This window comes from Arthrobacter sp. GW822-FHT05G07, assembly GCF_058799755.1.
Map to the genome: position 1 here is coordinate 168,623 of NZ_JBXALT010000004.1, position 54,581 is coordinate 223,203.

Below are 54,581 nucleotides of genomic sequence, written 5' to 3' on the forward strand. Positions count from 1 at the left end.
CGCACGGGTGCGGGGATCAACCTTGTCCGCGATGTCGCCCACGAGCTTTGAAACCAAGGGTGAGCTGGCCGTGACGCGCTCGAAGCTAACGTCAACGCCGGCAGCCTTCATGAGCTTCTTGACGTCGCTCTGCTGCTCGGGGAGCGTCAGGGTGACAACGGTGCCATCGGAACCGGCGCGGGCGGTACGGCCGGAGCGGTGCAGGTATGCCTTGTGCTCTGTGGGCGGGTCCACGTGGATGACGAGTTCAACGTCGTCCACGTGCACGCCACGGGCTGCGACGTCGGTGGCCACCAGGACGCGGACGTCACCGTTGGAGAACTCTGCAAGGTTGCGGTCGCGGGCGTTCTGCGACAGGTTGCCGTGAAGGTCGACGGCGGGGATGCCGGCGTCGGTGAGGGTCTTGGCAAGCTTGCGGGCGTGGTGCTTGGTCCGCATGAAGAGGACCCGGCGGCCGGCGCCTGAGGCCAGTTCAACGATGAGCTGCTTCTTGACGGTCTGGTCGTTGACCACCAGGACGTGGTGTTCCATGGTGGTGACAGCGGCCTGGGGGTCGTCCACGGAGTGCGTCAGCGGGTTGGACAGGTAACGGTTGACCAGCTTGTCAACACCGTTGTCCAGCGTCGCGGAGAAGAGCAGGCGCTGACCCTGGGTGGGGGTCATGTCCATGAGCTTCTTGACCACCGGGAGGAAGCCGAGGTCTGCCATGTGGTCTGCCTCGTCCAGCACGGTGACCTCAACGGCTTCGAGGGTCAGGATGCGCTGGCGGATCAGGTCTTCGAGGCGGCCCGGGCAGGCGATGACGATGTCGACGCCGGCGCGCAGCGCCTTTTCCTGGCGTGCCTGGGAGATGCCGCCGTAGATGACCGTGGTGTTCAGGCCCATGGCCTTGGCCAACGGCTCGATGGTGGCGTTGATCTGGGTTGCCAGTTCACGCGTCGGTGCAAGGACGAGGCCCATGGGGCGGCCCGGCTTGCGGAAGTGCTTTGCCTCGCGCTCGGCCAAGCGGGCCACAAGCGGGATAGCGAAAGCAATGGTCTTACCGGAGCCGGTGCGGCCACGGCCCAGGACATCGCGGCCTGCAAGCGTGTCCGGGAGGGTCTTCACCTGGATGGGGAATGCCTCTTCGATGCCATCTGCGGCGAGGGATTCAGCAATGGGCTTGGGCGTGCCAAGGGCAGCAAAAGTAGTCATAAACTTCATGTCTTTCGGGCGGTGTCCAGTTGCGGACATCGGCCCCCGACGCCGGTTGGGCCAGGGGTTCGCCGAGGAAAAGTCAGGTGGTCTACCGGTTCGCTTCAACAGCGGTGGCCGGGACCAAATAGAACGCGTTCATCGACGCAGGATGTGCCTCTCACATGAAAAATGCCCCGCCGCGTAGCCTTTCAGGCCACCTGCTTCAGGGCGTCACCGCACATCAAGTGTTCCTAGCTTAGCAGTGTTTCTCCTGCGGGCCCGCATCGGGTCAGGTCAGGCCCTCGTTGCTAGGCCCGCTTTGCACCCTTCCGGGCCACCAATACACGCAGAGCAGGCCTCACAACTCACACGCTCGCGTTGCGGGGCCCGATCTGCGCCCTTCCGGGCCACCAATACACGCAGAGCAGGCCTCACAACTCACACCCTCGCGTTGCGGGGCCCGATCTGCACCCTTCCGCGCGGCAATACCCTGCAGAGCAGGCCTCACAACGGGTCAGGAGTGGTGCGTGAGCTCGGGTTCAGCGCTCGAGGATTCGGGTGGCGCAATGCGCGCCGCGACCCTCGGCGCAATGACGACCCCGACGACGGCGATCACGGCCGTCAGCGCAAAGACCGCAGCGAAAGGGCTGGCAGTAAATGCAGCGAACACAAGTCCGGTGGCTGCGAGGGACAGTGCCCCGCCGAGGGAATCGGAGATGGACATGGCCGCGCTGTTGAAGCCTTGGTTTTCCTCAGTGGACAGCGCCAACGTCATCACGGAGAGCCGCGGGTACATGAGCCCCATGCCGCCACCGGCCAGGATCCAACCAACGATTGCCACGGCGGCGGGCAGCGCCAGGGCGGCCGTCACGAGCGTCGAGATCACGGCGATCAGCACCAGGGAAGCTCCGATCTTCACGGCGCGTTCGTCAGCAAAGCGGTCACCGAGCCGCCCTTGGATGGCCGACGCCCCGGCCCACGCCAGGGCAGCACCGGTCAGAGTGAGTCCCGCGAACGTGGGCGTGAACGCGTACCGCTCAGTCAGCAAATACGGCAAGTACACTTCGGCGCCGAAGAACGCAGCCGACGCCAAGCCGCGGACCAGGATCACACTGGGCAGCCCCCGCCGGGCAGTGAGGGTCCCGCGGGGAACCAATGGGCGTACCGCCACCAAAGCAATGACAAGCGCGACGACGGCAATCACCCCGCCCACGCCCGGTACCTCTGCGGACAGGTTCAGCCCCAGGACGGCAATGGCCGCGAGCGCAGCCCATCCCATGCGACCGAAGGCCCAGGGAACAGGCTCTGCAGCGGGTTCGGAATTCATCCCCCGCACAGCTGGCACCACCATCAGCACTGCCGGAACAACCAGCCCCACAACGCCGAGGAACACCCAGTGCCAGCTGCTCAGCTGGGCAACGACGCCCGCGGCGAAGGGACCCACCAAGGAAGGAACCACCCAGGATGCGGCGAATGCGGCAAAGATCTTGGGGTGCAGTGCCGGCGGGTATACGCGGGCCACCAGTACGTAGAGGGCCACGGTCATCGCGCCACCACCGAGACCTTGGACCAGCCTTCCCAGCACCAGCATTTCCATGGTTCCGGCCATTCCGGCGATCAGCAGGCCAGCCACGAACAAGGCCACGGAGGAGTACAGCGGCGCAGCCGGACCCCGACGATCTGACCAGTTCCCCGCGGCCACCATGCCCATCACGCCCGTAGCCAGTGGTCCAGCGAAGGCCAGGGCGTAGAGGCTGGCGCCGTCCAGGTCGCGGCTGACGAGCGGCATGATGGTGGTCACCGCAAGGGACTCGAACGCGCTCAGGAACACGAGTGCGCAAGCTCCCACGGTGGCAAGGAGGTATGGGCGGCGCAGTATCCCGGCCGTTGAGGTGTCAGAGGTCATGGACGTCAGCCTAGAACCTCAACTAATGTTGAGGTCAATCCACCGCTCCGGCCACCGAAAGCACTTCATGCCGCCAGTCGAAACCCACCGGCCCCTCACTATCGGTGAGCTGTCCGAGCGGAGTGGAGTGTCGGCGTCGGCCCTTCACTTTTACGAACGCAACGGGCTCATCGAAGCGGAGCGAACAGCCGGTAACCAGCGGCGATACCGGAGGGACACACTCCGGCGGGTCGCCTTCATCAAGACGTCCCAGCGGGTGGGCCTACCTCTGAAGGACATCCGCGAGGCCTTGGACTCATTGCCCGACGGTCGGACACCCACCAAGCGCGACTGGTCCAAACTGTCCCTGCGCTGGCGCAAGGAGCTGGACGAGCGGATCGCGGCTTTGCAGCATCTGCGCAACGACCTCGACGGGTGCATCGGCTGCGGCTGCCTAAGCCTGAAATCCTGCACGTTGCAGAACCCGTCAGACGAACTTGGAGCATCGGGTGCCGGGGCCCAGCGCTGGACTTTGCCGGAATAGCAACAGGCATTGCCTTTCAACGCAGCGTCACGGCACGCTTGGGTTATGACTGAACACACGCACGACGCCGGCACTCACCACCACGGTCAGCACACCCATGAAGGTGCTCAGCAGAGCGGATTGAACCTCCACGAGGACGCCGACAATGCCGTGGACATGTGGGACGGCATGTACCGCGAGCGCCCCAAGGTGTGGAGCGGAAACCCGAATCCGCAGCTGGTCGCGGAAGCCAAGGAGCTAAAGCCGGGCAAGGCGCTGGACCTGGGCTGCGGTGAGGGCGCTGACGCCATCTGGCTCGCAACACAAGGCTGGACCGTCACCGCAATGGACGTGTCCGCCGTCGCGCTTGAACGGGCAGCCGCGCATGCAGCAGAAAGCGGTGTGGACAACAGGATCACCTGGCAGCAACAGGACCTCACAGAGTGGGAGCCTGAGCCGGTCTTCGATCTGGTCTCGGCCCAGTTTCTGCACTCGCCGCTCCTGCCGTGGCGGGATTCCGTGGCATCAGCGGCGGCGGCCGTGGCACCCGGCGGAACGTTGCTGGTAGTGGGGCATCACCCGCACGGTCTCCCCTCATGGAGCCATCACCACGAGACCGGAATGTTCTTCACGCCGGAGCAGCTGGCAGGCGCTTTGCGGCTGGATCGGGAGCCGTGGTTCGTCAACGTCCTCACAGACCGGTCACGTCCTGCCTCGGGACCGAACGGCGAGTCGGGCACAACCTTGGACACAGTCTTGAGGGCTACCAAGCACGCCTAAATACCGGCTGGCAGCAGCTCTCCGTAGGGCGGCACCACTTTTCCTGTGGCGGTCGAGTCCGGGTTCAGCATCCACCCCACGCGTTTGGCCGTGTTCAGCATGACCACGCTCTCCACGAGTTCGATTCCCGGGATCCGCTGCTGGATGGTGAGCTCCATTTCCATGACGTCAGCCAGCGAGCGCAGCCACATGATCATGGTGAAGTTGGTGCGGCCCGTGGTGGATGCGGAGAAGCGGATGTTCCTGATGGCCCGCAACTCTGTGGCTGCGGCTTCGTGCTCACCTGCGGGAACGTTCGCGAACCATTGAACCGTGATGGGGAAGCCGGAGAATTGTTGGGCGATTTCGCAGCGGAAGGACAACATCCGACTACTCAGGACCCGGCCCAGTTGCCGCTGGACCGTGGCGGGGTTGCGCCCCAGGGCTCTGGCGATTTCCGCCGCTGTGGCGCGTCCGTCCCGGGCGAGGAACGGGATGATCGCCAGATGGCTCTCGGGGAGCGGGAGCACCATCGCGTCGTGGGCTGACGGGTTCGCAGATTCAGGTCCGGCCAACGCCCGGAGTGCCTGCTGCTCCGCTTTGCTGAGGACGTTGAGCCGCCACGCATATCCGCTGGTGTGAATACGGGTGCAGAGGGCTGTGTGGTACTTGGTGAGCCCGCGGATTTCCTTGAGTTTCGGCAGCACTTCGGTGCTGAACTGTCCCAGGTCCTGCGTGATCACGGTGAGCGTGAGGTCGCGGTTACTGGCAGCCTCTTCCACGGTGATGACCTCGGGAAGCTGGGCGACAGCGGAGGTGACGTCCGGCCTGAGGTGCATTTCGCAGTCGATGTCCACCATGGCCAAGCACATGTCCTTCGGATCACCCATGAGGTGGGCGGTGGTCCATGCTGCGCCGGCTCCCCTAAGGCGCTCCCATCGGGATGCCAGCGTGGTGGCGTGGACGCCCAAGACCTCTCCGGCGTCGGACCAGCTGATCCGCGGTGAAATCTGCAGGGCGTTGACCAGGCGCAAGTCTTCTTCGCTGAGCTCCATGAGCCCATTCTTCCAGAAGGGTGCATGATTCCTGCCGAAAGTTGAGTACAAATGCATATTTACAGTTGTTTAGGCGCATGTGAAGCACGTCACCCCAGAATGGCATAAGGAACACGTCACCGAGAAAGACCAGGAGAACTTATGACTATCGCCGCTGATGCCAAGGAACTGCAGGAGGACATCGTCCGCCTCCGTCACGACCTCCACCGCGAACCGGAGATCGGGCTGCAGCTCCCCCGCACCCAGGAAAAGGTGCTCAAGGCGCTGGACGGACTTCCGTACGAGATCACCTTGGGCCAGGAAACGACGTCGGTCACCGCCGTTCTGCGGGGCGGTGCCGCCCACGCTTCAGCTGAGAAGCCAGTGGTGTTGCTGCGCGCCGACATGGATGGCCTCCCTGTGCAGGAGACCACCGGTGTGGACTACACCTCGCGCGTGGATGGCGCCATGCACGCCTGCGGTCACGACCTCCACACGTCCATGCTGGCCGGCGCCGCCACCCTCCTGGCCGAACGACGTGACCAGCTGGCCGGTGACGTCATCCTCATGTTCCAGCCCGGCGAGGAGGGCTTCGACGGCGCGAGCTACATGATCAAGGAAGGCGTCCTGGATGCAGCGGGCCGCCGCGCCGACACTGCCTACGGAATGCATGTGTTCTCCTCACTTGAACCGCATGGCCAGTTCGTCACCAAACCGGGCGTCATGCTCAGTTCCTCCGACGGACTTGTCGTCACGGTGCTGGGCGCGGGGGGCCACGGCTCTGCCCCCCACTCCGCCAAAGACCCCGTCACGGCAGCTGCTGAGATGGTCACCGCACTTCAGGTCATGGTCACGCGCCAGTTCAACATGTTCGATCCCGTGGTCCTCACAGTTGGCGTCCTGCACGCAGGAACCAAGCGGAACGTCATCCCCGAGACCGCCCGGATCGAAGCCACCATCCGGACCTTCTCAGAGGAGTCGCGGCGGAAGATGATGGAAGCAGTACCCAGGCTGCTCCATGGCATCGCCGCAGCCCACGGTCTGGAGGCGGATGTGCATTACCAAGAGGAATACCCCCTCACCATCAATGATGAGGATGAGACCACTACTGCGGAGAAGGTCATCGCCGGAATGTTCGGCGAGTCCCGGCACACCCGGATGGCCACTCCCCTGGGCGGTTCCGAGGACTTCTCCCGGGTCCTCGCTGAAGTCCCAGGCACCTTCGTGGGACTCAGTGCCGTTGCCCCCGGCGCCGACCACACGACGTCGCCGTTCAACCACTCGCCTTACGCAATGTTCGACGACGGCGTGCTCACCGACGGTGCCGCGCTCTATGCCGAACTCGCCGTGTCCCGTATCGCCGCCCTCGCCGGCAAATAAACCCACTCCCAGCCCGCCCCACCTTGGAGAACCACATGACCGCCACCGTAGGAACGTCCCCCGACGTCAAGGTCCACAAATCCCACATGCGCACGCTGGTTGGCACCGGCATCGGCAACGCCGTTGAATGGTACGACTGGGCAATCTACGCCACGTTCTCGCCGTTCATCGCAAGTGCCCTGTTCAGCCAAGCCGACCCGACGTCAGCCGTGCTGTCCACCTTGGCGATCTTCGCCGTCGGGTTCGTTGCCCGGCCGTTCGGCGGGTTCGTGTTCGGCTGGATCGGTGACCGAATCGGCCGCAAAACGTCCATGACCGTGGCAGTGGCACTGGGTGCGGTGGGCAGCCTCCTCATCGGTATCGCACCGACCTTCGCTGCCGTTGGCGCCTTCGCCTCCGTGATGCTGTTGATCGCCCGGCTCATCCAGGGCCTCGCCCACGGTGGCGAGCTGCCGTCGTCGCAAACGTACTTGTCCGAGATGGCACCCAAGGAACACCGCGGCTTCTGGGCCACCCTCATCTACACCTCCGGAACCGCCGGCATCCTGGCCGGCACGCTGCTGGGGGCCATCCTCACCGCAACCCTCAGCAAGGACGACATGAGCGCTTGGGGTTGGCGCATCCCGTTCCTGATTGGTGGTGCTTTGGGTGTCTATGCCCTGTTCATGCGGGCCAAGATGAAGGAAACCGAAGCTTTCGAAGCTGAGGCTCCCAACGAGAAGCGCCTGCCCATCTGGCCGCAGATCGTGAAGTACCGCAAGCAGGCGCTGCAGGTTATCGGCCTGACCGTTGGCTTGACCGTCGTTTACTACATCTGGGGCGTGGTGGCTCCGAGCTACGCAGCAACCTCCTTGAAGATGGACCGCGGAGAAGCTCTCTGGGCAGGTGTGGTCGCCAACGTGGTGTTCATCGCAGCCCTGCCGTTCTGGGGCAAACTGTCGGACCGCATTGGCCGCAAACCTGTGATCATCGCTTCGGCTGCCGGCGCCGCACTGCTGCACTTCCCCATGACGTGGCTGCTCAAGGACTCCCCGTGGCAGCTGGCAGTGTCCATGTCCGTGATGCTGTTCTTCATCGCGGGCAGCGCTGCGATCGTCCCAGCGGTGTATGCCGAACTGTTCCCCACGCATATCCGCACCATCGGCGTCGGAGTTCCGTACTCCATCTGCGTCGCGGCGTTCGGTGGCACGGCTCCGTACCTGCAGACCTGGCTCGGCAGCATCGGGCAGGCCCAGCTGTTCAACGTGTACGCGGTAATCCTGCTGCTGGTGGGCATCGCTTTCGCCTTCTCCATCCCGGAGACGAAGGGCAAGGACCTGACCGTCTAGCTACTCCGGCTTTCGTTGCGAGGCCCGCTCTGCGCTCTTCCCTGGGTTTTTGGGATGCAGAGTGGGCCTCGCAACGTTAAACGAAGCGGTCGCGGCCGGCCCGGTATCCAAAGAACGCCGCCAGGGAACCGACCACCAGGAAAAGGATTCCGGCCGCTGCGAATCCGCCCGTTGCCTGATGCAGTTGGCCGACCATCAACGTGCCCAGCGAACCCACTCCGTAGCCGACGCCCTGCATCATTCCGGACAGGTGCGCGGCCGTGCGGGCGTCGCGCGTGCGGACCATGATCATAGTGAGGGCCACGGCGGTCAACGATCCCTGGCCCAGCCCGTTTAGCCCGGTCCATACCCAGATGAGTTCGGTGGGCCCAAAGATGGTGAGCGCGAAACCGCCGCCGGTCATCAGCGCCACCACCATATTGATGATCCGCTGATCCTTGAACCGTGTGGCCAGCGCAGGAGCAAACAGGGATCCGAGCATCTGCAGCACGATCGACACCGACACGATCAGCCCGGCCGTTCCGCCGTCGATCCCCCGGTCGCGCAGGATTGGCGCCATCCAGGCGAACACGCTGAACGACATCATGGCCTGCAGCACCATGAACATCGTCACCTGCCACGCCACGGCGGACCGCCACACGTTCACGCCGCCGTGGACTGCCTGGTGCTTCACGGAGGGTTGCCGGATTGCCAGCGGCAGGAAGAGCAAAAGTACGACGGCGGCAGGCACCGCCCAGAACCACAGCGCCGAAGTCCAGTGGCCGGTTGCCGCAAAAACCGGATAGGTGAAGCCCGCTCCGAGTGCCGCCGACGCGCAGATTGCAGTGGTGTAGAGGCCGCCCATCAGGCCCAGGCGGTGCGGGAAGTCCCTTTTGACCACGCCGGGAAGAAGGACATTGCATAAGGCGATTGCAGCACCGCAAGCGGCGGTTCCGGCGAGGAGCGCGGGCAAGTGCCCGGCTCCCGGGATCTCCACCGGCCTGAGCAGCAAACCCGCTGTGAGGACCGCCATGGCTCCGAGGAGCACCCGTTCGGCACCGAACCTGCGGGCGAGGATGGGCGCAAGCGGGGCGAAGAGGCCAAGCAAGGTGACCGGCACGGTGGTGAGGACCACCAACGACCAGCCCGGGAGGCCGGCGTCGGACGTTATTTCCGGCAGGACCGCGGAGAAGCTTGAAAAGACCGTCCGGAGATTCAGTCCAATCAGGACCAGGCAGATGCCCAAGAAGACGAGGCCCCGCTTGCCGCGGAGCTGCGTAGGGTCAGCTGCTGGTTCGTCATCGATCTCGGCATCGGCCGCAATCTCGGGCAGGACGGATTTCTCTGGGTAGCCGGGCATCTTGGAGGAGGTCACCCGTCCTATTCTGTCAGTCGCTCCTGATCCGGGTTTGTTGGGCAGGATGTGACCCTTCAACGACCTCCCGTGCAGTTATCCACATACGCGAGGTTTCCCCTGCCGACGCCGAATCGCGATCCATAACGTTGAGGGCATGAACCAAACCTCCGAACCATCCCCTGACTCGTCAACGCCCAGCACAGTGGCATCGTCCAGACCTCAGCCTGCGCAGCCTCCTGGCCTGCGAGCAGGCCTCTGGAGCTTGGCACTCGCCATAGGGGCGCCGATTGTCTTTATGATCGTCTTCCCTGTGGGAATGCTTTTCGCGTTTGGCGCTGAGTCCCCGTCTTACGCAGCCGCGTCGCAGACCATTCTCACGGTCCCCACAGCCACCTGCTGGACCGTGGCAGTGATTAGTGGTCTGAGGTGTCTCAAGCTGGCCAAACACCGCGACGCGGATGGCCAGCGCACCATCGCTTGGATGTTTGGCGCCTTCGGGCTTTGCATTGCAGGAATCGAAGTACTGGGTATGGCCGCCCTTTTCGCCCGGGAGTTCTTCATTACTTAAGACCTATGGGCACGCCTGGTGCACTCTTGGCAAGGCACAGCCGAACGACTCCGCCGAACCCAAGTATTCTGGAAAGGATGAGTGAAACCCCAGATTCCCCGCGCCCAGTCACGCCCGGCAGCCAGGCCTCCTTCGGCACGTATGGTGGCCGACCGGTCAGTTTCGTGCGCCGCGGCACCCGCCTGCAGGGGCGCCGGCAGGCCGCCTGGGAAGAGCATGCCGAGCGCTGGGCCATTCAGGTGCCACGCCACGTGGCCAACACCTCCGTCCACCCGGACTACACCTTCGACGCCGAGGCAGTGTTCGGACGCAAGGCACCCCTGATCGTAGAGATCGGTTCGGGTTTGGGTGACGCCGTGGTTCATGCGGCCGAACAGAACCCGGACAAGGACTTCCTCGCGGTGGAGGTCTACACCCCGGGATTGGCCAACACCATCATCAAGATCAACAGCCGCGGGCTGACCAACGTGCGCGTGGTGGAAGCCAACGCCCCTGAGGTCCTTGAGTCGATGCTCCCGGAGGGGTCCGTCAGCGAGCTTTGGGTGTTCTTCCCGGATCCGTGGCACAAAGCACGGCACCACAAGCGCCGGCTCATCCAGCCTGCCTTCGCTTCGGTGGCTGCCAAGGCACTCGTCAAGGGTGGCTACTGGCGCATCGCCACTGACTGGTCCAACTACGCGGTCCACGTCCGCGAAGTGCTGACAGGGTCCACAGAGTTCGAGAACATGCACGAAGGCGAGCGCAGCGGCGAGGAGAGCCCGCTGACGCAAGTGTGGCAGTCCGGCGTCGAGTCTGTTGTTGGCGGAGCGCCAGTCAGGGAAGGCCGCGCGCCAGTAAGCACCGAGCACACAGGCCCGAACGAGGGCGTTGATGAAGAAGGCGGCTGGGCTCCCCGGTTCGATGGCCGGATCCGGACAAGCTTTGAGAACAAAGCCCACGAGGCCGGGCGCATGATCTTTGACCTCACGTACCGCAAGCGTTAGCCAACGGACTTTGGGGGAACCATGAGCTATCAGCCACCGCTCGACTACTACCAGCAACCACGACGTTCCGGCACACGGGGCCTGGGTGCCGGAATCACGAGCATTGTCGCCGCTGTCCTCTCCCCGGTCGCGGCCATTGTGAGCATTCCGTTGGGCATTGCAGCCATTGCTTCATCAATAAGCCGCTACAACCAAGGCAACGACGCTTGGTGGTTCGGCGCACTGATCCTGGCGGGCGTGGCGGTCCTTCTGGCTCTGGTTGCCGTGGTGAGTGGGTTGATCGCCGTGTTCCGCGCCGGCCGGATGAACGCGGGCCGCATCACAGGAATCATCGGACTGGCGATCATGGCAGTCAACGTCTTTGGAGTTGCCTTCATGGTGTTCCTGGTGCTGGGTTCCGGGCAGGGGTCCTGATGCCGCAGGTACGCGCCGAGCGGCTGATCCGGCTGGATCCCGAGACCGCGTTCGCCCTTTCCCAGACCACCGGTGAGTTCAGGCTCAAATGGGATCCGTTCATCTCGGCCCAAGCCTTTCTGGACGGGGCCAAATCGGCCGGCAAGGGCGTCAGGACCCGAACCGTCTCCCGGATGGGCTTGAAGATGGTCAGTGAGTACGTCTCTTACACACCTCCACGGAATGTGGGTATGACCATGGTGTCCGGTCCTTGGTTCTTTGAGAACTTCGGCGGCGGCTGGCGGTTCACACCGGACGACGGCGGCACCCGGGCAGTCTGGAAGTACACCTTTTCGTGTCGCCCGGCCCTGGTGAAGCCGTTGGCCGAGAGGATCGGAAGCTGGCTCCTGGGCCGGGAGATTGAACGCCGCATTGAGGCGTTCGCCCGGGCCTGCGAAGACCAGGCCCTAGTGGCGGAACTTCGCGCCCACAGCACCGAGGTCACGGACCACTAAGGTTTACGGCACCGAAATCGAGGCCACCGTCTTCTGCCCCTCATCACGAAGCTCAACACCAGCGATGCCAGCCAACTGCACAGGCGTGGCACCCGTGATCTTGATCCGTCCGCTTGGCGTGGCTGTCCAACCGCAGGTTCGTTCTTCGGCGCCGTCCCGGCCCTTCACCCACAGGTACAGGGTCCCTTCAAGCGGCATGGACCGGCCCTCCACCTCGAGCTCAGTGCCCCAGTTCTTTTTCACCATGCCCACGGTCAGCTGCAGCCCGTCCCCTGACTGAACCGAATAGCTGGCGTCCGGTTTCGGCGGCTGATTCAGTAACGGCCCGGCGAGGACGCCAATGGCAAGGCAAGCAGCGGCAACTGCGCCTACCAAAGCCGCCCACCGCCGTCGTGATTTCCGCCTTCGAGCCGACAAGTCCACAAGAACCTTCTCGGGAAGCGTTGCAGGAATCGGTTCCAAGGGTGAGAGCGCGTTGGTGCTTCCGGCGACAGTGAGGGCCACAGCGTCGGCGGCCGGAACGGCGTCGAGCAAAGCAGGCAGGCTTGCCAGTTCCTCCAACTGGTTGCGGCATTCAGCGCACTGGGCGAGGTGGTCTTCGAACGTTCGCGCCTCCCCGGGCTCAAGCCCACCCAGCAGGTAGGCGCCCAGCAACTGGTGGACGGAGTTGCCATTCATCGTTCCACCCCCATTTCATCAAGGATCGTTCGGAGGGCTTTCACAGCGTAGAAAGCCCGGGATTTCACGGTTCCCGTCGGGATGTTCAGCTGCAGTGCGGCCTCGTTGACGGTGAACCTTTGGTAGTGGAGGGCCACCAAAACCTGGCGGTGTTCGTGACTGAGCCGGAGCAGCGCCTCCTCCATGAGGACCCGGTTCAGAAGTTCATCAACACGCTCCGTCGCAGGATGGTCCGGGAGGTCTTGCTCGCCGGCTTCGGCTGGGCGGCGTTGCGCCTTCCTGTAGTTGTCGATGATCACGTTGCGGGCCGTCCGGAAGAGGTAGCTGCGCAGGCTTCCCGTGATCTGAGGGGCGTGCTGCCATACCTTGAGGATGGTTTCCTGAACGACGTCGTCGGCTTGGTGGGTGTCCGACATGCAGCTGAGAACGAAGCGTTTCAGAGCCGTGCCATGGTCACGGTAGATCGCTGCCACCACGTCTTCGTCCAACGGCATAGCCACCTCCCTCATTCCGCTGCCCCTTCGCCTATACGACGACGCGCGAATGGAAAAGGTTCAGACCCTTGAACCATTCTTCCCCCACTGGCGTCGTAGGGGTTAGCGCCGGTCCTTTCCGGCCGGCTCGTCAAAGGAGCTAGACATGAAGAAGCGACTCACTTTTGGATTCGGTGTGTTGGTTTTGGCCGCTGCCTTGGCCGGGTGTGGCGGAAGTCCTGGAACCACCACCACCTCCGCACCGCCACCCGCCACTACCTCCCCCGCTGCACCTTCCTCAGCAGCAGCGACTTCCAGCGCTCCGGCAGCCAGCACTGCAGCTGGTGCTGAGATGAAGGTTTCGGCCTCAAGCGCCGGGCAGATCGTGGTGGACCGCAAAGGCATGAGCCTCTATTTCTTCACAAAGGACGTCAAGGACTCGGGAACCAGCGCCTGCACAGCGGCCTGCCTGGACGCGTGGCCTATTTTCACCACGACGTCGGACACCCCCGCTGTTGAAGGAGTCACCGGAACTGTGGGAACCATTGCTTCACCGGACGGCAAGAAGCACGTGACGCTCAATGGCATGCCCCTGTACTACTACGCCAAGGACAAAGCTCCCGGCGACGTCACCGGCCAGGGCGTGGGCGGCGTCTGGTACTTGGTGAGCCCTACCGGGGAGATGATCAAAGGCGCTGCGGGTTCGGGCTACTGACGGGACGCGAGATCGCGGGAAGCCTGCCACGTCGCCGGAAGGTTCCGTGCGAGCGCGCAGGGTTCCCGCGAACTCGCGCTCAGGAGACATCACCTGAACGCCCGAAGGATGCGCTCCTTGAAGAGGCGTTCTTGAAAAAGGTCCTTCCACTCGATTCTGATGAATCGCCAGCCCTCCTCGATGAGAGCCTTTTCTCGTCGCCGCTCTTGGTAAATGACCTCATCTGTTGGGTTGAAGTCGAAGTATTTTGTTCTTCCGTCGAACTCCAGAGCTAGTTTTTCCTCTTCCCAAGCGAAATCCATGCGATGACGACCCAGGCGGGACTGTACCTCGAATTGTGGCTGTGGGGGCTTGATACGCAGCCTCTTAATCAACTCCCGGGTTAGCGTTTCGCCCGCAGATTCAGAGCGTGGATCCGCGTTGTCCAAGGCCTTGCGCAGCGTGCGGACACCGCGTTTTCCGGCGGAGACTGCTGCCCGGTCGGCAAGTGCACGGATGTCGGCGCCGAGGCGTAAACCATGGTCCATGACCACCAGCGCTTTCGGGTAGCTAAGCATCCTGGCACAGTCAAACATCGTGCGCTCAAGGGTGGTCGCCCGCAGACCCTGAACCACCAGCACGTCGTCCTCAGTGAAGCTTTCTGTGTGTCCCCGAACATCCTTGCCCCACCGGTCGGAGGAAGGCCGGGCAGCATGCAGGACATGAACCTTGTCATCAACACCCCACACGAATAGGCCGTGGAGTCGTGCCGCCGACAAATGGCTATAGACGAAACCACCTGTGGACGTTGTCAGCGTCCCATGGGCGTGTGCCACAATCCGCTCTTTGGCCTTCCTCCGTGGACCCAGGGCATTCCACTTATTGGCCCGGATGTAGCAGCCATATCTCAAGCGAAGCAGTTCGCCGGAGTCCACCAGTGCCTTGATATTTCGACTGTTGAGACCGAATCGGAGTAACTCGTCTGTTCTCCACATGTACCCGTGCAGAGGTAGTGATCGGACCGACCTGACCGTGTTTTCAGTTGATATGGGATCCATCGGTTCAGCATGGCGATAACACCTCGAGTCGCTGAAGGGGGCTACCCCGCTATGTGGAAATCAGGATGCCGAGGCTGCGGAAACGGTGCGAATGCACCGGAAGTTTGCGCACGCGTTCGCAGGGTTCCCGCGACATGGGGGGCGGCAATGGAAACGGCCCGGCTACGATCGAGGCATGGGCGAGACTTCTGATTTCAAGGCCGCAGCGAAGACGTGGCAGACCATGGTGGACAGCAACCAGGCGTTGCTTCTCCGCAAGTCCGGCCACGGCGTCCTTTGGTGGGCTGAACAGGGCCGCAGCCAAGGAGTGAAGAACGACGGCGAGCTCCGCGACTGGATGCGCGACGAGCACGGCATCACAGGCTACGCGCAGTACGCGGTCTCGTGGGAGCTGTTCGGCTACCCCGACTTCATGCTCCGGGACGCCGACGAACTCATCGACGGCCAATATGTCAACCATCCCCGGCTGCGCCCAATAGCGGATGCCTTGCTGGCCTGGTCCGCCGAGACCGAGGGTGTCGAGATCCAGATGCGCAAGGGCTACGTGTCGCTTCACAGCCCCCGGCGGAAGTTCGCCCAAGTTACCCGGACCAACAACACCACCGTTGATATCGCCCTGCGCTTGGATGCACCAGCCGAAGGCAGGCTCGAAGCGGTGAAGGTACGTGAGGGAGACTTCTTCGACCGCCGCGTGCGGCTGAAGAAAATCGACGACGTCGACGACGAGGTGCTCGGGTACCTCGCCAAGGCGCTGGATCAGAACAGCTAGCCTGCAAGCCACTCATTGGGGAGAGAAACATGACAGAACGGGCAAGCACGAAGAATCCGCCGAACATAGGATTCCTCGCCATACAAGAGGTGGCGTGGACCTTGGGTCTCATCGCAATGGTCCTCCATGCGACAAGCCGCGGTCTGGACTGGATCTGGATCGGTCTGCTTGTCTGCTGGCAAGCAAGCATCATCTGGGGCTGGGTTAAGCTCCGACGCTCGAAGACCACCTAACGCGCCGAGATCGTGGGAACCCTGCCGCATCGCCGAAAGGTTCCGGGCGAGCACGCAGGTTTCCAGCGAACTCACCGGGTCCGGTGCAGCACCCGCTCCCGCCCAACAACTTACCGCCGTGCGCTCCCGTAGAGCTGCCGCACCAGGTGCTCGATATCCGGCTCGTGAAGGGATAGATCTGCTACCTCGGCTGCGCTTGAGATGGCTGCCAGAACTGTTGCCGCTGAGAGCATGCGTGGATCGAAAGAAACGCTGTGCCTGATTCCGTCGGCTTCAATGCTCTGGTGTACCGCGCCGTCGGGTAGTGAGAAGAGCGCAGCCGAGTGCACGGGGGTGGCGAGGTCCACCACCATGGTGCGCACGGCTCCGGCCACCTCAGCCAAACCCGTGAGCGGACCGTCGTAGGCGATGACGCCGTCGTCGACCACCAAGACGCGTTGGCACAAACGTTGGATGTCGCTCATGTCGTGGGTGGTCAGCAGCAGCGTGGTGCCGTTCTCGCGGCGCTCGGCGTCAAGGAACTGGCGAAGTTTCTCCTTACTGATCATGTCCAAGCCAATGGTCGGCTCGTCCAGGATCACCAGCTCCGGGCGATGCAGCAGGGCAGCCGCAACTTCGCCCCGCATACGCTGGCCCAGCGAAAGCTGCCTGACCGGCGTGGAAAGGAACTCTCCCAAATCCATCTGATCGGCAAGTTCACGGAACCTGGGCCTCCAGTCCGCCGCTGACATGCGATGCATGGCACCGAGGATCGGGTACGAGTCCTGCAGGGGCAGATCCCACCACAGCTGCGAGCGCTGCCCGAACACGACGCCGATCTTCCGGGCCAGCGCTTTGCGCTGCGGCACCGGGTTGAACCCGCAGACGGTCACGCGCCCCGAACTTGGCACCAGGACGCCTGTCAGCATCTTGATGGTGGTGGACTTGCCCGCGCCGTTGGCTCCTATGTACCCGACCGCTTCCCCCGGCTCCACCGTAAAGTCGATGCCACGGACCGCGTGTACGGCCTTCCTGCGCCGCCGGAAGCGACCGGCAGATTCCATGACCTGGAATTCCCGGCTTAGATTTTCCACTTCGATGATGGGCATGTCAGCCTCCTGCGCCGGTGTACTTTTTGATGGCCGCCCGCCAGAGGAGCAGCATGAGTCCGCTGAGGACGACGGCGGCCGGCAGCCCGAGCCAGCCCGTCCAGGCCGGGATCCCAGCGGGGCCATCGAGGTCGAGGATGACCAGGCTGGGGGCATAGGCCACCAACGTTGCGGGTATGACGAACGTGAAGAAAATCTGGATCGGGAAGAACAGCGCCGCTCCGGGCATCGAGGCAACGTAGCGGCCGCCGTAGGTAAAGGCGTTGGCAAATTGCCTGCCGTCCAGAATCCAGAACTGCATTGCTCCAGCACCGAGGAACAGGGCACAGAAGATGGCAGCTCCCGCGAGCGGCGTGATGGTGGCCAGCAGGATTTTCGCGGGGTCCCATTGGATGTCGGCGAGAAGCAGCGCCACCACCAGGGCTGCCGCTCCGAACAGCAATCGGCCCACCCGCCGCAACTGGAAGTCGGACGTTGCGAGCTGAAGCAATACAGGGAGGGGCCTCACCAGCAGCACCTCCAGTTTCCCTGACCGGATGGTCTCGGACATGGAGTCGGTCTCCCCCATCAGCAGGTCACCGAGGGCGAAAGCAACGGACGCGAGCCCGAACACCACCAGTGTCTGGGCCAGGGTCATACCCCCAAACGTGGAGACGTTGTGGACGATCGCGTAAAGCTCCACGAACTCGGTCACCCCCAAGAGGACCTGGCCGGCGACGTCGGAGAGGAAGCTGCCGCGGTATGCGAGTTGTGAGCGCAGCCGGGCAGAGACCAGGAGTTTGAGGAGGACCAGGTTGGTGACCCGGGCGTGCGGGTCACGGGTAACGCGGGGACTAGCCACCCTGCACCACCAGCCTCCGCGAACCGAAGCGGAGCATCACCTGCACGATGACCACCAGCACAGCCAGCCACGCGAGTTGCACGCCAACCAACGCAAGGCTCTCGGCCCCGTCGGTCCTTCCCGCGAGAATGTCCACCGGGGTTTGGAGCATCGACGGGAACGGCGTGGCCCGGGCAAAATCGAGCAGCCATCCAGGGAACCACGTCACCGGGACCAGGAACCCGGACAACAGGTTCATCACCACCATGTACAGCATCCAGAACCCCCGGATTTCGAGCACCCAGAAGGACAGCAGGTTGATGGCGAAGAAGCCCAGAAAGTTCAGGGAAACGGCAGCGAGGACCGACACGAATCCGAGCAGGTAAGGTTCGGGAGTTCCCGGCATCGCCAGGCCGGTTACCAGGGCTCCGACCATGAGTGGCGGCAACCCGCGCGGCAGCACGTCGAAGGCGGCACGGCCCAGGTCTTGCGCCCAATAGGAAGCGGTCAGGTTGACGGACCGGGAAAGATCGACGGCGATGTCCCCCGACTTCACGCGGCCAGCCAACTCAGCGTTGCCGAAGAGCCCCAAAGGCGCCAGGAGAGCCTGGCCCAACCACACATAAGTGGCGGCCTCCATTGCCGAGTATCCCCCGATGGCGCCGCCCGCCGTCGTGATGGCGCTCAGCAGAAGCGATGCCCGGATGAGCCCGAAAACCGAGTTGGTAAAAGCGCCGGCGACGGCGGCCGTACGGTAGGTGGAATGGCGGCGGAATGATGACTTGGCCAGTTCCCAATACGCACGCACCGGTCGAGTCTACTCACGCGTGCCACCCAAATCGCCGGAAACGCGTCGAGATCGCCCGAACGCTACGGGGATTCCGCAGCGTTCCGGCGATCTCGGCAGAGAAGACTTACGCGTCCGCGAATTCCTCAGACTCTTCGAACTCCACAGCCGCGATGATTTCCTTGGTCTCCGGGTGGATCATGAAGGCCTCGTCGTCGTCTTCAACCATGATGTAGTCGCCGTGGTCAGTGGAGAAGTGCCAGGCGAGGGTCTTCACGCCGTCGTGCTCATAGTTGGGATCGCCCATGGTGATCTTTTCCAGGGCATAGCCGGCTACATCGCACAGTTCGCGGATGATGACCTCGAACTCGGGAGCGTTGGCCAGGGCCTCTTCGTCGGCTTCGGCCTGACGCTCGGCCAGGTCAGGGATCAGCGCGACGCGCTCGGCGATGTGCGCTTCGATTTCTTCATCTGAAAGTACCAGCAGTTCGGACTGGCCCCGGAGGTACGCAGCGTTGAGTTCGACGATGTCCTCTTCTTCCAGCAAAGCCTCGAACTCGCCGTCGAGCTCGTCCAAGGTAACAACAGCCGCAGGCGGAGTTTCGGACTCGTCCAGGTCGCCGTCGAGGTAGGCCTCTGCTTCGTCTTCGCTCAGTGCGTCAAACGCGGCGGCGGTGCGGTTGAAGAGGTCCAGGTGCCGGGTGGCTCCCAGGCCCTCAAGGCCTGCGCGGATGTAGGCATCCACTTCTTCGCGCTCCGGTGCGGTGAAGACGTACTGGGCAAAGCCGCCGGCCAACGCCTGGGTCAGATAGAAATCCACAAAGTAGCTGTTGAGTGCGGGGGTGGCGATTTCGTCGCTGTTGAGGAGCTCCTGGTACATATGGTTCACGACGTTGACGTTGGAATCCACTACATCCGCGCTGCCGGCTTGGAAGCTGGTCTTGTTCAGGACGACGGGGTACTCGTTGGTAGTCATGGGAAATCCTCACTGCTGAAAGCTGATGGTGCTCCGGACACTTTCAACGTACGCGCGGGAGCGGCGCGGCAATCGAGGAAGAGGTTAACGGAGGGCGAAGTTTGGGAGCCGTTTTCTGCTGACTAAGATTGAACAGATATCCTCCTGCCGAAAGTAGCCCGACGCATGCCGTCCCACACAGACGAAAACTGGGAACTGGCCATTCAGACTCCTGCCATCACGGACCGCTCGCTCGCGGCCGGACTGGCTTATGCCATGGGCAGCCGCGTGAACGGGATCTCTTTCGACGCGGCAACTGGCCTCCTCATGGGCAAGGTCCGCGGCACCGGTCCGCAACCGTATTCGACGTCGGCAAAACTGGTCCGTAAGCCCAGCGGCTGGAGCTGCACGGTGGGTATCTGCAACTGCCCGGTCCGTAAGGACTGCAAGCATGTGGCCGCATTGCTCTTCACTGCCGAAGACCACCCCACCATCCGAGCCCAGCTCCTCTCCCAAGCGCCCGGAATTCAGACCTCCAGGGTGGGTTCGGGCCAACAGGGCGGGTCGGCACGTCCTGCCTGGGAACAAGCCCTCAACAGGCTGATCACGAAGCCCGGCACAGCTCCGAGCGCTGCGGGCATCCCGCTCGCGCTTCAGTTCGAGGTGGAAGAGCCTGCGGCCCACTTCTCCTACACAGGCCGTCGTGACCCCATGCGCAGTGTCCGCCAGCTCAAAGCCCGCCCGGTGATGATGGGTGCCAAGGGCAAGTGGATCCGCGGCGACGTCTCGTGGAACAACCTCAGCTATGTCAGTTTCCGGCGTGAATTCAACGAGGTCCACGTCGAATGGCTTCAGACTTTCCTGGCCGCGCACGGTTCCAGCAACGGCCGGCAGCAACCGTCCGGTGCCATGTGGTTGAGCCTGAACGACTTCGCCGCCAAAAACCTCTGGACCCTTCTGGCCGACGCCACCAAAGCGGGTATCCCGCTCATTCACTCCGCTGGTAGCGAGCCTGTCCACGTTGAGTCCCAGGCCGCCGTCGTCGGACTCAGCTTGGCGCGGCTGGACGCTGCCCAGGACACCCAAAAGCAGGAAGCGCCCGACGGCGGCCTGCAGCTTGCGCCGTCGGTGACACTGGGCGGGGAGCCCGTGGACCCCGGATCCGTGGGCTTCCTGGGCAAACCGGCCAACGGAATCTTCTTCACCCATTCCGGGGAAACCCTGCCTGGAGTGCCGCAGCAGAAGAATCTCATCACCCTTGCGCCCATTGAGGGTGGCATCAGCGATGAGCTGCTGGAATTCGTCATGGAGGGCGACACACTTCAGATCCCGGCCGAGGATGAGAGCCGGTTCCTGACCTCGTTCTACCCGAAGCTACGGCAGTCAACGCCCGTTCAGGCCGCGGATGAATCGGTGGAGCTGCCCACGCTGGCTGTCCCCACACTGTCCCTGCTGGCCAACTACGGCAACGATCACAAGGTCCGGCTGCACTGGGAATGGCACTACAAATCCGGCACCCTGGTCACCGCGCAGCCATTGTGGCGCCACCCGGACGACCGCGGCTACCGCGATGACCTTGAAGAAGCACGGATCCTCGAGTCACTCGGACGTCCGTGGGACGTGGTCCCCGCACTGGCCGAATCGGCGACGGGTGGCTGGGGTGCACCCCGCATCGCGGCCTCCGCTGAGCTCAGTGGCCTGGACACGCTGGCGTTCACCGAAGAGGTGCTGCCAGCGCTCAAGGACCTACCCGACGTCGTGGTTGAAACGTCCGGCGACATCGCCGACTACCGTGAGGCCGCTGAAGCGCCTGTGGTGTCCATTTCCACGAAGGAAACGGCAAGCGGCGACTGGTTCGACCTCGGCATCGTGATCACGCTGGAAGGCGAACCCGTCTCCTTCGCTGCTGTGTTCTCTGCGCTCGCCGCCGGAATGAGCCGCATGCTGCTGCCCAGCGGCGCCTACTTCTCGCTGGACCTCCCCGAACTTCACCAGCTCCGCGCGTTGATCGACGAAGCCCGCTCCCTGCAGGACAACCCGGACAACAAGGACGGCACCCTGCAGATCAGCCGTTTCCAGGCCGGGCTCTGGGACGAACTGGCCCAACTCGGCATTGTGGATGAGCAGGCCGCAGCCTGGCGTGAGGCCGTTGGTGGACTGCTCGACGACGGCGTGACCGGGCTTCCGCTCCCGGCTGGCCTTAACGCTGAGCTACGTCCGTATCAGCTCGAGGGATTCAACTGGCTCAGCTTCCTGTACAAGCACAGCCTCGGTGGCGTGCTGGCTGACGACATGGGCCTGGGTAAGACCGTGCAGGCGATTGCGCTGATATGTGCGGCGAAGGACCTGGCTGCGGAGACTGCTGCCGCCGCTCAAGGTGATGCTTCCGAGGTGGTTCCGCGGGCTCCTTTCCTGGTGGTCGCACCCACGAGTGTAGTGAGCAACTGGGCGGCTGAAGCGCAGCGCTTTGCTCCCGGGCTCGTGGTCCGGACTGTTGGCGAGACCTTTGCCAAGAGCGGTATGGCACCGGCCGAAGCGTTGGCGGGCGCCGACGTCGTCATTACCTCCTACGCGCTGTTCCGCATTGATTACGATGCCTACGCGTCCTTCCAGTGGGCCGGGCTGATGCTGGACGAAGCGCAGTTCGTGAAGAACCACCAGTCCAAGGCGTACCAGTGCGCGCGCAAACTGCCGGCCCGTTTCAAACTGGCCATCACAGGAACGCCGCTGGAAAACAACCTCATGGAGTTCTGGGCGCTGACGTCGATTGTGGCACCGGGCCTGTTCCCGAGCCCCAAACGGTTCGCGGAGAACTACCAAAAGCCGGTTGAAAAGAACGGCGACTCGGCGCAACTGGGCAAGCTCCGGCGTCGTGTGCGTCCGCTCATGATGCGCCGCACCAAAGAGCAAGTCATCAAGGATCTGCCGCCCAAGCAGGAGCAGATCCTTGAAGTGGTGCTGAACCCGCGGCACCAAAAGGTTTACCAGACTCACCTGCAGCGCGAACGGCAGAAGATCCTGGGCTTGATTGATGATGTGAACAAGAACCGGTTCACCATCTTCCAGTCGTTGACGTTGCTGCGGCAGCTGAGCCTGGATGCGTCGTTGGTGGATTCGTCGTTGTCCGGTGTTCGCTCCTCCAAACTGGATGTGCTGTTCGAACAGCTGGAGGACCTCATCTCCGAGGGTCACCGCGCCCTGATTTTCAGCCAGTTCACCGGATTCCTGGGCAAGGTCCGCGAACGGCTGGATGCCGAGGGCGTGGAATACTGCTACCTCGATGGCAGCACCCGCAACCGTGGTGATGTGGTGAGCGAGTTCAAGAACGGCGCCGCTCCGGTGTTCCTGATTTCGCTGAAGGCCGGTGGCTTCGGGCTCAACCTGACCGAGGCCGACTACGTGTTCCTGTTGGATCCGTGGTGGAACCCGGCGTCCGAAGCCCAGGCCGTGGACCGCACACACCGCATTGGGCAGGCCAGGAACGTGATGGTGTACCGACTGGTGGCGAAGGACACCATCGAAGAGAAGGTCATGGCGTTGAAGGCCAAGAAGTCACAGCTGTTCGCGGATGTGATGGAAGGCGATGCCTTGGCCGGTGGCTCGTTGACGGCTGATGATTTGGCGGCGCTGTTCGCGGAGTAGGCAGCGCAAACCGTGTAAGGGGCTGTCAAAGGGGGCCGGATAACAAGTATTCGATCCTGTGCTCCAGCGCAGAGATTCTCTCTTCAGTCTCCACATCCCAGTCTTCTCGGAGTACTCATGCCGGGCTGCTGTATCTGGTAATAATCACATCGTCCGCAGCGTCGAATAATCGACGTCCTATGCCGTCGAGGTAGACCCAGAGTCCGCTGCCATCAGGCATGACATCCGCCACCACCCCGATCTGGGTACCTTCGTCGGATACTGTCACTACCACCTCGTCGCCCGGCAGGAAATACTCCCACGCCTTGTAGCGACGCACTGGCAAGGCATCCGGATCCATCATTTTGACCACAGTGCTTTCCTCCACTGAGAACTGCCCCCTCACTTTCCGCTTAACTAGCAGTGCGGGGGGCGGGCGGAAGATGACGGCTAAGTGGAAAATATTTGCTTGGCTAGTCGTCCAGCCGTACGCCCCGCAACAACAACATCGTTCCGCCCACAGCAACCGCGGATGCCAGGAACACACCCGCTGCGCCGAGGCCCACCGCCACAACGCCGATAGCGCTGGGCAGGACCACCTGCCCCACCCTGTTTCCGGCCAACCGTAAGGCCAGCGCCCGCCCGCGTTGGCCTTCGGGTGCTTGCGCCGAGAGCCAGGACATGGTTAGTGGTTGGCCTATCCCGAGACCAAGGCCGAGGAACGCCATCACGACGAACAGCAACCACTCCGGCATCGGAATGGCTGCCACGCCGAGGGCAACTGTGGAGATGGCCAGGCTGAGGATCAGCAGCTTCATCCGGCCCAGTTTGCGGGACATGCTGCCAAGTCCCAGCCGGGAAACCATGGAAAACAGGGCGCGGACGGTCAGCATGAGGCCTACGGTTGCAGCGGTCAGGCCACGTTCCGCGCCGAGTGCAGGCAGGTACACGACCGTCAAGTCCACCACTGCCAGGACAGTGGCGCTGGTTGCCAACGCGCGGACCACACCCGGCGTCCGGAGGAGCGAGACCGCACTGCCCTTCGGCCCGCCCTTGGCGGTGCGCCTCCTGCGGCTGACCTTGGCGGAGATAACAAATGTTGTCAGGAACAGCACCAGGCTCATTGCCGTCGCAAGCAGGAAGATTGCCTGCGTGTTCGGGCGAACAGAAGCACCGCCCACTATGGAAATGGCCAGCGGTCCCAAGGCTTGCCCCAGCGATGCGGCGAAGGTCAGGTACCCGAAGGCAGAGTCCAGCCGCGACGACGCCGCATTGTTCGCCACCACAGCCTGTTGCCCCACCACGCAGGCCAACTGACCCGCTCCCAGAAGCGCTGTCCCGGCCACGAGTGCCGGGACTGAGGTTCCCCAGAACAGCAGGAACGCAGAACAGCCCAGAACGACGGCGGACCCGATCGCCATCAGCCGACGCTCACCCAGGCGGTCCACCAGCCCGCCGATGGGCAAGGCGAGTAACAAGGGAAACACCGCATAGCTCGCGGCGAGAAGGCCCAGCGCGAATCCAGGGACGTCCAGTTCAAGTGCGCGGTACGTGGTGGCGGGCCGGACCAGGAACGTCACTGCTTGGATGAGCGCCGAGTGGATGAGGAGTGCGGTGGATGAACGCCGTCCGAGTTCGCCGATCATTCGACCACGAGGCCAGTGCCTGAGATGACTCGCAGTGTCTCATCACGCGCGCCGATGACGTGGTCGAAGGCAATCTTCGCGGCCTTTTCCGGATCCCTGGATGCAATGGCCTCGACGAGGAGCCGGTGATTGGCGAGTGCTTCATCGCGACGTTCGGGGGCATTATTGGTGAAGTACCGGTAGCGTTCAACGTGGCTTCCGATCTGCCCATGAAAGCGTTGGGCCCAGGAGTTTCCGGCGATCCTGGCGATGGCGGCGTGCAGGGCAACCCCGTATTTCATGGCTTCATCAGCGAACTGAACCATCGCAGCGTTGCGGGCCACGATCCCCCGAAGTTCTTCAAGATCCGCGGCACTCGCATTGGCGCACGCTTCCCGTGCCATCAGGGATTCCAAGGCAGCGCGGACATCGTAAAGCTCTGAAATCGCCTTCTCATCCAGCGCCGGCACCATCACTCCCCCGGTGGGTTGCTGCTCGAGCAAGCTCTCCGAAATCAGGCGACGGATAGCCTCACGAAGGGGCGTCCGGCTGACCTGAAGGGCCGTGGCCATGGCGGGCTCGTAGATGCGCTCACCCGGTTTGAGCTCAAGGCTAAGAATCTGACGTTTCAGTTCGCCGTAGACAAGATGTGCCCCTGTGTTGCGTGGTTGTGGATCCGCCATATAGCGCCGCCTCGGCTAGGAAGTGTACTTGTATACATCTATACACCCAGACTGGAGGACCTCACAAAGGGTTACACCTGCGACCACTTCTGATTGACCACGACCGAGCGTGTTCGAGTGCCTTGTTGCCGCTTCAAGAGGCTCATAGTGTCGCCTTGCCCGGCCTTTTCGAAAGCCGGTCACTGAATCGCAGCCCGGCGCTCGGCGATTCCACCAGCGGCTGGGACCGCTCCAACATCACCAACGGACTGGGCATCGCAGGCCGCATGGTCAATGACCTGCGCGAACTCGAGCCCGACGCATGGGTGTTCTGGCAGCCCGTGGAGGACACCTACAAGCAGGAGAAAGCCGACAAAGGCTGGGGCTCCATCTACGTGGACTTCGACTGCAACTACGAGGGCCGCGTCCATCTCTCACATCCCACGCCCTTGAGCCGATCCCTCTCTCACTCTTCTCAGAAGAGTGAGAGAGCGTCCCGCTATAAGGGCTGGGAAGTGAGAGAGGGTTGGCATGCAAAAGGGGACCGGTTGATCAACCGGTCCCCTTCACACTTAAGTTCGGCTAGGCCGCGGGCGTCATTAGCCGCGGCACAGTTCGCCGAACTTGGCGCCGGCTTCCTGGAAGGCCGACGTAAGCTCGCCCATCTTTGCTTCGTTCGGTTCTTCCTTGGCCTGCTCGTCCAGGTACTCAAGGATGGCTGTAACTACAGGCTTCATCTCGGTGGACGCCACCGGTTCGATGGGCCTGATGGCGTTGGCTGCGCGGTTCGAGGCCGTCTGGCTCGGGTTCTGCGGAATACTGGCTGCGGCGACGCCAACGCGGTCACAGGTTTCCGCGGTGGTCAGCTGCTGCTGCGCGGAACAGGCGGATGCCGAGGCAATAAGCCCGGCAGCGATCAGGACAGTGGTGAGTTTCTTCATGGTTCCCTCAGTGGTCGACGTCCCTTTGATTGTAATCAGAGCCGGGGCCCGGCCACGCATCGGCGTCCGCGTTCCTCCCCGGTTAGTTCCCCCGTCGGGCACAAAACGACAACGACCCGCCGGTGTCGGAGCCTTCTTACGGTGACAGCGGGAAAGCAACCGGGCAGGAACGCTGGCATAAGCAAAGCTACAGCGCGGGCGTACGGGGTGGCATGGTCCGCCGCGAACCCGTTGCTTCGAAGGCGGCAGCCAGCGTCAACAAGGCCGTGTCATCGTACGCGCGGCCGGCGAAGGTGAGGCCCACGGGCATGCCAATATCCGCCATGGTTCCCATCGGTACGGTAACGGTGGGGATGCCCAGGTGCCTGGGAACGAGGTTGCCGTTGGCCACCCACACGCCGTTGCGCCAGCCCAGGTCTGCGGAGGCAGGGTTGACGTCCATGTCGGCAGGACCCACATCCGCAGCCGCCGGGAACAGGACTGCGTCCAGTCCGAGCCCGTCCATCCACTCCTCGAGGTCAATGCGCCGGGTCTCCTCCAGGCCGCGCACTCCGCCTTCCAGCTCGGGGATCTCGGTGAAGCGGGATACGCCGTATTCGCGGACATGCCGGGGATAAGCGGAGATGTGGTCGTCGAATCCGGTGTAGCGGTCTGCCAGGGCGCCCTTCGGGTGCGGGAAGATCGCAGCGCCGTCCACATCGGCAAGCCTGTTGAGGGCGGGATCACCGTTGGCGCGCAGGAAGTCGTCCCATGCCCAGGCCGAAAGGTCCTCGATTTCACGTTTGAGGTACTCGGTGCTGACCAAGCCGCGAGTGGCAATCGTGCGTGCTCCCGGGCGGTCGCCTTCGTAATTTGAGACCACGGGGAAGTCCACCAGCACTACTTCAGCGCCAGCGGACTCAAGGTCCCGCTTGGCGGCTTCCCATAGGTCAATCACGGAAGCCCGCGTCTCGATGCGCTGCCCGGTGGGGCCACCGATGCCCGGCTGCTCGCTGGTCCCGGCGTCCGGGTCTGCGTTGATATACATGCGCGGCACCCCGAAGCGCTTGCCCCGCAATGCCAGCTGCCCGCCGTCGGCGTCTTCCACGGCAAGCGTCAGGTAGGACTCCGGGCGGACCTCGGACGATTTCGGGAGCTGAACCCACGGCTGCGCGCGCCAAAAATCACCGCGCGTCTCAGCGTCATCGGCAACAATGACATCCAGCAGTTCCAGCATGTCCGCCATGGTGCGCGTGTGCGGGACTACGACGTCCATGGTGGGTACCAGCGGCCAGTTGCCGCGCACCGAGATGACACCGCGCGAGGGCGTGTAGGCGCAAAGAGCATTGTTCGACGCCGGTGCGCGGCCACTCGACCAGGTCTCCTCACCCAGGCCGAAGGCCGCGAAGCTGGCCGCCGTCGCGGTTCCGGAACCGTTGGAGGAGCCGGAACCGAAGGCTGCCGTCAGGTACTCAGCGTTGTACGGGCTTTCAGCACGTCCGTACACACCGCGCTGCATTCCGCCATTGGCCATCGGCGGCATGTTGGTCAGGCCGAGCAGCACCGCTCCGGCGTCGCGGAGTCGTTCAATGGTGAAGGCATCGCTCTGCGCTACCAAGTGCTCAAAGGCCGGCGAACCTGCAGCTGCCGTAAGCCCCTTGGCCAAGTAGCTGTCCTTGGCTGTGTATGGAACGCCATCCAACGGGCCCCTTACCGTGCCCTGCGCCCGTCGTTCATCTGAGGCCCGGGCGTCCGCCAAAGCATCGGGGTTCATCACCACCATGGCGTTGAGTTTGATGCCGTTGCGATCGTAGGCATCGATACGGTCAAGGTATGCCTGGGTGAGTTCCTCGCTGGTCACCTCGCCCGATTCGAGCGCAGCGCGCAACTGCGCGATGGACGCTTCTACGACGTCGAACCGAGCCATTACGCTGCACCTCCAGCGCGTTTTGCTCCACTGAGGCGCGGCTGCTGCTGGGTGATGCAGTGGATGCCGCCACCGCGGGCCAGGATCGGCCGGGCGTCCACGGTGACCACGCGGCGGCCGGGGTAGGCTTCGGCCAGGATCTCGGCCGCGAGGGAATCGGCACGTTCTTCACCGTAGCCACAGGCGATGACGCCACCATTGACCACCAGGTGGTTGACGTAGCTCCAGTCCACAAAGCCGTCTTCGTCGCGCAAAGTTTCCGGCGCAGGCAGCGGCACAATCTCGAACGGCTTGTCCGCTGCGTCCGTCTGGGCTTCCAGGAATGCCTGGAGCGTGCGGCTGACCTCGTAGTCCGGGTGCTCCGGGTTGGTCTGGGAATGCAGCAGGATACGGCCGGGGGTGGGCAGGGTGGCCACCATGTCGATGTGGCCGCGCGTGCCCAGGTCCTCGTAGTCGCGGGTCAGTCCGCGGGGTACCCAAATGACCTTGGTGGCTCCGATGGTGCGGGCTAGTTCGGCTTCGACTGCCGCTTTGTCGGCATAGGGATTCCGGCCCGGATCCAGCTGCACGGTTTCGGTGACCAGCACGGTTCCTTCGCCGTCCACGTGGATGGCGCCACCTTCGTTGACCAGCAGCGAGCTGACCAGCTCGGCGCCCGCCTTCCCGGCGACGAAGCGGGCCATTCCGGCGCTCTTCTGCCACTCGGACCACGCCGGAGCACCCCAGCCGTTGAAGATCCAGTCCACGGCGCCAAGCACGCCGGGACGTTCGTCGTCGAGGACGAAGGTGGGTCCGACGTCGCGCATCCAGAACTCGTCCAACGGTGCCTCGATCTGTTCGATGCCGCTGCCCAGCATGCGGGCGGCGCGTTCGCGCTCGCTGGGGTCCACCACCATGCTGACCGGCTCGAATTCGGCCACTGCATGGGCGACGGCGGTCCAGGCCGAGTAGGCCTCTTCGGCGGAGGCGGCGTCGTGGCCAAGGGTCAGGCCGGTGCGGGGGAACGCCATCCAGGTGCGCTCATGCGGTGCGGTTTCGGCCGGCATTCTCCAAGCCATGGGTGACTCCTTCGTCTTCAGTGCAAATCTTTTGTTGATCACACGATCAACAATGCTGAAAAGGTAATCTAGACTGGTCCTTGATGTCAAGCACTCCACAGAAGCGCGCAGTCCGGAAGTCACCGGCAGAGCGCGCCGCAGAAATCACAGAGGCCGCCCGCGAGATCGCACTCGAGGCCGGGCTTACAGCCCTGACGCTGCGCAATGTTGCCGCCCGGGTAGGAGTCGCTTCAGGCCTGGTGGCGCACTACCAACCCAACATGGACGCGCTCGTGTCCAGCACTTTCGCCACCATCGTGGCTGCGGAAACACAGGAAGTCGCAGGCTTGCTGAGCCTGCAACCGGGACCGTCGGAACGACTCGCCCTCTTGGTGGACACCCTATTGGACAACAGCAGGCTGGACGTCACGGCAATCTGGGTGGAGGCCTGGACCTTGGGACGCCGCAACGAAACCCTGGCCGCCTCGGTCCGCGAGCAAATGGATGCTTGGCAGAAGGTCTTCCAGGGAGTGGTCGAGGACGGGAACGCGACCGGAGCGTTCAACGTTTCGGATGCCGCGGCCGTCGCCTGGCAGATTCTCGGCATGGTGGATGGCCTGAACGCCCAAGCCTTGGTCCGCTGGGATGGTGTCAACGATCGCGGCACGCACCTTGCCCGCGCCGTCGAGGGAATGGTGGGCGCCGCCCGGGGTTCACTAACAACCAAGCCGGGCGCGTAGCTGCCACAACCGTGGGCAGGACGCTACACCGTGGCCCTGCCCTAGGCTGGGACCATGGCGATCATTCACAAGGCAACCCTGTCCCCTTCCAAGCTCGAACTCATCGCTGACTACCTCCCAAAGCAGCCTTGGTTCATCCAGGATGGCTCCCCGGAGCTCATCGGCGCCTACCGCTTTGACGATCCCGCTGGCGAGGTGGGACTCGAGACTCACGTTGTCACCGCTGGCGAGCGCGTCTACCAGGTTCCCCTTAGCTACCGCGGCTACGAACTGGCCGGCGCTGAGGAGTGGCTGCTCGGAACCATGGACCACTCCGTCCTCGGCAAGAGGTGGGTGTACGACGCCTGCGCCGACCCCATTTACGTCAAGGCTCTCGCCACCGCAATCCTCACCGGCCAGCAGGAGGCGGAACAGTTTGTGGACGGCGAGCCTGAGCCCCGGCCCAGCACGGTCACGGTGAAGGGCAGCGGAAAGCTCGACGGCGGCGTTCCCGCCTTGAGTGCCTCGGCGCCGGTATCCGGCAGCGGCGTGACCATCATTGATGCCGGCGAGCTTCGCTTGAAGGTGGCGCGGGTAGTGGACGTGGCAGCGGACGCTTCCGCCAACTCGGCCGCTGCCCCGGAACTGCACAGCGAGCTGACCCTGAACGGCACGTGGGCCGGGCTTGAAAACCCGGTGGAGTTGGCAGCAGTAATCCGGAACTGATACTCGACGTTCCTTCCCAGTTACCCCACCTCCCGGCCAATGTGGTCCCGGAGCGGCCGCGTGATGGCTAGGCCGCGCCGGGGCTCAGGCAGGAGTACCCGGGAAGGAGCGCACGCCGGGGGCACCTGTTGGTCGCAGCGGCTCCGGCGTAGGCTGGCACCAAGCCATCTAACTACGTGAGAGGTTCGGCATGTACAAAGCGCAAACCATCATCCCCGCCGCCCAGGATCTGGCACGGGAGTGGGTAACGCATGCAGCTGAGGGCACGTCGTCCCAGACGGATGCGGTGGTGAGGTGGGCATTGGCCCGGATCAACCATGCCGATGTGCCGTCCGTGGTGCATGGCGTCATGCTCACTTTGACCGGTAACAAGAAGGCTGCCAAGGAAGCTAAACGCACCGCAACCAGAGCAGTGAAGAAGGCAACCCAAGCGCTCAGCCGGAAGACAACTCAACGCAGCTCCGGCCGTGCCGTATGGTTTACCGCCATCGTTGCGGCCCTGGTGGGGGCGGGCGCAGTCTTTGCTTGGCGCATGATGATGCCCCCGGGCGAACCTGAGCCAGCCAAGCAGCCGGAGACCCCGGTCCAGCCGCCGGTGCCCCCGGTTCCCTAGTCACGCCACCAAAGGTGCCGGACCCGCTACGGTGCAGGGTCGTCGTCGTGCCGTTGTATCCGTCTCCGTAGCGACTTCCCGGCAAAGAGCCAGTAAGCGCCGCCGCTGGCCAACAGGAACCCCAGCACGCCCAAAATGACCAGCTGGCTAATGATCCCGGCGATAACCATCACGAAACCCGCCAAGACGGCAAGAGTGCCCAGAACAGCACGCGCCAGCGCGCCTCGTGGGCGGCCTGACTTCAGCTCATAGGCGAGATCGGGATCCGTTGAAGCGAGATCCCGCTCCAGCTCTTCCAAGCTCCTGCGTTCTTCTTCCGACAACGACATCGGAGTTCCTCACCACACAAGCAGGGCCGCCAACCTTGCGTCGATGCTCAGAACATCAGCACGAGCTCTGCTTGCCGTGCTATGCCTTCATTATCTTCCCGTTAGGCAGTTCTAGCCACAGGCAGGAAATGCCGGACAACCGTGCAGTGAGCGGCTATGGCGGCGTCGTTGATTACTCGGGGGACGGAACCATCGGGATCGCGCCTTACCAAGGGTCCTCAGCATGCTTACGATGGAGTGGCGGGTTACGGCCCACTAATGCACGGACTACCGAACGCCGACTGGAAAGTTGAATTCCCCATGGCACGACGAAGCTCCACCAAAGCAGCAAACCTCCCCGGCCCCGGTTCCAAACGACGCGGACCCGGACGGGCCATCTGGCTAATTGCCGCGGGTCTCGTCGCTGGCATAGCCGGTGGAATTTTCGGTTTCCGCATGCTGGTGCCACCGGCAGAGCCCGAACCGGACAAGACCCCTCAGCGGCAACCTGCCGAAATTCTGGTCCCGGAAGAGCCGGTCGAGATCTCAACGAGAATGCGTCCCGGCGAATGGACTGAAGAGTCATTGCTGGAGCACGTCGAGGATTACAAGCAGCAGATCCGGGACATGGGCGCGAAAGAATCGCAGATCGTAGTCAACGTGGAGCGGACGGAAGCGGGGGCTGCCCGCGTGGTGGTCAGCTGGGATCGATCCTAGAGTTTGGCCGCTGTTTCCTTCGCCGCTTCCTGCAGCAACGCAATAAATTCGTCCTGCCGAGGAAGGACGTCATCACGAAGTCCGGCAACTGACAGTGCCCCGCGTAATACGCCATGGGAATCGAACAGCGGCACTCCCAGTGCGGCGACACCGACGGTGACGTCCTGGTCAGACACACTGAAACCGCGTTCCCGGATGATTTTTGCGTCAGCCTCAACCTGCTCTGCTGTGGTGAGGGTGTTCGGCGTGATCGCCTGCAGCGGAGCCGACGCTGTGACGCTGTGCCTGAGTTGGTCATCCCATGCCATGATGGCCCGCGACGTTGCACCTGCGTGCGGCGGGAGGGTGCCGCCGGGGTTGAGGAGCAGCAGCGTCACTTTGGTCCCTTTGACCCAATCGAGGCAGGTCACGAGTTGGTTCCTTACGGCGCAGAGATAGACGGTCTGGCCCGTGAGCTCGTTGAGGCGGGCCATGGCGGGACGGGCTGCGGAGACCTCCGGAATCCCTTGAAGGGAAGCACTTGCTAGGTGAAGGATCTGCGTACCGAGTTGAGCCCTGCCATCTTCCCGGATTCCGATCAGTTCCACGTGTTCGAGCGCGTCAAGCAACCGGTACACGCTGGGGCGCGGCATGGAAATTGCCTCGGCGATGTCCACCACGCTCATGGGTCCGTTGTCGGCCAGCGCGTTGAGGAGGTCAGCACTGTTGGCCATCACCTTGATGGGTTTCGCTGCCACTAGACGGCCCCGCTTTCTACGGCCGGCAGATGAGCCTCCGGCAACTGAATCGCACCAAGCGCCCGGCTTACGGTTGCGGCAGCAGATTGGACCATCGCGACGGGGTCGTAGTCGCTGTGGAACACCCTGTGGGTTTGGCCACTGATGGACAGCGCTCCTACAACGGCACCAGTATGGTTGAAGATTGGCGCACCAACGCCGCCAATCCCCTGACCCCAATCGCTGTGCGCCACTGCAACGCCGGCGGACGCCGTTTCCGCTAGGAGTCGGCGAAGTTCCTCTGCGTTATGGGCCACCGGGCCGAACAGTTCATCCTCAGGCAGGTCCCTCAAATAGCGTTGGACCACCTCGGGGATTTCGAAGGCGAGGATAGCCCTGGGCGCGGCCCCCTGGCCCAAGGGCATGGACTCGCCCAATCTAAGGTTGTGGATCTGGACATCCAGGCCATCGATTCGGTCAATGCACACGGCCCGGAGGCCGCGCCTGATGCACAGGAACGATGTCTGGCCAGTGGCAGCGTGCAACCTCTCAAGCTCTGGCCGCGCCAGGTCCCTCAGGTCCAGCTGGGCTTCCAGCTTTGCTCCGAGCCGAACAAAATCGAGGCCGAGCCGGGTCTTGCCGCGGCGCGACCCATCCTCCACCCAGCCGATCGCCTGGAGCGTCGAGAGCAGCCTGTAGAGGGAGCTTGCGGGTTCAGCTGTGCGCTCAGCGAGTTCGCTCACAGTCAGCTCGCCTGCCTCAGCGATCGCGCGAAGGACTGCCGCAGATTTGGTCACGAGGTTCATTCCACCGCTGGGATCCGTTGCTTCCGTCATTGGAACCTCTCACCTAGCGGACACACATCATGACTCACGATACGTAAGGCCCATGACCAATGCAACAACGGCGTCGCCAACAGATTTTTATCAATCAGTGGAACTTATGTCCGCCAGTTGATAACTTGAAGGGAAGTGGTCAAGAACCATGCCGTGCACCCGAAGGAGCAGTCGATGACGACACCAACCATTGAAACCATCCCGGATATCCGGGCAGCCGTCCTCAAGGCCCCAGAGCAGTTCGGCACGCAGCGACTACGGCGCCCGGAGGCAGGGCCGGGCGAAGTTCTTGTTCGGGTCTCATTCACCGGCATCTGCGGCTCGGACTTCCCCATTGTGAGCGGCACCCACCCCCGAGCTACTCTTCCACTGGTGATGGGGCACGAAATTACCGGCACCATTGAGAATCCAGGGGACAGCGGACTGACTGAGGGCGCCACGGTGGCCGTCAACCCCCTCCTGCCCTGCGACACCTGCGGCGCCTGCCGGAAGGAACTGTGGCACGTCTGCAGAAACCTGAGGCTGCTTGGCATCGATACGCCCGGATCCATGGCGGAATTGATCGCCGTACCTGCCGCGAACGTCATTCCCTTCTCCGAAAATGTCCCCGCCAAGGAAGCAGCCCTGGCCGAGCCGCTCGCAGTAGCAGTTCACGCCATTCGGAGGGCCAGGCTCGCAGCAGGCGAGCGCGTGCTGATCTTCGGCGCAGGACCCATCGGAATCCTGGTTGCGCTGGCCGCCCGTCACGCAGGTGCGGCTGACGTTGCTGTCGTGGAGCCAAGCGAACGACGCCGGGAAGTAGTTGAGGCGCTCGGCCTCCGGGCGCTCGGGCCAAGTGACGTCCCGGTGGCCAAGGAGCATGGCGAGACCGCCACCGACGTTGTCTTCGATTGCGCAGGGCATCACAGCGTCACGCCCCTTCTAACCAAGGTGGCGCCAGTGCGGGGGCGGATTGTGATTGTGGCCGTGCACCACGGATCGGCCGAGGTGGACCTGCGCGAGCTCGCCTTTGCCGAACAGGAAATCATCGGGGTGCGCGTCTACGAGTCCGCAGACTTCGCCGAGTCCGTACGGCTGATCAGCCACCATGAACTTCCACTGGCAGGAATTCCGATCTCTGAATACCCCCTGGAATCGGTGGAAGAGGCTTTTGCCGAGGCGCGGTCAGGCACTGGAGCAGTGAAGATCCTTGTGCGAAGCCTGCCCCAACCCCTGCATTAATTATCATTTTCTGGACAAATTGTCCGTATCACGGCAATAATGGGCGGTAGACCTGCTGACACGATCGATGAGGACAATGTCATGTCAAGAACGCAAGCAACCAAGACCGGAACGGCCGAACTCCAGAGGCTTGCAGCCGCTGGCCGCTGGCACGTCATCAAGACCGTGGCGGATGCCAAAGCCGGCCACATCGGCGGCCCGCTGTCCGCAATGGACCTGCTGGTTTCCCTGTACTTCAACGAACTTTCTGTTGACCCCGGGAATCCGCAGGACCCCGCCCGAGACCGTTTCATCCTCTCCAAAGGACATTGCGCCATTGGCCTGTATTCGGTCCTGGCACTCCGCGGCTACTTCCCTGTGGAGGAACTGGCCACTTTCGATCAGGGCGGATCGCGACTTCAAGGCCACCCGGACATGAAGCTCACCCCCGGCGTGGACAGCTCCAGCGGTTCCCTGGGCCAGGGTCTATCGGCCGGAGCCGGCATGGCAATGGCCGCCAAGCAACTCGGAACGGACTTCCACACGTGGGTCATGTTGGGCGACGGCGAACTCGAAGAGGGAATGGTGTGGGAGGCAGTCCACACGGCACGTCGCTTCAAGCTTGACAATCTCACGGCGGTCATCGACCTCAACGGACTTCAGCAGTATGGATGGCCCGTCTCCGAAGACGATGACCGGTTCGACCGCTCAAACCCGTGGTCCGGCGTAGACCTCAACGGAGTCTTCTCGTGCTTTGGCTGGAACGTCATCAGCATCGACGGGCACGACTTCGACGCAATTCACGACGCCTTTGACCGGGTCCGTGCGCAACGGGGTTCAGGAAAGCCAACCGTCATCCTAGCCAAGACCATCAAAGGCAAGGGCGTGTCCTTTACCGAGGGCACCTACAAGTGGCACAACGGCATTGCCACACCGGAACAACTGGCCAGCGCAGCCGCTGAACTCGGCCAGGTTTTCGAAGGAGAAGCAAAGTGAAGGCGCAACGCGACGTATGGGGCCAGACCCTTGTAGATCTTGCCAGGACGGACAGCCGGGTTGCAGTGGTGGACGGCGATCTTGCCACGTCCACCAAAGCTGACCTGTTCGCCGACGCGTTCCCGGACCGGTTCTTCGAAATCGGCATCGCGGAGCAGAACATGGTGGGCGTTGCCTTTGGCCTGTCCACTCTGGGTTTCCGTCCATGGCTATCCACCTTTGGGGTATTCCTAACCCACCGCGCTCTGGACCCCATCCGCATGCTGGTCTCCCAGACCGGAGCACCCGTCAAGATCGCCGCCTCCTATTCCGGCCTCCTCAACGGCAGCAGCGGGAAGACCCATCAGGACATTGAGGACCTGGCCATCATGCGTGCAATGCCGGGCATGACCGTGATCGCCCCGGCCGACGCAATAGAAGCCGAAGCAGCTATCCGATGGGCGGCAGACCACGACGGTCCCGTCTACCTGCGGTTGGCACGGGACGCCGTTTCCGACATTTTCAGTCCGGGCCATGCATTCACGCCGGGAACAGTACATGTATTACGCGAGGGCAATGACGCACTTCTGGTTTCCACAGGTGTCCAGAGTTCGCGTGTCATGGATGCTGCAGCTCTGCTCGCCGAAGAAGGAATCGAAGCCCGGGTGGTTCACGTTCCCTGCCTCAAACCCGTGGATGAAGCTGCTCTGCTATCTGCCCTCTCAGGCCCTGCACCAATCTTCACTATCGAAGAACACAGCATTATTGGAGGACTGGGCGGGCTGGTAAGTGAGCTGGTTACCAGCACCACGCTGGGCAAAACGGTCACTCGGCTGGGACTTGCGGACGCATGGTCCGAGTCCGCTCCCAACAGCTACCTGTTGGACAAATACGGGCTCTCGCCCGCCCGCGTAGCCGGCCAGGTCCGGCACGCGCTGGCCGACGACTAGGCGAGGGCGCTGATCCCATGAGCAGCCCCACCCACAGAGTCCAAGCAACACGGTCCGGCGACGCGGGCATCAGCACCGTGCTGGCCAGCATGGGCGGAGATGGACTCATCGGGCTAGGCCCGGATGGCGTCCTGTGGGCCCGGGCGCCACAGACCCCCGTGGTCAATACCACAGGTGCTGGCGACGCAGCACTTGCCGGATTCCTCAGCGAAACCTCACTCGAACCCGGAGGGCCCACCGGAGCACATCATCGTAGATCAGCCTTCACCGAAGCGCTGGCGCGTTCCGCCGCCTGGGGCGCGCTCGCCGTCGGGCGTTCCACCACAGCCTTGGGCAGCCTCGAAGGAGCGCCGGACGCCACCTTCCAAGAGCCTGATCCAACCTTCCGCCTCAGCAAGCTCTGAGGCACAAAACCTAACAAGGGAGCATCTCATGAACGCACAACAGACGGCCCTGATCACTGGCGGGGCACAAGGAATCGGCGCCAAGGTGGCACATACCCTGGCAAACCGCGGCTGGCGGGTCCTCGTGGCCGATCTCAACGAGGGGCCGGCCAAGGACCTGGCAGAAGAACTCAATTCCTTTTCTCCCGCGGCCTCCCCCCACCTTGGGTTCGGCGTCGACGTGGCTGACGAGATCAGCGTCCAAGCCCTCCTGGGTGCCGTCGCGGGCGAAACGGACCGGCTGGACGGTCTGGTGAACTGCGCCGGAAACATCCTTCGCCAGCCTGCCGAGGAGCTGGACATCGCACAATGGCGGCGTCTGCTGGACATTCATCTGACGGGTTCAATGCTCACGGCAAAGGCGGCTTTTCCACTCCTCAAATCGAGCCGTGGCTCTATTGTGAACATCGCGTCAGTAGGGTCCACCTTTGGCTTGCCGGGGAGATCTGCCTATGCCACCGCCAAGACCGGGATGCTGGGACTGACCAGGACCTTGGCCGTTGAATGGGGCGTCCATAAGATACGCGTCAATGCAGTCGCTCCCGGTTACGTAAATACGGAGATGGTGCGTAGCGGCTTGCGCAACGGCACATTGAACCAAGAGGTTCTCTTGGGACGGACTCCCCTCGGGAGGCTTGCCGAGCCGGAAGAAATCGCGAACGTGATCGCTTTCCTGCTCTCCCCGGACGCGTCGTTCATCCACGGCGAGGTCATTAAGATCGACGGCGGACTCACCATCGACGGCACGTTCAGTTAGCAGCCACACACCCAGGAAGGGCGGCCGGAACACTCCGGCCGCCCTTTTGCTGCGTTCACGAGGCATCAGGGTTCGACGGCGATCTTCGGCGCAGCGCCCCGGCCCACCTTGTCGAAGGCAACGGCTATGTTGCTGAGCGGCACCGTCTCAACCAGCAGCTCCCCCAACCCGGGATATGTCTGGAGGATGTCCAGTGCCAGCCCGTAGTCCGGGCGGTGCGAGCTGTAGCTGGTGATGATGTCCAGTTCCTTCCGCACGGCATCGTTGGCTGCCAACACCGGCGGCGCTCCATACAGTGCCACCACCACCAACCGCCCTTGGACAGGAAGCCCACGGACAGCATCGGCCAAGGCCGCGGAGGCTCCGGCAGCTTCGATCCACACGTTTGGCTTGAAACCGGGGGGAAGGGTATCCACCAGGTCCAGCCCCAGCTGTTCGGCGAGACCGGCCCGTGCTGCCACGTCTTGGGTCATCCCCTTGAGCACCACACGGGCACCGAGATACTGGCAGACCACTGCGGACAGGATCCCGATGGTGCCGGGACCACTGACAACTACGGTGTCCTCGGCTGTCACGCGCCCACGGCTTGCAACCGCCCTTGCGGCAACCGAGAGAGGTTCTGTCAGCACCGCCGTCCGGGCGGGCACAGCGTCGGGTACGGCCAGCAACTGGGATGCGGGGATGCGAACGAAACGTGCGGCGCCCCCGTCGCGCGTCAGGCCCAAAGTGACCTTATCCGGGCAGCCGTTCGCGTAGTCAGCCGTACAAGCGGCGCAGTCCCCGCAGCCGGACTGGGCGATGGCCACCACGCGAGTCCCTGGCTTCAGGCCGCCGGGGTCCTCGCTCTGGACGATCGTCCCCACAATCTCGTGGCCCAGAACGGTACCGCACGGAACCCAGCCGTACCCATCGTCGCCGTTCCAGATGTGGAGATCGGACCCGCACAAGCCACAGTATTCCGTTGCTACGAGCACTTCGCCGGCTCGAAGCCGCGGGGTTTCCTGCATTCTGATCTCGATGCTCCGCTTATCCATCGAAGAGCGGACAGCCGCGGCTGCGGTCGCGGGGAGGGTGGTAATCATGATGATTCCTTCCGGATACGGCAGTTCCCGGCGTGCCAGTGGCGCCGCCGGGAACTGTGTGATGTGGGCAGTACTAGATTTGATCCAGGGGAACGCCGGTGTTGTTCTTCCACTTCAGGACCACAACACTGGATACCGCCGCAACTGCGATGACATAGAGGTTGAAGATCCAGCCACTGCCAATCGAGTAAAGCCAAGTGCTGAGGTAGGACGCCGTACCGCCACAGACAGCCACGCCGAGGGAGATGGAAACGCCAAAGATCCTGGTGCGGTAGCGGGTGGGAATCTGTTCTGAAATCGCTGCCGGCTTGGAACCTGTAATAAAGGCGACCAGCAACAGTCCTGCTGTCTGGGCAACAAGCAACGTCCATGGCTCGCTGGTCATCAAGCCCCAGAGCGGGAATACCGTGGCTGCGATACCCACCAGGGAGATAAGGGTTGTGATCTTCCTTCCCCAGTGATCGGAGATCCAGCCGGAGACCGGGAGGAAAGCGATATAGACCACCTGTGCTATCACGCTCATCACGAACGCCTGGCCCGGATCCATGCCCCTGACGCCGATTGCATAGATAGCTGCCGAGGTGACCCACGTGTAGTACGTGAGCGTAGATCCAGCCTCGTAGAGGAACAACTTCACGCCTGCGGCAAATACCTGCTTCTTGCTCCACGGGGGCGCAGCGCTGCCAGCCTGGGCAACGGCCACATGCTCACTTTCCATCATGCCGCGGCGCAACCACAGTGCAGCCACAGCCAGCAGCGCACCGGCTGCGAAGGGAATTCGCCACCCCCATTCCATCATTTCCGACTTGCTGATCAAGCCGGTCAGTACCGCCATGAAAAGCGTCGCCAGGAGGGATCCTGACCCCACTGCGATGAAGACCGTGCTTGACCACAGACCGCGGCGCTTGGCCGGGGCGATTTCAGCGATGTACGCGTAAGACGTCGTCGACTCACCGCCGTGCGCAAAGCCCTGAATCAATCGGGCCAGCAGAAGGAGGAGAGATGCCCAACTGCCGATTGCCGCGTACGAGGGAATGAGGGCGATCCCCAGGCTCGCACCCGCCATGAGGAACATCGTGGTCAGCAGGACAGTGCGTCGCCCGAGTTTGTCAGCCAGAGGACCGAACACCAGCCCGCCAATGGGACGCATCAGGAAACCGACGGCGAACACGGCCAGCGTGCTCAGCAGCGCAGACATAGGGTTGCTGGAGTTGAAGAGGCTGCCGGCGATGTAGACCGAGGCGACGGTATAGATGGTCCAGTCAAACCATTCCAGCAAGTTTCCTACGCCCGTGGCGAGCAGGGATTTGCGTTGTAGGCGCAACCGTTCCGGGCTGCTTTTCGGTTGGGCTGTGTTCTGCTCAACAATCGTCATTGAATGCTCCCGTGTTGGGAAGCCACACTCTGTGGCTTGACTCGGTTGTGACCAGGGCCAGTGCGAAGCTACGCCATATAGCAAGTTTCGCAAGGTGGCCTGGTTGTGCGCCGGAAGGCCCACGTTCTGCACCCAACACCATCATGCGGACAAAGTGTCTGTCAAGTGATAATTTGGTTCTTGGGCGGAATCAACACGAGAAAGCCGCGCCACCCTGAACGGAACATTGCCGGTAGTCCCGGCAGAGGAGGAACGATGGACAGGAATCTTGAGGGCAGAGTAGCTCTTGTCACCGGCGCCAGCAGCGGCATCGGGGCCAGCGTGGTCCGCAGGCTCCTCGCCGCCGGCGCCAAAGTACATGGCGTCGCGCGGAGGCAGGAAGCTTTGAACGCGGTAAGCCCCGAGCATCTGGTCACTGGCCAGCTGGTAACCCACGCTCTGGACGTTGCCGACACTGCGGGAGCGCGGGCTCTGGCGGCGCACCTCGCGGAAACGGATCCCATTGACATTCTGGTCTGCGCTGCGGGGACCAACGTCCCACGCAGGCGAATGGCCGAGCTCGACGACGAGAGTTTCGACCGCATCATGAAGACCAATGTCTACGGCGTCTTCACCTTGCTGTCAGCGACGCTCGATCAGTTGCGGGAACGGCAAGGCGACGTAGTGATCATCTCCAGCATCGCTGCAAGCTGGCCGGACCACAGCGGGGCAGCCTACGGCGCTTCCAAATCCGCGTTGCTGGGTCTGGCCCGGGGCGCATCGCGCGACGAGCACGGCAACGGCATTCGCGTCTGCAGCATCCTGCCAGGCATCGTGGACACTCCCATCCTGGACCTGCGCCCCAGCCCGCCGCCCCGAGAGGTCAGGGACTGGGCCATCCACCCGGACGACATTGCAGAAGCGGTGCACTGCGCGATCAGCCTCCCGCCGCGAACCAACATTGCTGAAATGAGCGTGGTTGCGACGCGCCTGCAGTCACTCAGCAACACACAGGCGGCCACCCCGGAACTCCCGGCCAGCATGCGGAGCTGAAGCAACGGGGCCGCCTGCCACAATGGCATGCGGCCCTGTCTGCTGCTCGACAATGTTGCGCCCAGCCGCGCTTAGCCCAAGCTAGTCTCCCTGCCGCGGCCTCCACACCACAACTGCCTGCGACCGCGCCCGGGGGCGCTGACCGCGGGCCAAGCTAACGACGTCGCCCGCCGCTCCGGCCGCGAAAATGCGCGCGTCCACGGGTGAGCGCCGACGCGACAACTCCTCCGTCAGCTCAGCTACCCGATACTGCAGCGCAGCAACCTGATTTTCGAGATCGAGGATTCGTTTGATGCCTTCAAGAGAGACGCCGGACTGCGAGAGGCGCTGGACCTCCCGCAGTTTGTTGACGTCGTTCTGCGAATAGCGGCGGGACTTGCCGGGCGCACGGCTGGGCGAGACGATGCCCAAGCGGTCGTACTGGCGCAACGTCTGCGGATGCATGTCGGCTAGCTCCGCAGCGACGGAGATGACAAAGATCGGCTGGTTGACGTCGATTGCCATGACCGTCTCCTTACAACCGGGCCTTCGCGGCCAGGTCGTGACGCGGGTTCGCGTCCGTGGTGGCGGCAGCGAACGCCTTCACGGCTTCCTCCGCTTCCTTGTTCAAGTTCTGAGGGACCGCGACGTCGATGGTCACCAGCAGGTCGCCGGTCGCCTTGGACGTTTTTACGCCTCGGCCCTTGACCCGGAGTGTCCTGCCCGACGGTGTCCCGGCAGGGACGCGCACCTTGACGGTGTCGCCCTCGAGTGTTGGGACCTCGATGGTGGCGCCAAGCGCCGCTTCCGCGAACGTGACGGGGACGTGGATGCGGATGTTGTCGCCGTCGCGGTGGAAAAAGTCGTGGGGCTTCACGCTCACCGTGATGATGAGGTCACCGTTGCCGGCCGGGCCAGCGTTGCCCTTGCCGCGCTGACGGACTTTCTGCCCGTCCTTGATGCCGGCGGGAATCTTGACGTCGATCACGTTGCCGTTGCTCTCACGCAGGCTCACCGTGGTGCCTTTGATGGAGCCGGCAAACGAGATGGAGGTGGTTGCCGTCCTGTCCGCGCCCTTCTGCGGGGCACGCTGGAAACCGGTCTGGCCGGCGCCACCGAAGCCACCTCCAAACAGGTCAGCGAACTCCGGAGGAATGCCGCCGCCTGCAGGTTGACGAGCACCCGGCCCGCCCCCAAACAGACCACCAAAGAGGTCCTCAAACCCACCATTGGCCCCGGCGCCACCCCGCCCGGCCCCGGCACCCGGAGCAAACCGGGCACCACCCATAGCGCGGATGGCGTCATACTGCTGCCGGTCCTCAGGATTCGACAGCACCGAGTAAGCCTCGGAAATGTCCTTGAACTTCTTCTCCGCAGCAGCATCCCCGGCATTAGTATCCGGATGGTACTGCCGGGCTAGCTTGCGGTAAGCCTTCTTAATATCCGCGTCGGACGCGTCCTTGGCAATACCAAGGATCGCGTAAAAATCCTTTTCAACCCAGTCCTGGCTGGCCAAGAGCGTTTCCTTTCTAAAACAAACAAAGCGTACGGCGAGACTGCCTCGAAGCCGTAGCGGATGAGGGGGCCCGGGAGTGGCTTCGGGCCTACCGGAGCCGGGTGGCTTTGGATCGAAGATCCCAAGCCACCCGGCGTAGGGGCGGGGCCCCTCATCCGCGAAGGCGGAACGTGAGACTACGCCGGAACCGCGACGATCACTTGGGCTGCACGCAGGACCCGCTCGCCGGAGCGGTATCCGGAGCGCAGCACCTGGCTGACCGTGTCAACCTCGATGTCTTCGCCGGGCTGCTGGATGAGTGCCTCGTGGATGGTGGGGTCGAATTCGACTCCGGTGTCCGCGATGCGTTCCAGTCCGTACGTCTTCAGCGCGTTTTCCAGCTTGGCTGCGATGGCGGCGAAGGGGCCGTCTTCGAGGTCACCGTGCTGGCGGGCGGCGTCGACGTCGTCCAGCACCGGGAGCAGGGAGTTGAGGACGCCGATGACGGCCATCTCTCCTGCTACGGCGCGGTCGCGTTCGACGCGCTTGCGGTAGTTGACGTACTCAGCCTGAAGGCGGAGGAGGTCGTTGCGGAGCTCCGCTGCCTGGGCTTCAGCCGCGGCACCGGGGGCTACCGATTCCTCGGCCGGCACCTCTACCCCGTTGAGGATTTCCTCAGCTTGGGAGAGGGCGTCGCCGTCCGTGGGAGCGGCGTTGCCTTCGGTGGGAGCTGCAGCTTCGCTATCGGGGTGACGGGCTGCCCCGGTCTCCGGGTCAACCTTGCGGTTGTCCCGGATTACCGGCTTGCGCGGCTCGTTGCCTTCTGAATGCTCTGCTTCGTTGCCGTGGTGAGGCATGGCTACTTCTTCGCTTCGTCTTCGTCGATGATTTCGGCGTCAACGATGTCTTCGTCGTCGGCAGCCTTGTCACCGGCGGGAGCGCCTTCTGCACCGGCACCCGGAGCGTCAGCTGCGGCGGCCTGCGAGTAGATGGCTTCACCGAGCTTGGTCTGGGAAGCCTGGAGCTTCTCGAACGCAGTCTTTACAGCGGCGTCGTCGGTGCCTTCCAAGGCGGACTTGAGGGCGTCGACGTCGGCCTTGACCTCGGTCTTGACTTCCTCAGGCAGCTTGTCGTCGTTGTCGGCGATGAGCTTGTCCACGGAGTAGGCGAGCTGCTCTGCGGAGTTACGGGTGTCCGTAGCTTCGCGGCGGGCCTTATCCTCTGCAGCGTGCTCTTCGGCTTCACGGACCATGCGGTCGATGTCGTCCTTGGAGAGCGCCGTGCCACCGGTGATGGTCATGGACTGTTCCTTGCCGGTGCCCTTGTCCTTGGCGGACACGTGGACGATGCCGTTGGCGTCGATGTCGAAGGTGACCTCAACCTGCGGGACACCGCGAGGTGCCGGAGCGATGCCGGTCAGTTCGAACGTGCCCAGCGGCTTGTTGTCGCGCGTGAATTCACGCTCGCCCTGGAAGACCTGGATGGCCACGGACGGCTGGTTGTCGTCAGCGGTGGTGAAGGTCTCGGAACGCTTGGTGGGGATGGCGGTGTTGCGCTCGATGAGGTGCGTCATGACGCCACCCTTGGTTTCGATACCGAGGGACAGCGGGGTGACGTCGATGAGGAGGACGTCCTTGCGCTCGCCCTTCAGGACACCGGCCTGGAGTGCGGCGCCAACGGCCACAACTTCGTCCGGGTTGACGCCCTTGTTGGGCTCCTTGCCACCGGCGAGTTCCTTGACGAGCTCGGAGACGGCAGGCATACGGGTGGAGCCACCTACGAGCACGATGTGGTCGATGTCGGAAACCTTGATGCCGGCTTCAGCGATGACGTCCTGGAACGGCTTCTTGGTGCGGTCCAGCAGGTCCTTGGTGAGGTCCTGGAACTTGGCACGGGTCAGCTGCTCGTCCAGGTGGACCGGGCCGTCGGGGGTGACGGACAGGTACTGGAGGGAGATGTTGGTGCTGGTGGAGGAGGACAGTTCCTTCTTGGCCTGCTCAGCAGCTTCACGCAAACGCTGGAGGGCGATCTTGTCCTTGGAGAGGTCGATGCCCTTGACCTTGAGCTGGCTCAGGAGCCACTCGACCACGCGGTTGTCCCAGTCGTCGCCACCGAGGCGGTTGTCACCGGCGGTCGCGCGGACCTGGATGGTGGAGAAGTTGTCTTCGTCCTTGCCAACCTCGAGGAGGGAGACGTCGAAGGTTCCGCCACCGAGGTCGAAGACCAGGATGAGTTCGTCTTCCTTGCCCTTGTCCAGTCCGTATGCCAGTGCAGCCGCGGTGGGCTCGTTGACGATGCGGAGGACGTTGAGGCCAGCGATTTCGCCGGCTTCCTTGGTGGACTGGCGCTCGGCATCGTTGAAGTATGCCGGAACGGTGATCACAGCGTCGGTGACCTTTTCGCCCAAGTAGCTCTCGGCGTCGTTCTTGAGCTTCATGAGGATACGCGCGGAGATTTCCTGCGGCGTGTACTTCTTGTCATCGATGGCAACGTTCCAGTCGGTGCCCATGTGGCGCTTGACGGAAGCGATGGTGCGGTCGATGTTGTTGACGGCCTGGCGCTTGGCGATTTCGCCGACCAGGACTTCGCCGGACTTGGAGAACGCAACGACGGACGGCGTGGTGCGGCCGCCTTCTGCGTTGGCGATAACGGTGGGCTCGCCACCTTCGAGAACAGAGACCACGGAGTTGGTGGTTCCGAGGTCGATACCTACTGCACGTGACATATCTTGTTTTCCTTTCAATGGCCGATGTTGGAGATTGCACCTGACAGCGGCCCGCTGAGCGGTTTCACTGCCGGGAGCCCACTCAACAATCGGCTAGTTGAGCGTTCTGCACTCAACTGTACTCAGCCTCAGATTTAAGTCAATCCAAAGTTGAGTCGAGTTCGCTCAACTTTGCTTTTTGACGGTTGGAAATCCCCGGAATCACACGGCTTAGGGGGTGGTTTCGCCTACGGTGAACTGACAAACTGGCCCGATGGAGATCACTGGATACGTGCCTCCGGACGAGTTCTGGGAGATGAACGACCGGTTGGATCAAGAAGTCCGCGACGGCGCGCACCTTCTCCCGCTGTTCTGTCTAGAGGGCTGGGACGTCCCCGTCATGCTGGGATCCTGGCAGTTGGACGGCAGCGAAGGCGGGGTGTCCCACGGCGACGGTTTTTCGCAGGCGGGCCCATTGGTCGAGGTGATCACCACACCCCAGGACCCGCGCGCGCTTGCCAGGAACCGGTGGCGCGCATCAGCCGGAATCCCGCACAACCTGGAAGAGCTTCAACGCCAGGACGCAACCTTCAACGCCCTCGCCGCTGAGCGGCTCACCATCACCGTTGACGGCACGCCCGCAGACGTAACGCTCTGGCGCGGACAGAACTCTTGGCTCGCTGCGGGCACATTCGGCGGCTTCGGCATCGTGATCAACGCTCAACGCAACCCGCCTCCACCGGAAGCCGTCCGCCTAACCCGGGTGTCCGACGTCGAGCCCTTGCTTCAGGCGCGACGCGCTGCACTCAGGGCGATACGCGGCGAAGCCTAGGAATCTCCGCGTCAGCGGCTTGAGTGGCGCCCAGCGGCTCCGGCTTGTACACCCACGCCACCAGTACCACGGAGATGATCATCAGCAGGAACCACGCCAAAAGCTTGTCGATGGAAACCGCCTGCCAACCGTCCAGCTGATTCGGATACAGCCAGGCGCGGGACCACGTACCGATGTTCTCGGCGAACCAGATGAACAGTGCCACCAGCAGGAACGACACCAGGATTGGCATACGGAAGCGACGCCGGAACACCCGGAAGTGCATCACGCACCGTCCGTAGACAAGCACGACGGCGGCAAGCAGCACCCAGCGTGCGTCGAAGATGTAGTGGTGGGAGAAGAAGTTGACGTAGATCGCGCCAGCGACGAGGGCCGTGATCCACCGCCGCGGGTATCGGTCGAATCGGAGGTCGAACAGCCGGAAAACACGCACCATGTAGGAACCCACAGCGGCATACATAAAACCGCTGAACAACGGGACGGCCCCGATCCGCAGGACACCTTCCGCCTCGTATGCCCAGGACCCCACGTCCGTCTTGAACAACTCCATCGCTGTCCCCACCACATGGAACAACAGGATCACCCGGAGTTCCCGGAGGGTCTCGAGCCTGAAGCTGATCATCAGAACTTGGATCACAATCGCGGCGATGGTCAGGAAGTCGTTCCTTGCGAGGCCCGCGTTGTCCGGGTACCAAAGCCGGGCAGCGATGATTACCGCGAGCAAAGCCGCTCCGAACACACATGCCCAGGCCTGCTTCAGCCCGAACACCACAAACTCGGTGAGCCCTTCCCGGAGCCGTCCCCCGCGGGCGCGGTCCAGGTATCGGTGGGCGGCGTCGTCGATGGACTGCTCAACGGAGGTGAAGTTACGCATTGTGGGAAGCCTTGCCTGGCTTGAGTTGGCTCAAGTAATAGTCCCTGGGCCAGTGGCGGATTCGTTGCGGCAGCCGCGGGTAAACGCGTCCCACCAGGCGCATGGTCCGTTCGAAGCGCCGCGCATGGCCGGGACTCCAGTCGAATCCGAAACCTTCACGAAGGCGCTCAGGCAACAAACCTGCTGTGAGGAAGCGTGCCAGCGGCATGACCAAGCGCATCAAGCCCGGACCCGCTGCCGGGTACAGCAAGTCGCGGGCGATTTTGCGGGCCTTCTCGTCGGGCTGCAACGTTGCCACGTGCGCGTCCCAATACGTGGCAAAGGCGGCGCGATCAACGGGCCATTTGTCGGGCGGAAGCTGCAGTGCAGTCCCGATCCGCGCATAGTCGAGGTACATGCGGTCGGCGGTTTCGTCGTCGAGCGGCCCGTGAACCTGCTGGTAGACGGTGACTGCCGTGTCATAAAGGGTGGCGACCACCCACAGTTGGGAGTCGGCGTCGAAGGCGTTATAACCCGCCGACGCATCGTCAGCGGTCCGTCGGACCGGCGCGTGGGCACGATTAACGGCGCGACGCACAGCAGTGACCTGCTCTTCGGTGCCGTAAACCACAGCGTAGACATAGGTCAGCGTGGCCCGGAGCCTGTCCTGCGGCTTGTGGGCGAAGTTGCTGTGGTCCGCCACTCCGTGACCGACCCGGGGGTCGGCAATCTGAAGGAGGATCGCGCGGCCCGCACCGGCGAGAAGAATACCCTCCGCGCCGATGTCTGCAAGTCCTCGAGCCATCTGAATACTGTAGCGCCCTAGCCTTGGAGCCCCACGACGCCCTGAAGAACACCCAACTGATGCTCGAACAGCTCATCACGAGCGGCAAAGGTATCGCGTCCGTACTGCCCAAAAACCTCAAAGCTGACCGCCCCAAACACTGACGTCCACACCAGCACACCGCGCGCCATGGACGCATCGGGAACTGCGAGGTTCATTTGGGTGCGAATCGCGGCCAGATCTTCGGCCAAGGCCGGAGGAATCACGACGGCGGACGTCACCTGTGCGTCCAGGGCACCTGCCCGGTAGGCGGCATCGAAAACGCCCACCAGACGGACGATGACGCGGGTTCCTGGCACCGTGGTGCGCTCGCCCGGGGCTTGATACCCGGGCACAGGGCTGCCGAAGAGCAGGGCGTAGCTGGCAGGTTCGCGAATTGCCCAGGTGCGCACGGCATGTGCCAGCGCTTTGAATTGTCCGGTGAAGTCATGCGCCGGCATGGCGTCCACCGCCGCATCAACTTCGTCGCCGAGCTCGTTGTAACCGTCGATCAACAGGAGCGTGAGGAGTTCGTCCCGGTTCTCTACGTAGCGGTACACAGCAGAGGACACGACGCCGAGATCCCTCGCCACTGCACGGAGGGACAGGGCGGCCGCGCCATGAACGGCAAGGTGCTCGCGACCGAGCCGAACGATGTCTGCGATGGTCCGCGTGCGGGCACGTTCACGGGGAGTGGGCGGTTTGGCCTTCGGCAATTCAGCGGTGGTCATACCACCAAGCCTGCCACAAGGGAGAGCGCTGTCAACAAATGAGAGCAGTGCTCTTGACTTTCGACATGTGCTCAGTCATTCTGAATTCAGAGAGCAGTGCTCTCGGACTAACATCCGACCTCGAGACCTAGAAGAAGGCACCCATGTACGTCGTCACAGGAGCAGGACCCGTTGGCTACACCGTCGCGGAGCAACTGGCAGAGCAGGGTCATCAAGTCCGGGTGCTGACGCGCTCGGGCAGCGGCCCGGAGCATCCCTTGATAGAACGGGTCCGGGCGGACGTCTCGGATCCTGCGCAGTTAGATGAGGCGATGAACGGCGCCGCCGCAGTCTTCCATTGCATCCACGGCTCCGCCTACCGGGCAGCAGCGTGGGCCGCCGAACTCCCCCACGCCGAGCAGGTGGTGATGGACGCAGCGGCAGCCGCGGGCGCCGTCGTCGTATTTCCTGAAAGCCTGTACTCGTACAGCGAGCCCGACCGCGCGATGACCGAAGCAAGTCCCCGGGCAGCCACCGGTGGGAAGCGCGGCATCAGGACCGCACTGCTGGCAGCACGGCAGGCGCATGCGGCCAGCACCGTCAGCGTTGTTGCCGGCGATTTCTTCGGACCCCGCGTGAAGATGGCACATGCCGGGGAGCGGATGGTGACGCCCATCCTGGCAGGCAAGGCAGTGCAGTTCATCGGGTCAATCAACCAGCCGCACTCCTTCACATACGTCCCGGACCTGGCCGCGGCCATGATCGCAGCAGCCCGGCAGCCCGAGCTGTGGAACACTGTGCTGCACGCCCCCACAGGCCCGGCAGTCACCCAGCGGGAGATGGCCGCAGCGCATGCGCAGGCCGCAGGCGTTGCCGCACCCAAGGTGAGCGCCGTGCCCGGATGGGTGCTGCGGATCGCCGGAGTTTTCTCGACGGATATGCGCGAGCTTGCCGAATTGCTGTACCAGTTTGAGCGCCCGTTCGTGATGGATTCCTCGCAGAGCCAGAAGCTCCTGGGTCTCGAGCCGACCCCCTTGGCGCAGGCCGCTGAAGCAACCGTGACGTGGTGGCGCAGCGCCGTTCAAGTAAGCGCGGGAGGCTAAAGGCCGTCGTTGTAGTTCCAGTGCTCCTGCCAGCGCCAATCGATGGGCTCACTGAGGCGCTGGTACCGGATGTCGGTGGACAGGCGCATGGTGCCGTTGAGGTCGGCGTTGTCCAGGGCCGCGTGGACAATATGCGCCGAGTGGACCACCACGTCACCAACCTCGTAGTCGGTCACGAGCCACCGGGCGTCCCGCTCGTCCGCCAGCCCGGGGAGGTCCGCAGTGATGGAGGCGGCCGGCATCTTCAGCGTCCCCTCACGCTCCTCCGCCATCACCCAGTGGTGACTGCCCTCGAGATAGGCCAAGCCACCCCGCTCTCGCGGACAATCACCCAATGGAATCCACATGGACAACACACGATCACTGCCTTCGCGGAGATACACAAGATCGTAGTGAGCCTGGGTGGCCGTTCCTATGCCGCTGTCACCGGGCTTGGTGTGGCGAATGATTTTTCGCCGGTGCAGATGGACGTCATCTTCGAGGAACCAGGCGAACCAGTCGGCAATCCCCTCTGCAGTGCACAGTGCTTGATACTCCGGCCCGGGAACAATGTGGTCGAAGAGGCCACGGCGCAACGCAGCACGGTCCACGTCCCCGGACGCCGCAATGCCCGCACGGGGATCCGTTCCTGCCGCGTACACGTTGGCTTCGCCCAGGGATGCAAAGTAGAACTCGCGGAAATCCATCAGATGGTCCGGATTGAGCTGCCCCTTCAAGTAGAGGTATCCGTCCCTGCGGAGCCTTGACCACAGGGCGTCACGATCTCCACGTTCGGAAAGGGGTACCGGTTCCAGCTCGGCGAGGCGGGATTCCGATTCGTCCAAAACATAGCCATTCGAAGTCAACATAGTCCCCACTGTGGCAGTGGTGGGCGGTCACGTGAATGGACTCCGGTTTCTGAAGACTTGGACTTTTGTGAGGCTTTTTTGGCGAGTGGGGCCGGCTTGCCGTTGGCGTTTGTTTTGCGCCCTTGGCCGGGGCAGCATTGGCCCATGGACGATTGGTCAACATACCGGCATCCGGCGTCTCCCCTGAGGGATCTTGGCCTGGCGTGCCTGGGTGCCGGTGAGCAGAGTGGGATGTTGCCGTCCTTTGCCGGTCGAACCCTCAGCAGCCATGCCATAGTGCTGGTGAGCGAAGGATCCGGGCACTTCACTGTGGGCAGCAGGCGTTTCACGGTCCAGGCTCCTGCGATCATTCGGCTTTTCCCCGGAGTCAGCCACGGGTATGGACCTGGGCCGATGGGGTGGAAAGAACATTGGTTATTGTTCACCGGACCTACGGCGAGGGCACTGGAGGAGCTGGGGTGCTTCGTGCGGAACCAAGCTCTCGTGCAGCTTGATGGCTCCTCGGAGGTCGGCCTGGAGGAGTCTCTTGGACTTTTTTCCGCCCTCCGCCAATCTCTCCTAACGGGTGGACCACAAGGAGATCTGGACGCCTCCGTACTCTGCCAGCGGGTACTGGTCCAGACGGGCACGCAGCCCAGTCCGGTCACCATCGACGCCCGGGCAAAAGACAACAGGCTACTCTCCGCACTTCGCGAAGCGGCCCACCTGCCGCTGACGTTGTCCCAGCTGGCCGCCTCGCTCAAAGTCCCGGTTCCAGAGCTCCGGCATGCAGTGCAGAGCGCTACCGGTGTTGGTCCCAAGGAGCTCATCATCCAACTCCGGATGCAGCGCGCCCAGTCGCTGCTGGCTGACACGGACCTTCCCGTTCAAAGGATCGCGTCCCTCACCGGCTATGACGATCCCGCTTATTTCAGCCGACTCTTCACCAAGAAGACCGGGTCCTCGCCAAGCGGTTTCCGCCGGGAACACCAGCGTGCTGACCCTGCGGACCACCACACGTGGGATGTCTGAAAATGTTCGAATCATGGATTTACTGATGGCTGGCTGAAACGCTGGATGGAGTGCACAGGACGCCTCCGGAAACGTCCCCACAGCACGGATAACACTCTTGGAACCACCCCACGGGACACTCAATGAGGAGATCTTCCATGTCCACTTTCGCCATCAATCGTCGTCAATTGCTGCAGACCGGGGGCATCGGCGGGCTCGCCGTAGCACTGTCGGCAATGTCCTCCGGCGCCGCCCAAGCCGCTCCAGGCAGGCAGACCACGGGAGCCCCGCAGATCACCGACCTTGGACCCGCCGTCGTTCAGTTTTCCCTCATGAGTTCACTGCTGGTGGGCGACACCGTCTACATCGGGTCCCGCAACCTGAACCCGGTACGGGTGATTGGATACCACCTCCCCACCGGCACCATCACGTCACGGACAGACCTCGGCTCGGGGTACAGCATCCAGGCTTTGGCCGCCGACTCCACCGGCCGCTACCTGTACGCAGGTGTTCTGCGCGATGGAATCGATGGAAAGCCGAACCTCTACCGCTGGGACCTCAGCACGCCCACCGTGCCGGCAGTGGGCGTGGGCGAAACCGGAGACCGCGACATCCGGGCCCTGGCCGTGGCCCCTGACGGAAAGGTCTACCTTGCCGGCGGAGGGCTAACTACCAATGCACCTTCCCTGTGGGAATTCGATCCCGCCACGAATGCCATGACCAGCTGGGGCATACCGGACCCCGGAGCCACCATTGCCCAAGCTGTGGCCGCCACTGCCAGCCACGTGTATTTCGGCACGGGCAGCACGCTGGGAGGCGGCAACGGATCAAGTCCCGGCCGCCTGTTCGCCTTCGACCGGACCACGAAGACGTCAACCAACATCCTGCCGGCAGAAGTAGCAACCGGCGTCTCGGTCACCTCCCTCAGCGTGCTGAACGGGCAGCTCGGAGTGGGGGTCAAGGGCCCCGGTAAGTCCGTGCTGATCAACCTTGCCAACCACGCCCAGTACACCATCATCGCCAAGACGGGCGTCATGTTCAGGCAACTGGGCAACGACGTCTTCTTCGTCAAGGAACCGGGCGTGTGGTCTTACAACATGGTCACCAAGAAGATCACTCAAATCCTCACGGAAGATGTGGGTGCCATGTGGGGCTTGGATGTCTACGGCAGCAAGGCGCTCACAGTGTCTTCCTATGACGTCATTGAGATCGATCCCGTGGCGAAGACCGCCGTCAAGCATGACCTCCAACAGGCCGGAGCGCCGGGCGGACCTCAGCTATGCATGGGTCTCGCAGCGGGCGCCGGGGACGTTTATGTGGGCGGCACCGGAACCATTGCCCGGCACCAACTGGCTACGGAACAGGTGTCCTATCTCCGGGCAACAGGTGAAGCCAAGGACGCCGTGATGGTAGGCGGTGTCCTCTACACGGGCCAGTACAACTCGCGGGGAATCTACGCCTACAATCCCGCGACCGGGCAACTGCCCTACCAAGTGGCCGCGTTGCCCGCCGGGCAGAACCGCCCCTTGGATGTCTGCTGGGACGCAGTCAACGGGCTGGTCATCGCCGGAGCCCAGAACGACACCGGAGGTGGCGGCTGCTTCGCCGCCTACAAGCCTTCCACCACGCAGGTCATCACCAAGGTCAACCCGATCGATGCCCTCCAGATGGTCCGTGCCGTGGCGACCAAGGACGGAGTGGCCTACCTGGGTGGCGACAACATCTACGCCACCGGTCCCCGCAGCACGGTGGTGGCTTGGGACCCCGTGGCCAACCAGGAGTTGTGGCGCCTGGATCCAGGGCAGCCTCAGGGCATTGCGGCGATGGCGATCCATGGCAAGTTCCTTTACGGCATGTCCCGCAAGGCTGCCGGCCTGTTCGTGATCGATCTGGATACCCAGCAGGTGGTTCATCGGGGTGACCTGAGCGCGGTGTGCACGGACTTCGGAGCTCTTCAGGTCAGCCGCGGGATTGTCTACGGCGTCTCCGACACCACGGTGTTCCGCATAGATCCGATCACTTTCGCTGTCTCTGTTGTTGTTGCTGACATCAACGGCGGTTGGTACAGCGGACCGCACATCACGGCGGATGAAGACGGTTTGCTGTATACGCTGCGCGGCCCGAACCTTGTCCGGATCGACGATCAGCAGACCATGCAAACCATGCGGCGTTAGCCCCATGTAAGTAGCAGCAGATGCCGTTCTGAACCCTCAAAACGACATCTGCTGCTACCCAGTTGGGCTAGCTGTGAACAGGCCAGCCAGCACGGAGCACGCAGCACCCCGGGCCAGGGCCACAGGATCTGCAACGGCTGCATCAAACAGTGGAGGCGGAGTGTTGGCGTGAAGGTACTGACTCATAAACGCGTGCTTGGTCTGCTCGGCAAACGTCCCCAGATTAGCTTCGGGCGCGAAGCCCACCACTACCTGCTCGGGCCCGAGGACCTTGGCGGCGTTCGCCATGCCGATACCCAGATGCAAGGCGGCGTCGGCAATCAGGCTGGAATCGACGTCGGGGTCTATCTTCCGGTTCTGGCCGTTTCGCTCCAGCTCCTGCTGCATGCCCCAC

General features: G+C 63.1%; 57 protein-coding genes (2 of these 57 running past the window's edge). 25 read left to right on the forward strand and 32 right to left on the reverse strand.

The features are described 5' to 3' along the window. Both AC1RJY_RS08095 and AC1RJY_RS08100 read right to left on the reverse strand, forming a co-directional pair. Nucleotides 1-1,194 carry the 5' portion of a DEAD/DEAH box helicase gene (locus tag AC1RJY_RS08095; protein ID WP_498602077.1) on the reverse strand. Its footprint begins 528 nt before the window's first position, so 1,194 of the gene's 1,722 nt are visible here — the first part of the coding sequence; the start codon lies at nt 1,192-1,194; the stop codon falls past the left edge of the window. Nucleotides 1,195-1,690: 496 nt separating this feature from the next. Continuing rightward, a complete protein-coding gene (locus AC1RJY_RS08100) occupies nt 1,691-3,082 on the reverse strand; it encodes an MFS transporter (RefSeq protein ID WP_498602078.1) in 1,392 nt (463 codons plus the stop codon). Between AC1RJY_RS08100 and soxR the strand changes: the two genes are divergently transcribed. Both soxR and AC1RJY_RS08110 read left to right on the forward strand, forming a co-directional pair. Then, a complete protein-coding gene (gene soxR, locus AC1RJY_RS08105) occupies nt 3,081-3,605 on the forward strand; it encodes a redox-sensitive transcriptional activator SoxR (RefSeq protein WP_011776169.1) in 525 nt (174 codons plus the stop codon). The genes AC1RJY_RS08100 and soxR overlap by 2 nt on opposite strands. Nucleotides 3,606-3,650: 45 nt before the next feature. Continuing rightward, nucleotides 3,651-4,364 (forward strand): SAM-dependent methyltransferase, encoded by a 714-nt coding sequence (locus AC1RJY_RS08110; protein WP_374100554.1) that lies wholly within the window; start codon nt 3,651-3,653, stop codon nt 4,362-4,364. Here the strand turns inward: AC1RJY_RS08110 and AC1RJY_RS08115 are convergent. Next, a complete protein-coding gene (locus tag AC1RJY_RS08115; protein ID WP_498602079.1) occupies nt 4,361-5,398 on the reverse strand; it encodes an Lrp/AsnC family transcriptional regulator in 1,038 nt (345 codons plus the stop codon). The genes AC1RJY_RS08110 and AC1RJY_RS08115 overlap by 4 nt on opposite strands. 141 nt (nt 5,399-5,539) lie before the next feature. Here AC1RJY_RS08115 and AC1RJY_RS08120 point away from each other — a divergent pair, with 141 nt between their 5' ends. Both AC1RJY_RS08120 and AC1RJY_RS08125 read left to right on the forward strand, forming a co-directional pair. After that, the gene (locus AC1RJY_RS08120; RefSeq protein WP_014922831.1) at nt 5,540-6,757 is read left to right on the forward strand and encodes a M20 metallopeptidase family protein; all 1,218 of its coding nucleotides are present in this window, start codon (nt 5,540-5,542) and stop codon (nt 6,755-6,757) included. Nucleotides 6,758-6,792: 35 nt separating this feature from the next. Next, nucleotides 6,793-8,085 (forward strand): MFS transporter, encoded by a 1,293-nt coding sequence (locus AC1RJY_RS08125; protein WP_011776173.1) that lies wholly within the window; start codon nt 6,793-6,795, stop codon nt 8,083-8,085. Nucleotides 8,086-8,161: 76 nt separating this feature from the next. Here the strand turns inward: AC1RJY_RS08125 and AC1RJY_RS08130 are convergent, their stop codons facing one another. Continuing rightward, the gene (locus AC1RJY_RS08130; protein ID WP_498602178.1) at nt 8,162-9,424 is read right to left on the reverse strand and encodes a CynX/NimT family MFS transporter; all 1,263 of its coding nucleotides are present in this window, start codon (nt 9,422-9,424) and stop codon (nt 8,162-8,164) included. Nucleotides 9,425-9,575: 151 nt separating this feature from the next. On the opposite strand from AC1RJY_RS08130, the gene AC1RJY_RS08135 reads away from it, so the two are divergent. The 4 genes from AC1RJY_RS08135 to AC1RJY_RS08150 all read left to right on the forward strand — a co-directional run bounded on the left by AC1RJY_RS08135 (nt 9,576) and on the right by AC1RJY_RS08150 (nt 11,880). Continuing rightward, the gene (locus AC1RJY_RS08135; RefSeq protein ID WP_498602080.1) at nt 9,576-9,989 is read left to right on the forward strand and encodes a hypothetical protein; all 414 of its coding nucleotides are present in this window, start codon (nt 9,576-9,578) and stop codon (nt 9,987-9,989) included. 77 nt (nt 9,990-10,066) lie between these two features. Beyond that, entirely contained in the window at nt 10,067-10,972 is a 906-nt protein-coding gene (trmB, locus tag AC1RJY_RS08140; protein ID WP_011776176.1) for a tRNA (guanosine(46)-N7)-methyltransferase TrmB, read from the forward strand. Between the two features lie 21 nt (nt 10,973-10,993). Next, nucleotides 10,994-11,386: a hypothetical protein gene (locus tag AC1RJY_RS08145; RefSeq protein WP_011776177.1), complete on the forward strand. Its 393-nt coding sequence runs from the start codon at nt 10,994-10,996 to the stop codon at nt 11,384-11,386. Beyond that, a complete protein-coding gene (locus AC1RJY_RS08150) occupies nt 11,386-11,880 on the forward strand; it encodes a type II toxin-antitoxin system RatA family toxin (RefSeq protein ID WP_498602081.1) in 495 nt (164 codons plus the stop codon). Before AC1RJY_RS08145 ends, AC1RJY_RS08150 begins: the two co-directional genes overlap by 1 nt. 3 nt (nt 11,881-11,883) lie before the next feature. Here the strand turns inward: AC1RJY_RS08150 and AC1RJY_RS08155 are convergent, their stop codons facing one another. Together AC1RJY_RS08155 and AC1RJY_RS08160 are read right to left on the reverse strand one after the other, a co-directional pair. Then, nucleotides 11,884-12,558 (reverse strand): anti-sigma factor family protein, encoded by a 675-nt coding sequence (locus AC1RJY_RS08155; RefSeq protein WP_498602082.1) that lies wholly within the window; start codon nt 12,556-12,558, stop codon nt 11,884-11,886. Beyond that, nucleotides 12,555-13,052 carry a sigma-70 family RNA polymerase sigma factor gene (locus AC1RJY_RS08160; protein ID WP_014922838.1) on the reverse strand — a complete coding sequence of 166 codons (498 nt, stop codon included), beginning with the start codon at nt 13,050-13,052 and terminating at the stop codon, nt 12,555-12,557. Before AC1RJY_RS08160 ends, AC1RJY_RS08155 begins: the two co-directional genes overlap by 4 nt. Nucleotides 13,053-13,197: 145 nt before the next feature. Here AC1RJY_RS08160 and AC1RJY_RS08165 point away from each other — a divergent pair, with 145 nt between their 5' ends. Then, nucleotides 13,198-13,746, forward strand: a complete 549-nt coding sequence (locus AC1RJY_RS08165; protein WP_014922839.1) for a COG4315 family predicted lipoprotein — start codon at nt 13,198-13,200, stop codon at nt 13,744-13,746. Between the two features lie 89 nt (nt 13,747-13,835). On the opposite strand, the gene AC1RJY_RS08170 is transcribed toward AC1RJY_RS08165, so the two are convergent. After that, nucleotides 13,836-14,783: a type IV toxin-antitoxin system AbiEi family antitoxin domain-containing protein gene (locus tag AC1RJY_RS08170; RefSeq protein WP_498602083.1), complete on the reverse strand. Its 948-nt coding sequence runs from the start codon at nt 14,781-14,783 to the stop codon at nt 13,836-13,838. Between the two features lie 175 nt (nt 14,784-14,958). Here AC1RJY_RS08170 and AC1RJY_RS08175 point away from each other — a divergent pair, with 175 nt between their 5' ends. Beyond that, on the forward strand, nt 14,959-15,552 hold the full coding sequence (locus AC1RJY_RS08175) for a DUF5655 domain-containing protein (protein WP_498602084.1): 594 nt from the start codon (nt 14,959-14,961) through the stop codon (nt 15,550-15,552). 343 nt (nt 15,553-15,895) lie between these two features. Here the strand turns inward: AC1RJY_RS08175 and AC1RJY_RS08180 are convergent, their stop codons facing one another. The 4 genes from AC1RJY_RS08180 to AC1RJY_RS08195 form a co-directional block, all read right to left on the reverse strand. Beyond that, complete coding sequence (locus AC1RJY_RS08180; protein WP_498602085.1) at nt 15,896-16,873, reverse strand: ABC transporter ATP-binding protein; 978 nt, start codon at nt 16,871-16,873, stop codon at nt 15,896-15,898. 1 nt (nt 16,874) lies between these two features. Continuing rightward, entirely contained in the window at nt 16,875-17,714 is an 840-nt protein-coding gene (locus AC1RJY_RS08185) for an ABC transporter permease (protein ID WP_011776185.1), read from the reverse strand. After that, nucleotides 17,707-18,501, reverse strand: coding sequence for an ABC transporter permease (locus AC1RJY_RS08190; RefSeq protein ID WP_498602086.1), 795 nt, complete (start codon nt 18,499-18,501; stop codon nt 17,707-17,709). The genes AC1RJY_RS08185 and AC1RJY_RS08190 overlap by 8 nt, the downstream gene beginning before the upstream one ends. Nucleotides 18,502-18,607: 106 nt before the next feature. Further along, nucleotides 18,608-19,456 carry a DMP19 family protein gene (locus AC1RJY_RS08195; protein ID WP_498602087.1) on the reverse strand — a complete coding sequence of 283 codons (849 nt, stop codon included), beginning with the start codon at nt 19,454-19,456 and terminating at the stop codon, nt 18,608-18,610. 165 nt (nt 19,457-19,621) lie between these two features. Between AC1RJY_RS08195 and AC1RJY_RS08200 the strand changes: the two genes are divergently transcribed. Further along, nucleotides 19,622-23,077, forward strand: a complete 3,456-nt coding sequence (locus AC1RJY_RS08200) for a DEAD/DEAH box helicase (RefSeq protein WP_498602088.1) — start codon at nt 19,622-19,624, stop codon at nt 23,075-23,077. Between the two features lie 115 nt (nt 23,078-23,192). Here the strand turns inward: AC1RJY_RS08200 and AC1RJY_RS08205 are convergent, their stop codons facing one another. From AC1RJY_RS08205 to AC1RJY_RS08235, 7 genes are all read right to left on the reverse strand, one after another. Beyond that, entirely contained in the window at nt 23,193-23,444 is a 252-nt protein-coding gene (locus tag AC1RJY_RS08205) for a hypothetical protein (protein ID WP_210065811.1), read from the reverse strand. Between the two features lie 85 nt (nt 23,445-23,529). Beyond that, nucleotides 23,530-24,702, reverse strand: a complete 1,173-nt coding sequence (locus AC1RJY_RS08210) for an MFS transporter (RefSeq protein WP_498602089.1) — start codon at nt 24,700-24,702, stop codon at nt 23,530-23,532. Further along, a complete protein-coding gene (locus AC1RJY_RS08215) occupies nt 24,699-25,364 on the reverse strand; it encodes a GntR family transcriptional regulator (RefSeq protein WP_498602090.1) in 666 nt (221 codons plus the stop codon). Before AC1RJY_RS08215 ends, AC1RJY_RS08210 begins: the two co-directional genes overlap by 4 nt. Nucleotides 25,365-25,543: 179 nt before the next feature. Then, nucleotides 25,544-25,774 (reverse strand): hypothetical protein, encoded by a 231-nt coding sequence (locus AC1RJY_RS08220; protein WP_498602091.1) that lies wholly within the window; start codon nt 25,772-25,774, stop codon nt 25,544-25,546. 168 nt (nt 25,775-25,942) lie between these two features. Further along, nucleotides 25,943-26,284, reverse strand: a complete 342-nt coding sequence (locus tag AC1RJY_RS08225; RefSeq protein ID WP_014922851.1) for a hypothetical protein — start codon at nt 26,282-26,284, stop codon at nt 25,943-25,945. Between the two features lie 187 nt (nt 26,285-26,471). Further along, entirely contained in the window at nt 26,472-28,190 is a 1,719-nt protein-coding gene (locus AC1RJY_RS08230) for an amidase (protein WP_498602092.1), read from the reverse strand. Then, nucleotides 28,190-29,248 carry an agmatine deiminase family protein gene (locus tag AC1RJY_RS08235; protein WP_498602093.1) on the reverse strand — a complete coding sequence of 353 codons (1,059 nt, stop codon included), beginning with the start codon at nt 29,246-29,248 and terminating at the stop codon, nt 28,190-28,192. The genes AC1RJY_RS08230 and AC1RJY_RS08235 overlap by 1 nt, the downstream gene beginning before the upstream one ends. Before the next feature lie 83 nt (nt 29,249-29,331). Between AC1RJY_RS08235 and AC1RJY_RS08240 the strand changes: the two genes are divergently transcribed. The 3 genes from AC1RJY_RS08240 to AC1RJY_RS08250 all read left to right on the forward strand — a co-directional run bounded on the left by AC1RJY_RS08240 (nt 29,332) and on the right by AC1RJY_RS08250 (nt 31,285). Next, nucleotides 29,332-29,967 (forward strand): TetR/AcrR family transcriptional regulator, encoded by a 636-nt coding sequence (locus AC1RJY_RS08240; protein WP_014922854.1) that lies wholly within the window; start codon nt 29,332-29,334, stop codon nt 29,965-29,967. 54 nt (nt 29,968-30,021) lie between these two features. Then, nucleotides 30,022-30,672 (forward strand): CG0192-related protein, encoded by a 651-nt coding sequence (locus AC1RJY_RS08245; protein WP_498602094.1) that lies wholly within the window; start codon nt 30,022-30,024, stop codon nt 30,670-30,672. 190 nt (nt 30,673-30,862) lie between these two features. Then, nucleotides 30,863-31,285 (forward strand): hypothetical protein, encoded by a 423-nt coding sequence (locus tag AC1RJY_RS08250; protein ID WP_014922856.1) that lies wholly within the window; start codon nt 30,863-30,865, stop codon nt 31,283-31,285. Between the two features lie 26 nt (nt 31,286-31,311). Here the strand turns inward: AC1RJY_RS08250 and AC1RJY_RS08255 are convergent, their stop codons facing one another. After that, the gene (locus tag AC1RJY_RS08255) at nt 31,312-31,614 is read right to left on the reverse strand and encodes a DUF3040 domain-containing protein (RefSeq protein WP_011776196.1); all 303 of its coding nucleotides are present in this window, start codon (nt 31,612-31,614) and stop codon (nt 31,312-31,314) included. Nucleotides 31,615-31,914: 300 nt separating this feature from the next. Between AC1RJY_RS08255 and AC1RJY_RS08260 the strand changes: the two genes are divergently transcribed. After that, a complete protein-coding gene (locus tag AC1RJY_RS08260) occupies nt 31,915-32,310 on the forward strand; it encodes a hypothetical protein (protein ID WP_498602095.1) in 396 nt (131 codons plus the stop codon). Here the strand turns inward: AC1RJY_RS08260 and AC1RJY_RS08265 are convergent. Continuing rightward, on the reverse strand, nt 32,307-33,047 hold the full coding sequence (locus tag AC1RJY_RS08265; protein WP_014922858.1) for an IclR family transcriptional regulator: 741 nt from the start codon (nt 33,045-33,047) through the stop codon (nt 32,307-32,309). The genes AC1RJY_RS08260 and AC1RJY_RS08265 overlap by 4 nt on opposite strands. Beyond that, complete coding sequence (locus AC1RJY_RS08270) at nt 33,047-33,862, reverse strand: IclR family transcriptional regulator (protein WP_011776199.1); 816 nt, start codon at nt 33,860-33,862, stop codon at nt 33,047-33,049. The genes AC1RJY_RS08265 and AC1RJY_RS08270 overlap by 1 nt, the downstream gene beginning before the upstream one ends. A 174-nt stretch (nt 33,863-34,036) precedes the next feature. Here AC1RJY_RS08270 and AC1RJY_RS08275 point away from each other — a divergent pair, with 174 nt between their 5' ends. The 5 genes from AC1RJY_RS08275 (at nt 34,037) to AC1RJY_RS08295 (ending at nt 38,187) form a co-directional block, all read left to right on the forward strand. After that, nucleotides 34,037-35,083 (forward strand): zinc-dependent alcohol dehydrogenase, encoded by a 1,047-nt coding sequence (locus tag AC1RJY_RS08275; protein WP_011776200.1) that lies wholly within the window; start codon nt 34,037-34,039, stop codon nt 35,081-35,083. An 81-nt stretch (nt 35,084-35,164) separates the two neighbouring features. Further along, nucleotides 35,165-36,058: a transketolase gene (locus tag AC1RJY_RS08280; protein ID WP_498602096.1), complete on the forward strand. Its 894-nt coding sequence runs from the start codon at nt 35,165-35,167 to the stop codon at nt 36,056-36,058. Then, nucleotides 36,055-36,987: a transketolase family protein gene (locus tag AC1RJY_RS08285; RefSeq protein ID WP_011776202.1), complete on the forward strand. Its 933-nt coding sequence runs from the start codon at nt 36,055-36,057 to the stop codon at nt 36,985-36,987. The genes AC1RJY_RS08280 and AC1RJY_RS08285 overlap by 4 nt, the downstream gene beginning before the upstream one ends. A gap of 17 nt (nt 36,988-37,004) precedes the next feature. Then, on the forward strand, nt 37,005-37,391 hold the full coding sequence (locus AC1RJY_RS08290; RefSeq protein WP_210065786.1) for a PfkB family carbohydrate kinase: 387 nt from the start codon (nt 37,005-37,007) through the stop codon (nt 37,389-37,391). Between the two features lie 28 nt (nt 37,392-37,419). After that, complete coding sequence (locus AC1RJY_RS08295; protein ID WP_011776204.1) at nt 37,420-38,187, forward strand: SDR family NAD(P)-dependent oxidoreductase; 768 nt, start codon at nt 37,420-37,422, stop codon at nt 38,185-38,187. A gap of 65 nt (nt 38,188-38,252) precedes the next feature. On the opposite strand, the gene AC1RJY_RS08300 is transcribed toward AC1RJY_RS08295, so the two are convergent. Continuing rightward, entirely contained in the window at nt 38,253-39,269 is a 1,017-nt protein-coding gene (locus AC1RJY_RS08300; protein WP_014922862.1) for an alcohol dehydrogenase catalytic domain-containing protein, read from the reverse strand. A gap of 73 nt (nt 39,270-39,342) precedes the next feature. Next, on the reverse strand, nt 39,343-40,644 hold the full coding sequence (locus AC1RJY_RS08305) for an MFS transporter (protein ID WP_011776206.1): 1,302 nt from the start codon (nt 40,642-40,644) through the stop codon (nt 39,343-39,345). Nucleotides 40,645-40,899: 255 nt separating this feature from the next. Here AC1RJY_RS08305 and AC1RJY_RS08310 point away from each other — a divergent pair, with 255 nt between their 5' ends. After that, nucleotides 40,900-41,676 carry an SDR family oxidoreductase gene (locus tag AC1RJY_RS08310; RefSeq protein WP_011776207.1) on the forward strand — a complete coding sequence of 259 codons (777 nt, stop codon included), beginning with the start codon at nt 40,900-40,902 and terminating at the stop codon, nt 41,674-41,676. An 81-nt stretch (nt 41,677-41,757) separates the two neighbouring features. Here AC1RJY_RS08310 and AC1RJY_RS08315 read toward each other — a convergent pair whose 3' ends face one another. The 4 genes from AC1RJY_RS08315 to dnaK form a co-directional block, all read right to left on the reverse strand. Then, nucleotides 41,758-42,180 (reverse strand): heat shock protein transcriptional repressor HspR, encoded by a 423-nt coding sequence (locus AC1RJY_RS08315; RefSeq protein WP_011776208.1) that lies wholly within the window; start codon nt 42,178-42,180, stop codon nt 41,758-41,760. Nucleotides 42,181-42,190: 10 nt separating this feature from the next. After that, nucleotides 42,191-43,171 (reverse strand): DnaJ C-terminal domain-containing protein, encoded by a 981-nt coding sequence (locus AC1RJY_RS08320; protein WP_014922864.1) that lies wholly within the window; start codon nt 43,169-43,171, stop codon nt 42,191-42,193. 176 nt (nt 43,172-43,347) lie between these two features. Beyond that, the gene (locus AC1RJY_RS08325; protein ID WP_014922865.1) at nt 43,348-44,007 is read right to left on the reverse strand and encodes a nucleotide exchange factor GrpE; all 660 of its coding nucleotides are present in this window, start codon (nt 44,005-44,007) and stop codon (nt 43,348-43,350) included. Nucleotides 44,008-44,009: 2 nt separating this feature from the next. Continuing rightward, entirely contained in the window at nt 44,010-45,875 is a 1,866-nt protein-coding gene (gene dnaK, locus AC1RJY_RS08330) for a molecular chaperone DnaK (RefSeq protein WP_011776209.1), read from the reverse strand. Nucleotides 45,876-46,128: 253 nt separating this feature from the next. On the opposite strand from dnaK, the gene AC1RJY_RS08335 reads away from it, so the two are divergent. Then, the gene (locus AC1RJY_RS08335) at nt 46,129-46,686 is read left to right on the forward strand and encodes a hypothetical protein (protein ID WP_011776210.1); all 558 of its coding nucleotides are present in this window, start codon (nt 46,129-46,131) and stop codon (nt 46,684-46,686) included. Here AC1RJY_RS08335 and AC1RJY_RS08340 read toward each other — a convergent pair. From AC1RJY_RS08340 to AC1RJY_RS08350, 3 genes are read right to left on the reverse strand one after another with little or no spacing between them, the layout of a single operon-like run. Next, the gene (locus AC1RJY_RS08340; protein ID WP_014922867.1) at nt 46,661-47,560 is read right to left on the reverse strand and encodes a DUF817 domain-containing protein; all 900 of its coding nucleotides are present in this window, start codon (nt 47,558-47,560) and stop codon (nt 46,661-46,663) included. The genes AC1RJY_RS08335 and AC1RJY_RS08340 overlap by 26 nt on opposite strands. Further along, a complete protein-coding gene (locus AC1RJY_RS08345; protein ID WP_498602097.1) occupies nt 47,553-48,344 on the reverse strand; it encodes an oxygenase MpaB family protein in 792 nt (263 codons plus the stop codon). Before AC1RJY_RS08345 ends, AC1RJY_RS08340 begins: the two co-directional genes overlap by 8 nt. A gap of 17 nt (nt 48,345-48,361) precedes the next feature. Beyond that, nucleotides 48,362-49,093 carry a TetR/AcrR family transcriptional regulator gene (locus tag AC1RJY_RS08350; protein WP_498602098.1) on the reverse strand — a complete coding sequence of 244 codons (732 nt, stop codon included), beginning with the start codon at nt 49,091-49,093 and terminating at the stop codon, nt 48,362-48,364. A 143-nt stretch (nt 49,094-49,236) separates the two neighbouring features. Here AC1RJY_RS08350 and AC1RJY_RS08355 point away from each other — a divergent pair, with 143 nt between their 5' ends. Further along, entirely contained in the window at nt 49,237-50,175 is a 939-nt protein-coding gene (locus AC1RJY_RS08355; RefSeq protein WP_498602099.1) for an NAD-dependent epimerase/dehydratase family protein, read from the forward strand. Here AC1RJY_RS08355 and AC1RJY_RS08360 read toward each other — a convergent pair. After that, nucleotides 50,172-51,023, reverse strand: coding sequence for a phytanoyl-CoA dioxygenase family protein (locus tag AC1RJY_RS08360; protein ID WP_498602100.1), 852 nt, complete (start codon nt 51,021-51,023; stop codon nt 50,172-50,174). The two genes, AC1RJY_RS08355 and AC1RJY_RS08360, sit on opposite strands and share 4 nt — an antisense overlap. A 144-nt stretch (nt 51,024-51,167) precedes the next feature. On the opposite strand from AC1RJY_RS08360, the gene AC1RJY_RS08365 reads away from it, so the two are divergent. Both AC1RJY_RS08365 and AC1RJY_RS08370 read left to right on the forward strand, forming a co-directional pair. Beyond that, complete coding sequence (locus AC1RJY_RS08365; RefSeq protein WP_498602101.1) at nt 51,168-52,034, forward strand: helix-turn-helix domain-containing protein; 867 nt, start codon at nt 51,168-51,170, stop codon at nt 52,032-52,034. 137 nt (nt 52,035-52,171) lie between these two features. Then, a complete protein-coding gene (locus tag AC1RJY_RS08370) occupies nt 52,172-54,187 on the forward strand; it encodes a Kelch repeat-containing protein (RefSeq protein WP_498602102.1) in 2,016 nt (671 codons plus the stop codon). 54 nt (nt 54,188-54,241) lie between these two features. Here the strand turns inward: AC1RJY_RS08370 and AC1RJY_RS08375 are convergent, their stop codons facing one another. Next, nucleotides 54,242-54,581 carry the 3' portion of an ROK family protein gene (locus AC1RJY_RS08375; protein ID WP_014922874.1) on the reverse strand. Its footprint extends 797 nt past the window's final position, so only the last 340 of its 1,137 coding nucleotides appear in the window; its start codon lies beyond the right edge, outside the window — the gene reads right to left on this strand; its stop codon occupies nt 54,242-54,244.

What these genes read in the sequence shown, in the direction of transcription:
- soxR (WP_011776169.1), top strand. Translation starts at nt 3,081, where the DNA reads ATGGACGTCAGCCTAGAACCTCAACTAATGTTGAGGTCAATCCACCGC.
- AC1RJY_RS08100 (WP_498602078.1), bottom strand. Translation starts at nt 3,082, where the DNA reads ATGACCTCTGACACCTCAACGGCCGGGATACTGCGCCGCCCATACCTC.
- AC1RJY_RS08110 (WP_374100554.1), top strand. Translation starts at nt 3,651, where the DNA reads ATGACTGAACACACGCACGACGCCGGCACTCACCACCACGGTCAGCAC.
- AC1RJY_RS08115 (WP_498602079.1), bottom strand. Translation starts at nt 5,398, where the DNA reads ATGGAGCTCAGCGAAGAAGACTTGCGCCTGGTCAACGCCCTGCAGATT.
- AC1RJY_RS08120 (WP_014922831.1), top strand. Translation starts at nt 5,540, where the DNA reads ATGACTATCGCCGCTGATGCCAAGGAACTGCAGGAGGACATCGTCCGC.
- AC1RJY_RS08125 (WP_011776173.1), top strand. Translation starts at nt 6,793, where the DNA reads ATGACCGCCACCGTAGGAACGTCCCCCGACGTCAAGGTCCACAAATCC.
- AC1RJY_RS08130 (WP_498602178.1), bottom strand. Translation starts at nt 9,424, where the DNA reads ATGCCCGGCTACCCAGAGAAATCCGTCCTGCCCGAGATTGCGGCCGAT.
- AC1RJY_RS08135 (WP_498602080.1), top strand. Translation starts at nt 9,576, where the DNA reads ATGAACCAAACCTCCGAACCATCCCCTGACTCGTCAACGCCCAGCACA.
- trmB (WP_011776176.1), top strand. Translation starts at nt 10,067, where the DNA reads ATGAGTGAAACCCCAGATTCCCCGCGCCCAGTCACGCCCGGCAGCCAG.
- AC1RJY_RS08145 (WP_011776177.1), top strand. Translation starts at nt 10,994, where the DNA reads ATGAGCTATCAGCCACCGCTCGACTACTACCAGCAACCACGACGTTCC.
- AC1RJY_RS08150 (WP_498602081.1), top strand. Translation starts at nt 11,386, where the DNA reads ATGCCGCAGGTACGCGCCGAGCGGCTGATCCGGCTGGATCCCGAGACC.
- AC1RJY_RS08155 (WP_498602082.1), bottom strand. Translation starts at nt 12,558, where the DNA reads ATGAATGGCAACTCCGTCCACCAGTTGCTGGGCGCCTACCTGCTGGGT.
- AC1RJY_RS08160 (WP_014922838.1), bottom strand. Translation starts at nt 13,052, where the DNA reads ATGCCGTTGGACGAAGACGTGGTGGCAGCGATCTACCGTGACCATGGC.
- AC1RJY_RS08165 (WP_014922839.1), top strand. Translation starts at nt 13,198, where the DNA reads ATGAAGAAGCGACTCACTTTTGGATTCGGTGTGTTGGTTTTGGCCGCT.
- AC1RJY_RS08170 (WP_498602083.1), bottom strand. Translation starts at nt 14,783, where the DNA reads ATGGATCCCATATCAACTGAAAACACGGTCAGGTCGGTCCGATCACTA.
- AC1RJY_RS08175 (WP_498602084.1), top strand. Translation starts at nt 14,959, where the DNA reads ATGGGCGAGACTTCTGATTTCAAGGCCGCAGCGAAGACGTGGCAGACC.
- AC1RJY_RS08180 (WP_498602085.1), bottom strand. Translation starts at nt 16,873, where the DNA reads ATGCCCATCATCGAAGTGGAAAATCTAAGCCGGGAATTCCAGGTCATG.
- AC1RJY_RS08195 (WP_498602087.1), bottom strand. Translation starts at nt 19,456, where the DNA reads ATGACTACCAACGAGTACCCCGTCGTCCTGAACAAGACCAGCTTCCAA.
- AC1RJY_RS08200 (WP_498602088.1), top strand. Translation starts at nt 19,622, where the DNA reads ATGCCGTCCCACACAGACGAAAACTGGGAACTGGCCATTCAGACTCCT.
- AC1RJY_RS08210 (WP_498602089.1), bottom strand. Translation starts at nt 24,702, where the DNA reads ATGATCGGCGAACTCGGACGGCGTTCATCCACCGCACTCCTCATCCAC.
- AC1RJY_RS08215 (WP_498602090.1), bottom strand. Translation starts at nt 25,364, where the DNA reads ATGGCGGATCCACAACCACGCAACACAGGGGCACATCTTGTCTACGGC.
- AC1RJY_RS08220 (WP_498602091.1), bottom strand. Translation starts at nt 25,774, where the DNA reads ATGGACGCGGCCCTCGTAGTTGCAGTCGAAGTCCACGTAGATGGAGCC.
- AC1RJY_RS08225 (WP_014922851.1), bottom strand. Translation starts at nt 26,284, where the DNA reads ATGAAGAAACTCACCACTGTCCTGATCGCTGCCGGGCTTATTGCCTCG.
- AC1RJY_RS08230 (WP_498602092.1), bottom strand. Translation starts at nt 28,190, where the DNA reads ATGGCTCGGTTCGACGTCGTAGAAGCGTCCATCGCGCAGTTGCGCGCT.
- AC1RJY_RS08235 (WP_498602093.1), bottom strand. Translation starts at nt 29,248, where the DNA reads ATGGCTTGGAGAATGCCGGCCGAAACCGCACCGCATGAGCGCACCTGG.
- AC1RJY_RS08240 (WP_014922854.1), top strand. Translation starts at nt 29,332, where the DNA reads ATGTCAAGCACTCCACAGAAGCGCGCAGTCCGGAAGTCACCGGCAGAG.
- AC1RJY_RS08245 (WP_498602094.1), top strand. Translation starts at nt 30,022, where the DNA reads ATGGCGATCATTCACAAGGCAACCCTGTCCCCTTCCAAGCTCGAACTC.
- AC1RJY_RS08250 (WP_014922856.1), top strand. Translation starts at nt 30,863, where the DNA reads ATGTACAAAGCGCAAACCATCATCCCCGCCGCCCAGGATCTGGCACGG.
- AC1RJY_RS08255 (WP_011776196.1), bottom strand. Translation starts at nt 31,614, where the DNA reads ATGTCGTTGTCGGAAGAAGAACGCAGGAGCTTGGAAGAGCTGGAGCGG.
- AC1RJY_RS08260 (WP_498602095.1), top strand. Translation starts at nt 31,915, where the DNA reads ATGGCACGACGAAGCTCCACCAAAGCAGCAAACCTCCCCGGCCCCGGT.
- AC1RJY_RS08270 (WP_011776199.1), bottom strand. Translation starts at nt 33,862, where the DNA reads ATGACGGAAGCAACGGATCCCAGCGGTGGAATGAACCTCGTGACCAAA.
- AC1RJY_RS08275 (WP_011776200.1), top strand. Translation starts at nt 34,037, where the DNA reads ATGACGACACCAACCATTGAAACCATCCCGGATATCCGGGCAGCCGTC.
- AC1RJY_RS08280 (WP_498602096.1), top strand. Translation starts at nt 35,165, where the DNA reads ATGTCAAGAACGCAAGCAACCAAGACCGGAACGGCCGAACTCCAGAGG.
- AC1RJY_RS08290 (WP_210065786.1), top strand. Translation starts at nt 37,005, where the DNA reads ATGAGCAGCCCCACCCACAGAGTCCAAGCAACACGGTCCGGCGACGCG.
- AC1RJY_RS08295 (WP_011776204.1), top strand. Translation starts at nt 37,420, where the DNA reads ATGAACGCACAACAGACGGCCCTGATCACTGGCGGGGCACAAGGAATC.
- AC1RJY_RS08300 (WP_014922862.1), bottom strand. Translation starts at nt 39,269, where the DNA reads ATGATTACCACCCTCCCCGCGACCGCAGCCGCGGCTGTCCGCTCTTCG.
- AC1RJY_RS08305 (WP_011776206.1), bottom strand. Translation starts at nt 40,644, where the DNA reads ATGACGATTGTTGAGCAGAACACAGCCCAACCGAAAAGCAGCCCGGAA.
- AC1RJY_RS08310 (WP_011776207.1), top strand. Translation starts at nt 40,900, where the DNA reads ATGGACAGGAATCTTGAGGGCAGAGTAGCTCTTGTCACCGGCGCCAGC.
- AC1RJY_RS08315 (WP_011776208.1), bottom strand. Translation starts at nt 42,180, where the DNA reads ATGGCAATCGACGTCAACCAGCCGATCTTTGTCATCTCCGTCGCTGCG.
- AC1RJY_RS08325 (WP_014922865.1), bottom strand. Translation starts at nt 44,007, where the DNA reads ATGCCTCACCACGGCAACGAAGCAGAGCATTCAGAAGGCAACGAGCCG.
- dnaK (WP_011776209.1), bottom strand. Translation starts at nt 45,875, where the DNA reads ATGTCACGTGCAGTAGGTATCGACCTCGGAACCACCAACTCCGTGGTC.
- AC1RJY_RS08335 (WP_011776210.1), top strand. Translation starts at nt 46,129, where the DNA reads ATGGAGATCACTGGATACGTGCCTCCGGACGAGTTCTGGGAGATGAAC.
- AC1RJY_RS08340 (WP_014922867.1), bottom strand. Translation starts at nt 47,560, where the DNA reads ATGCGTAACTTCACCTCCGTTGAGCAGTCCATCGACGACGCCGCCCAC.
- AC1RJY_RS08345 (WP_498602097.1), bottom strand. Translation starts at nt 48,344, where the DNA reads ATGGCTCGAGGACTTGCAGACATCGGCGCGGAGGGTATTCTTCTCGCC.
- AC1RJY_RS08350 (WP_498602098.1), bottom strand. Translation starts at nt 49,093, where the DNA reads ATGACCACCGCTGAATTGCCGAAGGCCAAACCGCCCACTCCCCGTGAA.
- AC1RJY_RS08355 (WP_498602099.1), top strand. Translation starts at nt 49,237, where the DNA reads ATGTACGTCGTCACAGGAGCAGGACCCGTTGGCTACACCGTCGCGGAG.
- AC1RJY_RS08360 (WP_498602100.1), bottom strand. Translation starts at nt 51,023, where the DNA reads ATGTTGACTTCGAATGGCTATGTTTTGGACGAATCGGAATCCCGCCTC.
- AC1RJY_RS08365 (WP_498602101.1), top strand. Translation starts at nt 51,168, where the DNA reads ATGGACGATTGGTCAACATACCGGCATCCGGCGTCTCCCCTGAGGGAT.
- AC1RJY_RS08370 (WP_498602102.1), top strand. Translation starts at nt 52,172, where the DNA reads ATGTCCACTTTCGCCATCAATCGTCGTCAATTGCTGCAGACCGGGGGC.